The organism is Vreelandella sp. 2A-K22, from assembly GCF_054065485.1.
This window is the reverse complement of record NZ_JBSUGC010000011.1, coordinates 56,725-112,289: the sequence shown is the minus strand read 5'-3', so window position 1 is coordinate 112,289 and position 55,565 is coordinate 56,725. Positions and strand designations below refer to the sequence as shown.

The 55,565-nt window shown below is 55.7% G+C and carries 56 protein-coding genes (1 of these 56 running past the window's edge); 35 read left to right on the top strand and 21 right to left on the bottom strand.

Annotated features, from left to right (window positions below):
- Positions 1-3: 3 nt before the first annotated feature.
- Positions 4-1,467 (top strand): alanine/glycine:cation symporter family protein, encoded by a 1,464-nt coding sequence (locus ACW17M_RS15820; protein WP_009287354.1) that lies wholly within the window; start codon positions 4-6, stop codon positions 1,465-1,467.
- Between the two features lie 42 nt (positions 1,468-1,509).
- Positions 1,510-2,523 (top strand): asparaginase, encoded by a 1,014-nt coding sequence (locus ACW17M_RS15815; protein WP_039859381.1) that lies wholly within the window; start codon positions 1,510-1,512, stop codon positions 2,521-2,523.
- A gap of 5 nt (positions 2,524-2,528) precedes the next feature.
- On the opposite strand, the gene ACW17M_RS15810 is transcribed toward ACW17M_RS15815, so the two are convergent.
- The 5 genes from ACW17M_RS15810 to ACW17M_RS15790 form a co-directional block, all read right to left on the bottom strand.
- Positions 2,529-3,395: a DMT family transporter gene (locus ACW17M_RS15810; RefSeq protein WP_009287352.1), complete on the bottom strand. Its 867-nt coding sequence runs from the start codon at positions 3,393-3,395 to the stop codon at positions 2,529-2,531.
- Between the two features lie 163 nt (positions 3,396-3,558).
- Positions 3,559-4,788: a nucleoside recognition domain-containing protein gene (locus ACW17M_RS15805; protein ID WP_027958055.1), complete on the bottom strand. Its 1,230-nt coding sequence runs from the start codon at positions 4,786-4,788 to the stop codon at positions 3,559-3,561.
- Positions 4,789-4,869: 81 nt separating this feature from the next.
- Positions 4,870-5,802: a lysine exporter LysO family protein gene (locus ACW17M_RS15800; RefSeq protein WP_009287351.1), complete on the bottom strand. Its 933-nt coding sequence runs from the start codon at positions 5,800-5,802 to the stop codon at positions 4,870-4,872.
- On the bottom strand, positions 5,803-6,444 hold the full coding sequence (locus ACW17M_RS15795) for a hypothetical protein (RefSeq protein ID WP_083868797.1): 642 nt from the start codon (positions 6,442-6,444) through the stop codon (positions 5,803-5,805).
- A 169-nt stretch (positions 6,445-6,613) separates the two neighbouring features.
- Complete coding sequence (locus tag ACW17M_RS15790) at positions 6,614-7,549, bottom strand: 2-hydroxyacid dehydrogenase (protein WP_039859378.1); 936 nt, start codon at positions 7,547-7,549, stop codon at positions 6,614-6,616.
- A 304-nt stretch (positions 7,550-7,853) separates the two neighbouring features.
- Here ACW17M_RS15790 and doeA point away from each other — a divergent pair, with 304 nt between their 5' ends.
- From doeA to ACW17M_RS15735, 11 genes are all read left to right on the top strand, one after another.
- Positions 7,854-9,053, top strand: a complete 1,200-nt coding sequence (doeA, locus tag ACW17M_RS15785; RefSeq protein WP_027958052.1) for an ectoine hydrolase DoeA — start codon at positions 7,854-7,856, stop codon at positions 9,051-9,053.
- A gap of 38 nt (positions 9,054-9,091) precedes the next feature.
- The gene (gene doeB, locus ACW17M_RS15780) at positions 9,092-10,111 is read left to right on the top strand and encodes a N(2)-acetyl-L-2,4-diaminobutanoate deacetylase DoeB (RefSeq protein ID WP_022522327.1); all 1,020 of its coding nucleotides are present in this window, start codon (positions 9,092-9,094) and stop codon (positions 10,109-10,111) included.
- A gap of 8 nt (positions 10,112-10,119) precedes the next feature.
- Positions 10,120-10,596, top strand: a complete 477-nt coding sequence (locus ACW17M_RS15775; protein WP_022522328.1) for an Lrp/AsnC family transcriptional regulator — start codon at positions 10,120-10,122, stop codon at positions 10,594-10,596.
- A gap of 223 nt (positions 10,597-10,819) precedes the next feature.
- Positions 10,820-12,316 carry an NAD-dependent succinate-semialdehyde dehydrogenase gene (locus ACW17M_RS15770; protein WP_027958051.1) on the top strand — a complete coding sequence of 499 codons (1,497 nt, stop codon included), beginning with the start codon at positions 10,820-10,822 and terminating at the stop codon, positions 12,314-12,316.
- Positions 12,317-12,456: 140 nt separating this feature from the next.
- On the top strand, positions 12,457-13,890 hold the full coding sequence (locus ACW17M_RS15765; RefSeq protein ID WP_009287349.1) for an aspartate aminotransferase family protein: 1,434 nt from the start codon (positions 12,457-12,459) through the stop codon (positions 13,888-13,890).
- 129 nt (positions 13,891-14,019) lie between these two features.
- Positions 14,020-14,697 (top strand): haloacid dehalogenase type II, encoded by a 678-nt coding sequence (locus ACW17M_RS15760; protein WP_009287348.1) that lies wholly within the window; start codon positions 14,020-14,022, stop codon positions 14,695-14,697.
- A 61-nt stretch (positions 14,698-14,758) separates the two neighbouring features.
- Positions 14,759-15,106, top strand: a complete 348-nt coding sequence (locus ACW17M_RS15755) for a putative quinol monooxygenase (protein WP_457547749.1) — start codon at positions 14,759-14,761, stop codon at positions 15,104-15,106.
- 33 nt (positions 15,107-15,139) lie between these two features.
- Positions 15,140-15,607 (top strand): S-ribosylhomocysteine lyase, encoded by a 468-nt coding sequence (locus ACW17M_RS15750; RefSeq protein WP_022522331.1) that lies wholly within the window; start codon positions 15,140-15,142, stop codon positions 15,605-15,607.
- 161 nt (positions 15,608-15,768) lie between these two features.
- Positions 15,769-16,380, top strand: coding sequence for a LysE family translocator (locus ACW17M_RS15745; RefSeq protein WP_039859375.1), 612 nt, complete (start codon positions 15,769-15,771; stop codon positions 16,378-16,380).
- Positions 16,381-16,478: 98 nt separating this feature from the next.
- Positions 16,479-17,516 (top strand): CNNM domain-containing protein, encoded by a 1,038-nt coding sequence (locus tag ACW17M_RS15740; protein ID WP_009287346.1) that lies wholly within the window; start codon positions 16,479-16,481, stop codon positions 17,514-17,516.
- 224 nt (positions 17,517-17,740) lie between these two features.
- A complete protein-coding gene (locus ACW17M_RS15735; RefSeq protein ID WP_022522333.1) occupies positions 17,741-18,391 on the top strand; it encodes a peroxiredoxin in 651 nt (216 codons plus the stop codon).
- A gap of 170 nt (positions 18,392-18,561) precedes the next feature.
- Here ACW17M_RS15735 and ACW17M_RS15730 read toward each other — a convergent pair whose 3' ends face one another.
- Both ACW17M_RS15730 and ACW17M_RS15725 read right to left on the bottom strand, forming a co-directional pair.
- Positions 18,562-18,759 (bottom strand): zf-HC2 domain-containing protein, encoded by a 198-nt coding sequence (locus ACW17M_RS15730; RefSeq protein ID WP_268747814.1) that lies wholly within the window; start codon positions 18,757-18,759, stop codon positions 18,562-18,564.
- 22 nt (positions 18,760-18,781) lie between these two features.
- On the bottom strand, positions 18,782-19,351 hold the full coding sequence (locus ACW17M_RS15725) for a sigma-70 family RNA polymerase sigma factor (RefSeq protein ID WP_457547748.1): 570 nt from the start codon (positions 19,349-19,351) through the stop codon (positions 18,782-18,784).
- A 173-nt stretch (positions 19,352-19,524) separates the two neighbouring features.
- Between ACW17M_RS15725 and ACW17M_RS15720 the strand changes: the two genes are divergently transcribed.
- Positions 19,525-20,301, top strand: coding sequence for a ZIP family metal transporter (locus ACW17M_RS15720; protein WP_039859457.1), 777 nt, complete (start codon positions 19,525-19,527; stop codon positions 20,299-20,301).
- 7 nt (positions 20,302-20,308) lie between these two features.
- Here ACW17M_RS15720 and ACW17M_RS15715 read toward each other — a convergent pair whose 3' ends face one another.
- Entirely contained in the window at positions 20,309-20,788 is a 480-nt protein-coding gene (locus ACW17M_RS15715; protein ID WP_022522335.1) for a MerR family transcriptional regulator, read from the bottom strand.
- Positions 20,789-20,856: 68 nt separating this feature from the next.
- Between ACW17M_RS15715 and ACW17M_RS15710 the strand changes: the two genes are divergently transcribed.
- Entirely contained in the window at positions 20,857-23,067 is a 2,211-nt protein-coding gene (locus ACW17M_RS15710) for a heavy metal translocating P-type ATPase (protein WP_457547747.1), read from the top strand.
- 25 nt (positions 23,068-23,092) lie between these two features.
- Here the strand turns inward: ACW17M_RS15710 and ACW17M_RS15705 are convergent, their stop codons facing one another.
- Positions 23,093-24,109 carry an isocitrate dehydrogenase gene (locus tag ACW17M_RS15705; protein ID WP_009287343.1) on the bottom strand — a complete coding sequence of 339 codons (1,017 nt, stop codon included), beginning with the start codon at positions 24,107-24,109 and terminating at the stop codon, positions 23,093-23,095.
- Between the two features lie 642 nt (positions 24,110-24,751).
- Between ACW17M_RS15705 and ACW17M_RS15700 the strand changes: the two genes are divergently transcribed.
- From ACW17M_RS15700 to cfa, 3 genes are all read left to right on the top strand, one after another.
- The gene (locus ACW17M_RS15700) at positions 24,752-26,242 is read left to right on the top strand and encodes a SulP family inorganic anion transporter (protein WP_039859372.1); all 1,491 of its coding nucleotides are present in this window, start codon (positions 24,752-24,754) and stop codon (positions 26,240-26,242) included.
- A 19-nt stretch (positions 26,243-26,261) separates the two neighbouring features.
- Positions 26,262-27,119 (top strand): universal stress protein, encoded by an 858-nt coding sequence (locus ACW17M_RS15695; protein ID WP_039859371.1) that lies wholly within the window; start codon positions 26,262-26,264, stop codon positions 27,117-27,119.
- Positions 27,120-27,347: 228 nt separating this feature from the next.
- Positions 27,348-28,502, top strand: a complete 1,155-nt coding sequence (cfa, locus tag ACW17M_RS15690; RefSeq protein WP_170834162.1) for a cyclopropane fatty acyl phospholipid synthase — start codon at positions 27,348-27,350, stop codon at positions 28,500-28,502.
- A gap of 17 nt (positions 28,503-28,519) precedes the next feature.
- On the opposite strand, the gene ACW17M_RS15685 is transcribed toward cfa, so the two are convergent.
- From ACW17M_RS15685 to ACW17M_RS15675, 3 genes are read right to left on the bottom strand one after another with little or no spacing between them, the layout of a single operon-like run.
- Positions 28,520-29,476: an arsenic resistance protein gene (locus tag ACW17M_RS15685; RefSeq protein WP_009287340.1), complete on the bottom strand. Its 957-nt coding sequence runs from the start codon at positions 29,474-29,476 to the stop codon at positions 28,520-28,522.
- A 46-nt stretch (positions 29,477-29,522) separates the two neighbouring features.
- Positions 29,523-29,909 (bottom strand): fluoride efflux transporter CrcB, encoded by a 387-nt coding sequence (gene crcB / locus ACW17M_RS15680; protein WP_022522341.1) that lies wholly within the window; start codon positions 29,907-29,909, stop codon positions 29,523-29,525.
- A complete protein-coding gene (locus tag ACW17M_RS15675; protein ID WP_027958039.1) occupies positions 29,906-30,307 on the bottom strand; it encodes a fluoride efflux transporter FluC in 402 nt (133 codons plus the stop codon). The genes crcB and ACW17M_RS15675 overlap by 4 nt, the downstream gene beginning before the upstream one ends.
- Positions 30,308-30,471: 164 nt before the next feature.
- Between ACW17M_RS15675 and ACW17M_RS15670 the strand changes: the two genes are divergently transcribed.
- Positions 30,472-31,326 (top strand): universal stress protein, encoded by an 855-nt coding sequence (locus ACW17M_RS15670; RefSeq protein ID WP_039859369.1) that lies wholly within the window; start codon positions 30,472-30,474, stop codon positions 31,324-31,326.
- A gap of 11 nt (positions 31,327-31,337) precedes the next feature.
- Here ACW17M_RS15670 and ACW17M_RS15665 read toward each other — a convergent pair whose 3' ends face one another.
- Positions 31,338-32,534, bottom strand: a complete 1,197-nt coding sequence (locus ACW17M_RS15665) for an MFS transporter (RefSeq protein ID WP_342584374.1) — start codon at positions 32,532-32,534, stop codon at positions 31,338-31,340.
- A 79-nt stretch (positions 32,535-32,613) separates the two neighbouring features.
- On the opposite strand from ACW17M_RS15665, the gene ACW17M_RS15660 reads away from it, so the two are divergent.
- Positions 32,614-32,955 (top strand): TraR/DksA family transcriptional regulator, encoded by a 342-nt coding sequence (locus tag ACW17M_RS15660; RefSeq protein ID WP_027958037.1) that lies wholly within the window; start codon positions 32,614-32,616, stop codon positions 32,953-32,955.
- A 25-nt stretch (positions 32,956-32,980) separates the two neighbouring features.
- On the opposite strand, the gene ACW17M_RS15655 is transcribed toward ACW17M_RS15660, so the two are convergent.
- Complete coding sequence (locus ACW17M_RS15655) at positions 32,981-34,672, bottom strand: 2-isopropylmalate synthase (protein WP_009287338.1); 1,692 nt, start codon at positions 34,670-34,672, stop codon at positions 32,981-32,983.
- Positions 34,673-34,950: 278 nt separating this feature from the next.
- Between ACW17M_RS15655 and ACW17M_RS15650 the strand changes: the two genes are divergently transcribed.
- Positions 34,951-35,436: an Lrp/AsnC family transcriptional regulator gene (locus ACW17M_RS15650; RefSeq protein WP_022522347.1), complete on the top strand. Its 486-nt coding sequence runs from the start codon at positions 34,951-34,953 to the stop codon at positions 35,434-35,436.
- A 71-nt stretch (positions 35,437-35,507) separates the two neighbouring features.
- On the top strand, positions 35,508-35,864 hold the full coding sequence (locus tag ACW17M_RS15645) for a RidA family protein (RefSeq protein ID WP_022522349.1): 357 nt from the start codon (positions 35,508-35,510) through the stop codon (positions 35,862-35,864).
- A gap of 64 nt (positions 35,865-35,928) precedes the next feature.
- Here the strand turns inward: ACW17M_RS15645 and ACW17M_RS15640 are convergent, their stop codons facing one another.
- Positions 35,929-36,792, bottom strand: a complete 864-nt coding sequence (locus tag ACW17M_RS15640; RefSeq protein ID WP_009287337.1) for a MurR/RpiR family transcriptional regulator — start codon at positions 36,790-36,792, stop codon at positions 35,929-35,931.
- Positions 36,793-37,006: 214 nt separating this feature from the next.
- Positions 37,007-38,362, bottom strand: coding sequence for an aldehyde dehydrogenase family protein (locus ACW17M_RS15635; RefSeq protein ID WP_009287336.1), 1,356 nt, complete (start codon positions 38,360-38,362; stop codon positions 37,007-37,009).
- Positions 38,363-38,573: 211 nt separating this feature from the next.
- Between ACW17M_RS15635 and ACW17M_RS15630 the strand changes: the two genes are divergently transcribed.
- The 12 genes from ACW17M_RS15630 to lpxL all read left to right on the top strand — a co-directional run bounded on the left by ACW17M_RS15630 (position 38,574) and on the right by lpxL (position 49,374).
- A complete protein-coding gene (locus tag ACW17M_RS15630) occupies positions 38,574-39,722 on the top strand; it encodes a GNAT family N-acetyltransferase (RefSeq protein ID WP_457547746.1) in 1,149 nt (382 codons plus the stop codon).
- A gap of 156 nt (positions 39,723-39,878) precedes the next feature.
- A complete protein-coding gene (gene ftsB, locus ACW17M_RS15625; RefSeq protein ID WP_022522352.1) occupies positions 39,879-40,217 on the top strand; it encodes a cell division protein FtsB in 339 nt (112 codons plus the stop codon).
- Complete coding sequence (gene ispD, locus ACW17M_RS15620; protein ID WP_457547745.1) at positions 40,214-40,921, top strand: 2-C-methyl-D-erythritol 4-phosphate cytidylyltransferase; 708 nt, start codon at positions 40,214-40,216, stop codon at positions 40,919-40,921. The genes ftsB and ispD overlap by 4 nt, the downstream gene beginning before the upstream one ends.
- Before the next feature lie 16 nt (positions 40,922-40,937).
- Positions 40,938-41,426: a 2-C-methyl-D-erythritol 2,4-cyclodiphosphate synthase gene (gene ispF / locus ACW17M_RS15615; protein WP_022522354.1), complete on the top strand. Its 489-nt coding sequence runs from the start codon at positions 40,938-40,940 to the stop codon at positions 41,424-41,426.
- Complete coding sequence (truD, locus tag ACW17M_RS15610) at positions 41,419-42,450, top strand: tRNA pseudouridine(13) synthase TruD (RefSeq protein WP_027958032.1); 1,032 nt, start codon at positions 41,419-41,421, stop codon at positions 42,448-42,450. Before ispF ends, truD begins: the two co-directional genes overlap by 8 nt.
- 169 nt (positions 42,451-42,619) lie before the next feature.
- Positions 42,620-43,366, top strand: coding sequence for a 5'/3'-nucleotidase SurE (gene surE / locus ACW17M_RS15605; RefSeq protein WP_022522356.1), 747 nt, complete (start codon positions 42,620-42,622; stop codon positions 43,364-43,366).
- On the top strand, positions 43,353-44,030 hold the full coding sequence (locus ACW17M_RS15600) for a protein-L-isoaspartate(D-aspartate) O-methyltransferase (RefSeq protein ID WP_022522357.1): 678 nt from the start codon (positions 43,353-43,355) through the stop codon (positions 44,028-44,030). Before surE ends, ACW17M_RS15600 begins: the two co-directional genes overlap by 14 nt.
- Positions 44,027-44,986 carry a DUF368 domain-containing protein gene (locus ACW17M_RS15595; protein WP_009287330.1) on the top strand — a complete coding sequence of 320 codons (960 nt, stop codon included), beginning with the start codon at positions 44,027-44,029 and terminating at the stop codon, positions 44,984-44,986. The genes ACW17M_RS15600 and ACW17M_RS15595 overlap by 4 nt, the downstream gene beginning before the upstream one ends.
- Before the next feature lie 6 nt (positions 44,987-44,992).
- Positions 44,993-46,072: a peptidoglycan DD-metalloendopeptidase family protein gene (locus ACW17M_RS15590; RefSeq protein ID WP_457547744.1), complete on the top strand. Its 1,080-nt coding sequence runs from the start codon at positions 44,993-44,995 to the stop codon at positions 46,070-46,072.
- Between the two features lie 165 nt (positions 46,073-46,237).
- Positions 46,238-47,212 (top strand): RNA polymerase sigma factor RpoS, encoded by a 975-nt coding sequence (gene rpoS, locus ACW17M_RS15585; protein WP_022522360.1) that lies wholly within the window; start codon positions 46,238-46,240, stop codon positions 47,210-47,212.
- A 134-nt stretch (positions 47,213-47,346) separates the two neighbouring features.
- Complete coding sequence (gene alr / locus ACW17M_RS15580) at positions 47,347-48,447, top strand: alanine racemase (RefSeq protein WP_022522361.1); 1,101 nt, start codon at positions 47,347-47,349, stop codon at positions 48,445-48,447.
- A gap of 12 nt (positions 48,448-48,459) precedes the next feature.
- Positions 48,460-49,374, top strand: coding sequence for an LpxL/LpxP family Kdo(2)-lipid IV(A) lauroyl/palmitoleoyl acyltransferase (lpxL, locus tag ACW17M_RS15575; protein ID WP_009287327.1), 915 nt, complete (start codon positions 48,460-48,462; stop codon positions 49,372-49,374).
- Positions 49,375-49,682: 308 nt separating this feature from the next.
- Here lpxL and speD read toward each other — a convergent pair whose 3' ends face one another.
- The 5 genes from speD to ACW17M_RS15550 form a co-directional block, all read right to left on the bottom strand.
- On the bottom strand, positions 49,683-50,477 hold the full coding sequence (gene speD, locus ACW17M_RS15570; RefSeq protein ID WP_022522363.1) for an adenosylmethionine decarboxylase: 795 nt from the start codon (positions 50,475-50,477) through the stop codon (positions 49,683-49,685).
- Entirely contained in the window at positions 50,474-50,902 is a 429-nt protein-coding gene (locus tag ACW17M_RS15565) for an OsmC family protein (protein ID WP_022522364.1), read from the bottom strand. The genes speD and ACW17M_RS15565 overlap by 4 nt, the downstream gene beginning before the upstream one ends.
- 71 nt (positions 50,903-50,973) lie before the next feature.
- Entirely contained in the window at positions 50,974-51,396 is a 423-nt protein-coding gene (locus ACW17M_RS15560) for a gamma-glutamylcyclotransferase family protein (RefSeq protein WP_027958028.1), read from the bottom strand.
- A gap of 3 nt (positions 51,397-51,399) precedes the next feature.
- Positions 51,400-52,068 carry an N-acetylmuramate alpha-1-phosphate uridylyltransferase MurU gene (gene murU, locus ACW17M_RS15555; protein ID WP_022522366.1) on the bottom strand — a complete coding sequence of 223 codons (669 nt, stop codon included), beginning with the start codon at positions 52,066-52,068 and terminating at the stop codon, positions 51,400-51,402.
- Positions 52,065-53,075 carry an aminoglycoside phosphotransferase family protein gene (locus ACW17M_RS15550; RefSeq protein ID WP_457547743.1) on the bottom strand — a complete coding sequence of 337 codons (1,011 nt, stop codon included), beginning with the start codon at positions 53,073-53,075 and terminating at the stop codon, positions 52,065-52,067. The genes murU and ACW17M_RS15550 overlap by 4 nt, the downstream gene beginning before the upstream one ends.
- A 70-nt stretch (positions 53,076-53,145) precedes the next feature.
- Here ACW17M_RS15550 and ACW17M_RS15545 point away from each other — a divergent pair, with 70 nt between their 5' ends.
- Positions 53,146-55,565: the 5' portion of an LPS-assembly protein LptD gene (locus tag ACW17M_RS15545; protein WP_278371487.1), read on the top strand. 31 nt of this gene lie beyond the right edge of the window; 2,420 of the gene's 2,451 nt are visible here — the first part of the coding sequence; it begins with the start codon at positions 53,146-53,148; the stop codon falls past the right edge of the window.

The following is a 55,565-nucleotide window of genomic DNA, read 5'->3' as shown; positions in this document are numbered from 1 at the left end:
CACATGCTCGATATGCTCAATGACCTCCTGTGGGGGAAGGTTCTACTAGTGCTGCTGGTGGGCGTTGGCATCGGTTTTACCGTTGCGTCCCGCTTTGTGCAGTTTCGTTATTTCGGTGAGATGTTTCGCATCCTCGGTTCCGGCCAAGCCTTTAAGCGCAATAAACACGGCCATTTAAGCTCGTTTCAGGCGCTGGTGCTCTCAGTGGCTGGGCGCGTTGGTGGTGGCAACATCGCCGGCGTAGCGGTTGCGATTACCTTGGGTGGCCCAGGGGCGATTTTTTGGATGTGGTTGGTGGGCTTAATGGGTATGGCCACCAGCTTTTTGGAATGCACCCTGGCACAGACCTATAAAGAAGCCGAAGGTGACGGCACCTATCGCGGCGGCCCCGCGTACTACATTGTTAAAGGGCTGGGTAAGCAGTGGCGCTGGCTGGCAGCGTTCTACTCGGTACTGCTGCTGTTGACCTTCGGTTTTGCCTTTACCGCACTGCAATCCTATGCGGTGGCAACCTCTTTCGGCGATGCTTTTGGCGTACCGGTGTTGTATAGCGGCATTGCTCTGGCGATGTTGGTAGGGCTGATTATTTTCGGCGGTATTAAGCGTATTGCACGTATTTCCGAGGTTTTGGTGCCCTTTATGGCGGTGAGCTATATCGCCATTGCGCTGCTGGTCATCGCCATGAATATTACGGAAATACCTGGCGTGATTGTGCTGATTGTAAAGAGCGCTTTCGGCCTTGAACCACTGATTGGTGGCGGTATTGGCGCGGCAATTATGATGGGCCTGAAGCGTGGCCTGTTCTCTAATGAAGCGGGCTTGGGTAGTGCGCCAAACGTCGCGGCGGTGGCCTATGTGCCGCACCCTGCCAACCAGGGCATCGTGCAGGCGTTTTCGGTATTTATCGATACCGTGATTATCTGTTCCGCCACGGCGTTTGTGATTCTGCTCAGCGGTGCTTATGACCCGACCGTAGGTGCTGGTGTTGAAGGCATCGCCCTGACCCAGGCAGCGCTGGCCGACCATGTGGGCGAATGGGGCCGCACTTTTGTCAGTTTGGCACTGTTGCTGTTTGCGTTTAGCACCATTCTCTACAACTACTACTTGGGTGAGAACAGCCTCAACTTCTTTAGCCGCGACAACCAGAACCTGTTTAACGCCTTCCGCGTCGCCATCGTGCTGTTGGTTTGCTGGGGCGCGACCACTGATTTGGGCACCGTGTTTGGCTTTGCGGATGTCACCATGGGGCTGCTCGCCGTGGTCAACCTGATTGCGCTGATCATGCTGTTTAAGTGCGGCCTGCGCATTTTGAAAGACTTCGATGGTCAGCGTCGGCAGGGCATCAAACAGCCGATTTTTGACGCTAACCAGCATCCGGATCTTGACCTGGATCCAAAAGCCTGGGAGCTAGAGCCTGAAGAGGCCGAAGCGTTAAAGCAGCGCCTGGAAGGCGCGCCTGCGAAGTAAGTATTTATTTAGACGACTGTACTGATTAGGAAAGGAGTGACCATGCCCCGCGTACTGATGCTCTATACCGGTGGGACTATTGGTATGCAACCATCGTCACAGGGTTATATACCTTGCGCGGGGCTGGCCGAACGCCTAGCGGCGTATTTGGCATTGGACGATCTTTACCGGCTGCCAGCGTTTGATGTGCTGGAAATGCAGCCGTTGATTGATAGCGCCGAGCTAATGCCAGAGGCCTGGAACCGTTTGGTGGCACAGCTGGAAATCCACTGGTCGTGCTATGAAGCGTTTGTGATACTCCATGGCACCGATACCATGGCGTACAGCGCCGCGGCGCTTTCGTTTATGCTCGGTGCGTTGAATAAGCCGGTGATCTTCACCGGCTCCCAAATTCCACTGGGTGAGCCAAGAAGCGATGCGCTGAATAATGTGTTCAGCGCGCTGCAGCTTGCGGCTCACCCCGCAACACCTTGTGAAGTAAGCCTGGTGTTTCACGACCGGCTGTTGCGCGGTAACCGAGCCCGCAAGGTGCGCACTCAAGGCTTGGATGCCTTCGACTCACCCAACTTCCCCTGGCTTGCCGAGCTTGGTATTGGCATTAGTTTTCCCCAACCTTCGGCGCTGCTAAGCGGTATACCCAACTTTGTACCTATTGAGGTGGACGACGAGGCGGTGGCGGTACTGCCGCTGCATCCAGGAATGTCGCTGCGCCGCGCAAAGGCGTTGCTGGCGGATAAAACGCTAAAAGGGCTGGTGCTTTATAGCTACGGGGTTGGCAACCCGCTGAGCTTTGAAGGCGAGCTGCTTGACGCCTTGAAGGCGGCCAGCGAGAGAGGCGTAGCGCTGCTTAACGTCACCCAGTGTGCCCAAGGTGAGGTAGTGCAGGGCGCCTACGCCAGCGGTGCTGCACTCAATCAAGCGGGCGTGATTGCCGGCAGCGATATCACTCTGGAAGCCGCCATCGCAAAGCTCACCGTACTCATTGGGCAAGGGCTGGTGGGGTCAATGCTGAGCAAGGCATTGAGTGCGCCCATGCGCGGTGAGTGTAGCCGTTAAGCTTATCAGCGGGAAGAAACGCTCAGCGCGGTGACGGTTAGCAAGATGATCCCCATACCGACCATTTGAATAACGCCCAGGCTTTCGTTTAACACCGCTACACCAAACAGGGTGGCGGTAATCGGCTCGACCATGGCAACCATGGAGGCTAGCGCAGGTGCCGCATGCTTGATACCTACCACGTACAGCAGAAAAGATAGTCCAGCGCCGAGAATGCCCAGCGCCACAAACAGCGGCAGCTCCGGAGCGCTGATAACGCTGACAGCCTGGTTAATGTCCGTTGGAAACAGCAGTGCGATGGCTAGCACGGTGAAGGCGACCGAAAGAATTGCCTGAGGACTGCCATGGGGCGCGGCATACTTGAAACCAAAAATGAACGCTGCATAAGAGAGCCCGGCAAGCAGCCCGGTGCCTACGCCAATTAACGAGAGACCACTGGCGCTGATGGCATACAGCTTGGTTAACAGCACAATACCCACCATGACCAGCGCAATGGCCAGCCACTTGGCAGCGGTGGGGCGCTCTAGTTTGAGGGAAAATGAGACGAGGTAGACAAAAACAGGGGCGCAGTACATCAGGGTGGCAGCGACCGCAACGTTGCCATACTCAATACTAAGAAAATAGAACGTAAAATTGCCAGCGACGCCCAGGCCTGCAACCACTGACCAGAACCAAAGCCGCTTGCTGTTTAGGCCGCTATGCCGACGTTGAAGCAGCAGCCACCCAAGTGCGAAGAGAAGCCCTATAAACCCTCGATAAAATGACACGACGGCTGCATCCCAGCCGTCGTCTAACAAAATGCCTGCGATTCCCCCAGATATCCCCCAGCAGAAGGCCGCCAGCGCTATCAATAAACTGCTTGCGCCTGCCATATTTCACCTATCGTCCTTGAGCGGTAAACACTCGGGAGCAACGAATGTTTAAACGCATTTCTACTGCTTAGCGATGGCTCCTGATCTACTGCCTGTAGACCTTAATGCGGCTCCCCTGAAAGGTAGACGCTGAGCCCAGTGAACGAAAGCCAGCTAACACCAGCTATCCAAAAAACCAGTAACACACCGCAATCGCAGTGGTTACTCCCGCCACATCGGCGACCAACGCACAGCCCAACCCGTGGCGAATGCGAGTGATACCCACGGCGCCAAAGTAGACAGCCAGCACATAGAAGGTGGTTTCAGTGCTACCTTGCATAGTGGCCGCGAGTAGCCCGGCGAAGCTGTCTACGCCGAAAGTATCCATGGTTTCGATCATCATGGCGCGGGCGCCGCTGCCAGAAAGCGGTTTCACAAAGGCGGTGGGGAGAGCATCGACAAAGCGGGTGTCCCAGCCAAAGCCTTCTACTATCCAGCGGATACCGCCTAAGCCAGCGTCTAAAACGCCGCTGGCGCGCAGTACGCCGACCGCCACCAGCATGGCGATCAAGTAAGGCAGCAACGTGATGGTAAAGCTCAGCCCCTCTTTTGCGCCTTCAATAAAGGCGTCGTACACCCTCACCCCACGTAACGCCCCGACCACTAAAAACATCATCACGATGCTAAATAGCGTCAGGTTACCGACTAGCGTAGAGGCCGCGGCTAGCGCCTGGGCGGACATGCCTGCCAGCGTGGTTATCAGTAGCCCCAACGCAAGTGCAGCAATCGCTAAATAGGCTAGCACCACGGGCTGCCAGAGTTTTAAGCGCTGCATCAGTGCCACCGCCAAAAGCCCTGCCAGGCTGGAGGCGGTTGTGGCCAGCAAAATAGGTAAAAAGACCAGCGTGGGGTCGGCGGCGCCTTGCTGGGCGCGATACATAAAAATCGTTACCGGCAATAGCGTGAGAGAAGAGGTATTGAGCACCAGAAACAGAATTTGTGCGTTGCTGGCGGTCTCACTGCTGGGGTTAAGGCTCTGCAGCGAGTGCATCGCCTTGATGCCAATCGGTGTGGCGGCGTTATCCAGACCCAGGATATTCGCCGCGAAGTTCATGCTGATCAGCCCCATAGCAGGGTGGCCGCGGGGAACCTCTGGCATCAAGCGGCAGAACAGCGGGTCGAGCACCCGTCCAAGCAGGCGAATCAAGCCTGCCTTTTCGGCAATCGAAAGAAACCCCAGCCACAGCGTCATGGTGCCCAGCAGCACCAGGATAATATCAACGCTCACTTCCGCCATGTCGAACAGCGACTGCACCAAGCGGGCAAATACCTCGCTATCGCCGCCAACCAACCACTGCCAGAGTGAGGCCGCGAAGGCAGCAATAAAGAAGCTTAACCAAATTCCGTTGAGCATGGGGAGTGGGCATCCTGGGTGTTAAGAGTTTTTATATCTCCAGCAATGCCACTTATCCTAACCAATGAGCGCCCGTCACCGCTAACCCGACAGCGAAAGAAAAAACAGAATCAGCGGCGGGGAGAGCAGTGAAAGGATAAACCCGCTGACCACGGCAATGGGTACGCAGGCCACACCGCCGTGCTGCTGAATGACGGGCAGGGTGAAATCCATGGAGGTGGCGCCGCCGTAACCAATCGCCAGTGCGGTATGGCGGTGAATCACTAGTGGAATCAATATAAACGCCAGCAGCTCCCGGGTCAGGTCGTTGAAGAACGCCACACCGCCCATCAGTGGGCCTAGCTGGTCGCCGATCAAGATGGCCGAAAGAGAGTACCAGCCAAAGCCTGACGCCATCGCCAGGCCTTCGTTCCAGCTTAATGAGAGCAGCGGGGCGGCAGCCAAGCCTGCCAGCAGCGAACTTATTGCTAGCGTCACCGCAATCGCCAGCCCCATGCGGTTAAGTAAGATCTGCCTGAGTGGCATGCCGGAGTTACGCAGCTGGCAGCCAATCAGTGCCAGCAGCAGGTAGAGTACCCATTCGGCCAGTAAATCTGCGCTGTTGAAAAGCCTATCACCCAGGAGTGGCCCCAGCAGCAGGCCAGCGATAACGCCCCCTGCCACCACTGCGACCAATAAAAGCGAACCCTGCATGGCCGCCAGCTTACTGGTCGGAGCATTTTTCACCACCGGTGAGCTACCGGCCTTAAGCGTTAAACGGCGCGATAGCCACCATAGTGCTGCTAAGTTAAATAGCGTGGTAATGCTAAATAACAGCAAAGCGTTGCCCCCCAGGCGCGAAAGCTGGCTAGTCAGGTTTTCAAGCCCGGCAAGGCTTATGCCCATGAATAGCAGAATCAGGTAAACCGAGCCATTAACCGCTCGGTTGATCAGATTCTGTAACTGTATGGAACGGACGCGAACCAGATAGCCAAGAAAAAGCGGTAGTAGAACAATCAATAAACCGGAAAACATTTAGGGCGTCGCGCCACCGTTTGGGTTGAAGTTAGTTAATGTCAGCTGCGTTTCGCGGCGACCCTCTTTTCGATACACCGCAGAAAGAATCAGCCCGGGCCAGTCAGGGTGAAAGCTAATGGTTAGCAGGCGGTCGGGCTTCTCGATATCGATGAGCGATACGTTCAGTGCTTCAAACTCTCCTGCGGGAACCTCAATGCTGCCTGGGGCGGTAACATAATATTGAAAGTGCTCATCGCGGCCTTTTTGATCGACAAACTCAATCGCGCAGGGCGTACTCTGTGTACAGTTTTCGTGTCCCGCCCGGCGGGAGAGATCAAATAGCGCCGCTTGGCGATCTAAAGTGGGGATCTCACCTTCGTTCAGTTGATAGCTATCACCCACGCCCAGCACCGAATAGCTGCTGCTAAAGAGCAGAGCGTTGGTGTCATTGCCATTGAGCGAAAAACGGCTGAACTCCTGGCCGCGCGCCACGGTGATTGAAAAGCGCATATCGCTTAACCAGTGATTCCCTTCGTTAGAGAGGCGATGGGTAATGGTAGCCCCAGGCCAACCGCGAACCTCAAGCCGGTACTGTGCTTCAAAGGGCTGGGGGGTTTCAAAGGGCTGCGGCTCTTTGAATGTCTCAGTTGCTAATGCCATGCCACTTGAGCAGGAAATAGCAAAACCCAACCCCACACACCTGAGCGCGCGGCCAGGTAGTCGTGCGAAAACATTGACCAAGGGCCTTTCCTCCATAAAGGGTATCTTCCTAAGAGCCTTTAGCCACTGCTTGGTTCCCAGTGCGCCAGTATAGCCTGGGTGGGGGGCGTCAGTAACCTGCCTCCGGGTTGATGGTGGAGAGTTTTTCACCCGATTCAAAGGCATGCAAGTAGGCGATCACTTGGTCGATGGCATCATTCAGCGGAGTAGGTGCCGCCATATGGGGTGTGACGATTACCTTAGGATGCTGCCAGAGCGGGTTGTCAGCGGGCAGCGGCTCTTCCTGGAATACATCCAATAGCGCACCCCGCAGGTGCCCCGGCTGGCGACCGCTACCCAGTGCTTCCAATAGCGCCTGCTCATCAATCAAACTACCTCGGCCAGGATTAATCACACTAGCCCCTTGGGGCAGCTGGGCCAGCCGCTCGGCGTTGAGAATATGTTGAGTGGCGGCCGTATCGGGCAAAATGGTGATCAGGCTCTGCACTTGGCCGAGCAGTTCGCTTAATCCATCGTCGCCATGAAAGCAGTGCACACCACGGATCTGCTTGGGGGAGCGGCTCCAACCCAGTACTGGGAAACCTGCTTGCTCCAAGGCGCTGGCCACAAAGCTGCCAATAGCGCCCAGGCCTAATACACCCACCGGCCACTGGGATTTTTCCACCACCTCTTGCGGCGCCCAAGTGGCGCTTTGCTGCTGCTCTGAGTAACGATCCATGCTGCGGTAAAAGTGCAGTACGCCATAGAGGGCGTAATCGGCCATCAGCTCTCCCATGCCCGCATCGCGTAATTTTACAATTGGCACGTCGTTGGGTAGGCCTGGGGTTTTCAGCAGATAATCCACCCCTGCGCCTAAATTGATGATGCCTTTGAGCTGGGTCTGCTCTTGCAGTAAATGGGCGGGGGCTTTCCAGATGGCGAGATAGTCAGCATCTTTACGCTCATCCGCTGGTGCCTCGCTGGTGAGTACAGTGGCTTGGGGCAACGCTTCCGCAAGCGCCGCTTGCCACTGTGCCGCCTCATCAATATGCACGACAATTTTCATTTCGTTTCCTCTCGCTAAACGTGTTTCCAATGCAGGTTATCATGGTGAGCGATAGGGGCCGTTGCAAGCTCGCATAGTGCAAATAACGATGCCGTATGCACTTTTTGTCATAAAGCCTTTGACCGCTAACCAAGGGTCGGTGCTAGTATCGGCTTAAGACGACATTGGCGGGCCTGCTGCAAGCGCGGCAGATGCAACCCCGACGCCTGATCGGTGGTGGCCAGGTCGATCCTGTGGCCCAGCGTTGCGTGCCTATCGTAGGCAGTGCGCTGGTTCTTGGTGATCTTTAATGGCGAGTTGCCCGATGACTCAGGTTTCCCTGCCTTTCACGCGCGAAGAGTACGCTAACCGCCTGTGGAAAGTGCGTGCTGAAATGGCCAGTCGTGGTATTGACGTACTGATCGTCAGTGACCCTTCCAATATGGCTTGGCTGACCGGCTACGACGGTTGGTCGTTTTATGTGCATCAGTGTGTGCTGGTGGGCCTTGAAGGCGAGCCGGTATGGTTCGGGCGGCGCATGGATGCCAACGGTGCTCTGCTCACCTGTTGGATCGATCCCGAAAACATTACCTACTATCCAGATTACTACGTACAGAATCCGGACATGCACCCGATGGAGTATCTGGCTCAGTCGATCATGCCGGATCGCGGCTGGCATCTGGGGGTGGTGGGTATGGAGATGGATAACTACTACTTCTCCGCCAAGGCCTATCTAAGCCTACTGCGCGAACTCCCCCATGCGCGTTTTATGGATGCCAATGCGCTGGTTAACTGGTGCCGGGCGATCAAATCGCCGCAAGAAGTGGCCTATATGCGCATTGCCGCCAAGATTGTGGAAGGCATGCATACGCGTATTCTTGAAGTGATTGAGCCTGGCTTGCCCAAGAGCAAGCTGGTGTCAGAGATTTACCGCGTTGGCATCGAAGGTTTTGTGGATGAGAACGGCAAAGTATTTGGCGGCGACTATCCCGCCATAGTGCCCATGCTGCCTACTGGTAAAGACGCCGCCGCGCCACACCTAACCTGGGACGACACGCCGTTCCGCAAAGGTGAAGGTACTTTCTTTGAGATTGCCGGGGTGTTTAAACGCTATCATGCGCCGATGTCGCGCACCGTATTTCTGGGCACCCCGCCGACGGATTTTATTCGCGCGGAATCAGCTCTGCTGGAAGGCATCGAAAATGGTTTGGCAGTGGCCAAACCTGGTAACCGTACGGCGGATATCGCCATGGCACTGGGTGCGGCGATGGATAAATACGGTTTTGACCGTGGCGGCGCCCGCTGTGGTTACCCTATCGGTATCTCCTACCCGCCTGACTGGGGCGAGCGCACCATGAGTCTGCGCCCCTCGGATGAAACCATTCTCCAGCCAGGCATGACGTTCCACTTCATGCCTGGGCTATGGGTCGATGACTGGGGCCTGGAAATTACCGAAAGCATTCTGATTACCGACGATGGCTGTGAGACGCTGGCCAATTTCCCGCGCCAGCTGTTTGTGAAGTAGTGCTGAGATAGCTGCCCGTAACATAAAGGAATTTTTTCATGACGACGATGCGACCAAGTCCCATTTCCGCCACCGTTGATTTTGATGCCGATGGCGTTCAGCACGGCTTTTTAAAACTACCGATCTCTACCGATGAGTCTGCCTGGGGCGCGGTAATGATTCCTGTGACCGTGGTTAAAAACGGCGAAGGCCCCACGGCACTGCTGACCGGCGGCAACCATGGCGATGAATATGAAGGCATCACCTCGCTACTGAAACTCTCTTCAACGCTGAAGGCAGAGGACGTGACAGGGCGGGTGATTATTGTGCCGTGCATGAATACTCCGGCAGTCATGGCAGGCAAGCGTACCTCGCCGATGGACAAGGGCAATCTCAACCGCAGCTTTCCCGGCGACCCCAATGGCAGCGTCACGCCGCAAATTGCCGACTACTTCACCCGTGTGTTGGTACCCATGGCGGACGTGGTGCTCGACCTTCACTCGGGCGGCCGCACGCTGGATATTCTGCCCTTCGGCGCGTCTCACGTGCTGGATAATAAAGAGCAGCAGCAGGCCGCTCTGGAAGGTGCCAAAGCGTTCGGCGCCCCCTATGCCATGGTGATGTTTGAGCTGGATGCGGAAAAACTCTTCGACACTGCCTGCGAGCGCCAGGGCAAAGTCTTTGTGGCCACCGAGCTTGGCGGCGGCGGTACTTCCACCCCACAAAGCATTGCCATTGCCGAGCGCGGCGTGCGCAATTTCCTGATTCACTACGGCCTTGTAGAAGGCGAAGTGGAAATGCCCACAGGTGGGCAGCTGTATCTCGATATGCCCGACGCCAGTTGCTACGTGCAGAGCCAGCACTCCGGCGTGTTAGAGCTATTGGTGGCCCTGGGTGATGAAGTGAAAAAAGGCCAAACCATCGCCTACGTGTACGACATGACCCGCAGCGGCACCGATCCGGTTGCCTATAAAGCAGAGCGCGACGGCATTCTAATGGCTCGCCGTGCCCCCTCACTGATCAATATGGGGGATACCCTGGCGGTGATTGCCGATGTTGTTGAACGCCTGGAGGCGTAATCCTCGGCATGATGAAACTTGACCGTTACGATCTGAAAATTCTCGATATCCTCTCCCGCGATGGGCGAATCACCAAGTCGAAGCTAGCCGAGGCGATCAATCTCTCGGTCAGTCCCTGCTGGGAGCGGGTAAAGCGCCTGGAAAAGGCTGGCATCATTGAAGGGTATACCGCGCGCATCAACGCGGACGTGTTGGTGCCGCGCAATCCTGTCTGGGTGCAGATTGAGCTCAAGCAGCACAACGCCGAAAGCTTCACTCGTTTTGAAGCGCTAGTGATGCAAACCCCGGAAGTTACCGAGTGTGTGGCGGTGGGCGGTGGGGTGGATTACTTAGTGAAGTTTGAAGCGCGCACCATCGATAGCTACCAGCGTTTGATGGATAAGTGGCTGGTCTCTGAAGCCGGTATCGAGCGCTACTTCACCTATATCGTGACCAAAACCGTCAAGCGCGTTCCTATAGGCATTGATACCGACGACATTCTTTAATGTAGTTTTGGCCCCCTATCGTAAGCCCACCAAAAAAAAGCACTGCCAAACGCTCTCTGACAAAAAAAGTCGCGTGATAAGTCTCGGTTTTCAAAAACACTTCGTGGCTCCTCTCCGTTAACCTGTGGGCATTCGACGGCAAGGCTAATCAGCGCTTGCTGACAATGCCACACAGTGACTGCAGCGCTCGGTTAGCCAGACTGCATTTGAGGGGGAGGTTCCCATGACCACACTATCGACCACGCTCGCCAAGCGCCTGGAAGATCCGCGTCTGTTCCGGCAGTACGCCTACGTGAACGGTAAGTGGACTCACGGGGAAGGCGGTCGCGAAGAGGCTGTCTATGACCCCGCTACCAATGAAGCCATTGGTCATATCCCGTTGCTGGAAGCCGAGCAGATAACCGCCGCTGTAGATGCCGCTGAAGCCGCTTTTGTACAGTGGCGGGCGCTACGCGCCGATGAGCGCTGCGAGCGCCTGCTGGCCTGGTATGACCTGATTCAAGCCAACCGTGAAGACCTTGCGACCATCATGACGCTGGAGCAGGGTAAGCCGCTGCCCGATGCCCGTGGGGAGGTGCAGTACGGTGCCAGTTTCGTGCGCTGGTTCGCCGAAGAGGGTAAGCGTACCTATGGCGAAACCATCCCCAGCCATATTCCCAACGCATCACTCGGTACCATTAAAGAGCCGGTGGGAATCGCGGCGATGATTACGCCATGGAACTTTCCGTTGGCGATGATTACCCGCAAAGCTGCGGCGGCGCTGGCAGCGGGCTGTCCGGTGATCGTCAAACCCGCCAATGAAACGCCCTTCTCGGCGTTGGCGCTGGCGGAGCTGGCCGAGCGTGCTGGGATTCCCGCGGGGATTTTCAATGTGGTGCTGGGCGATCCTGCGGAAGTCTCAAAGATTCTCTGCGCCGAATCGCGTATTCGGGCGTTGTCGTTCACCGGTTCCACCCGCGTGGGCCGTCTGCTGATTGAGCAGAGCGCTAATACCGTCAAGCGGCTCTCCCTGGAGTTGGGGGGCAATGCGCCGTTTATTGTTGGGCCCGATATGGATCCCAAAGAGGCGGCCTTTGCGGCCATTGACGCCAAGTTCCAAACCGCTGGGCAGGACTGTCTGGCTGCCAATCGCATTCTGGTGCATGAATCTATCCACGATGAATTCGTAGAGCATTTCAGCGAGCGTATGGCGGCGCTTACCGTGGGCAATGGCCTCCACAGTGAGATAGATCTTGGCCCGTTGATTCACCGTCAGGCGGTAGAAAAGGCGGCCGCGATTGTCGATGACGCCATTTCCAAAGGCGCCAAGATGGTGGGTGGTGATCAAAGCCAGGCACCGGGGGAAAATTTCTTTATGCCGGTGATGCTGACCGGCGTGACGGCGCAGATGAAAGTGTGGCGGGAAGAGAACTTCGCGCCTGTGGCCGGGATCACCGCCTATAGCACCGACGACGAAGTGATTGAAATGGCCAACGACACTGAGTACGGCCTGGCGGCGTATATCTACACCCACGATATTCGCCGCATCTGGAAGCTGATGCGCGCCCTGGAGTACGGCATGGTCAGCGTTAACTCGGTTAAGATGACCGGCCCGCCGGTTCCCTTTGGTGGCGTGAAGCAGTCTGGCCTTGGCCGTGAAGGCGGTGCCACGGGTATCGATGAATACCTGGAAACGAAGTATTACTGCCTGGGCGCGCTGGGCTCAGTATCGGGTAGTTAAGTCCGGGAACTTGAGTTGGCCTTGTGGGAGGCCGGCTCGGCCGGGCGAAGGCACCGTTAGGTGCCTAAAAATAAGTTCATCATTAATGAATAAAGCACCTCCCCGCTGACTGGGGAGGTTTACCGTACAGAGAGAACACTATGAGCTTGCATCAGGATTTGATCGAACGCGACCGTAAAGTCACTTTCCACGCCTCTACCCACTTGCGCGATTTCGCCCATGGCGATGCGCCGGGCCGCGTGATTACCGGCGGCAAAGGCATCAATATCGTGGATAAGGACGGCCGCGAATTTATCGACGGCTTTGCCGGGCTTTACTGCGTCAACATCGGCTACGGGCGCACCGAAGTCGCCGAGGCGATCTATAAGCAGGCACTTGAACTCTCTTACTACCATACCTACGTAGGTCACTCCAACGAGCCGCAGATCGAGCTTTCCGAGCGTATTCTAAAAATCGCCGGGATGAATATGTCCAAGGTTTACTACGGCATGTCGGGTTCTGATGCCAACGAAACCCAGCTCAAGATCGTACGCTACTACAACAACGTGCTGGGCCGTCCGCAGAAGAAAAAGGTTATCTCACGTATGCGTGGTTACCATGGTTCGGGCATTGCCTCGGGCTCGCTGACCGGCCTGAAAGCATTCCACGACCACTTCGATCTGCCCATCGATACCATTCGCCATACCGAAGCGCCGCATTACTACCTGCGTGCCGCCGAACAGCACGGCATGACCGAGCTGGAGTTCTCTGCGTATTGCGCTGAGAAACTGGAAGCGATGATTCTGGAAGAAGGCCCGGATACCGTGGCCGCCTTTATCGGTGAGCCGGTACTGGGTACTGGCGGTATCGTACCGCCGCCGGAAGGCTACTGGGATGCCATTCAAAGCGTGCTGGCGAAGTATGACGTGCTGCTGATTGCCGATGAAGTGGTCTGTGGCTTTGGCCGTACCGGCTCTGACTTCGGTAGCCACCACTACAATATGAAGCCTGACCTGGTCACCATCGCCAAGGGCTTAACTAGCGCCTACCAGCCGCTCTCCGGCGTGATTGTTGGCGAGAAGGTGTGGCAGGTGCTGGAGCAGGGCACCGGTGAGTATGGCCCCATCGGCCACGGCTGGACCTACTCTGGCCACGCTCTGGGCTGTGCGGCAGGGCTTGCCAACCTGGATATCATCGAGCGTGAAAACCTGGTGGGTAACGCGTCGGAAACCGGTGCTTACTTCCAGCAGCAGCTAAAAGCCAATTTCGAAGGTCATCCGCTGCTGGGCGACGTTCGTGGTGTAGGCCTGATGGCGGCACTGGAGTTCTCTCCGGATGCCAAGCAGCGCCTGCACTTCGACCCAGCGCTTAAAGTCGGCCCTCGCGTGGCGGCTGCCGCCATGGAAGAGAACCTGATTGCCCGGGCCATGCCGCAAGGCGATATTCTCGGCTTTGCGCCGCCGCTGACCATTAATCGTGGTGAAGTGGACGAGATGATTGGCCGCGCCAAGCGCGCCATTGACCGGGTTACCGATGAGCTTACGCGCTCTGGCGACCTGAAAAGCGGTGAAAAAGAGGCCGCGTTTACGGTCTGACCGAGTGTCGTAGTCTTCTGAGCGCCGCTGCCTGTGCAGCGGCGCTTTTGTTATTGAAGGTGTCGTCTATGCTAAAGATATAAGCTGAACTCAGGTCACAATCAATTGAAAGTTAAGGAGTAGCCAACGATGCAACCGGTCTTAGCCTTCGATGTATACGGTACGCTGATCGATACCCAAGGCGTTACCGTTGAGCTCGAACATCGCCTAACGGATGCTTCCAAAGCTGGCGAATTCGCTCGCCGCTGGCGCGATAAGCAGCTTGAGTACAGCTTTCGCCACGGCCTGATGGGGGCTTACGTGCCGTTCTCGGAGTGCACCCGCGAAGCGCTGGTTTTTATTGACCGCGCACTGCAAACCGGGCTTTCGGATAATGACCAAGATCATCTGATGGCGGTGTATGCTGAGCTGCCCGCGTTTGACGATGTAGTGCCTGCGCTCGATCAGCTTCGCGAAGCAGGCATACGCTGCGTGGCGTTTTCGAACGGCACAGCAGATGCCGTGTCCAAGTTACTCACTCGAGCAGGCGTTGAGAGCCATATGGACGATGTAATCAGCGCCGATGAGGTAAAACGCTTTAAGCCAGACCCAGCAGTGTACGCGCATTTGCGTAGCCGCTTAGAGACACGCCCCGAGCACACATGGTTGGTTTCCAGTAACCCTTTTGATGTGATTGGCGCCACCCATGCAGGCCTACGCAGTGCCTGGATACGGCGCAGTTCCGACGCCCCTTTCGACCCTTGGGGTGTCGAGCCGGATATGACGGTTACCGATCTAGAAGCATTGGCCGAGCGCATAATCCGCTAGGTTGTTAACCTACGTCGACAAGCCGCATAATGACGTACGCTTAACGACTTAGGAGATGACCATGTCAGAAAAAATTTACTGTGTTGCCGGTTTTAAGCCCAAACCTGGCAAAGAAGAAGCGGTATTCAAAGCGCTTCAGTCGTTAGAGCCGAACACCCACCGGGAAGATGCGTGCATTCACTACACCGTAACCCGGCAGATTGATAACCTCTTCGCCCAGGGCACCAGTTATCCGATTGTTTTTCATGAAATCTGGGCCAGTCGCGAAGAGTTTGAAGCCCATTGTCAGCGCAAAGAGATTCAAGACTTCTTTGCCAAGCACGTTGAAGCGCCGGATGGCGATATCGAAGATGCCAACGTGTGTGTTTATACCGACGAACCATGGAATTTTGACGCGCCCAAGGTTTAAGCGAATCAAGGTTTCAGTGAAAAAGGAGCCAACATGACCGATAAAAAGATGAACGTCGAGAGCTTTAACCTGGATCACACCAAGGTAAAAGCCCCGTACGTTCGGTTAGCCGATATTAAAGAAGGCCAGAACGGCGACCGTATTCATAAATATGACCTGCGTATCTGCCAGCCCAATAAAGAGCATATGGAGATGCCGGCGCTGCACTCCCTTGAGCACTTGATGGCTGAGCTGTCGCGCAATCACACCGATAAAGTGGTCGATATCAGCCCCATGGGCTGCCAAACCGGCTTCTACATCGCAATGATTAACCACGACGACTACGACGGTGTGATCACTATCATCGAACAAACCCTGAACGATGTGCTAGAAGCCACCGAAGTACCTGCCTGCAACGAGATGCAGTGCGGCTGGGCCGCCAGCCACAGCCTGGAAGGCGCTAAAGAATTGGCCAAAGGCCTACTGGCCAAGCGTAGTGAGTGGACTGAAGTGTTCGCCTAAGCGCTATGTGGCAGCAAAAGGTCGTTAGACGGCGCCTCCCCCTTGTTACATATAGCAAAGGGGAGGCGTTTTTATTGAGCGTGCTTTAACGAATGGAAAACGCCGACCAACAGTGACATGCTGGCGCATTGAAAGCATTTTTTCATGGGGGAGGCGTTACTATGCTGTTGGACACGTGGCTTTTATACCTAATCGCCTGCCTTGGCCTTTCGCTTTCGCCTGGGCCAAACGGCCTGCTGGCGCTGACCCACGGCGCGCTACATGGCAGCCGTAGAACCCTGTTTACCATCGTAGGCGGCGCCACAGGATTTATGCTGATTATTGCCCTGTGCATGTTTGGCATTGGTGCGCTGCTTAAGTCGTCGGTGGTGTGGTTAACAGTGCTGAAATGGGTCGGTGGGGGGTATCTTATTTGGCTGGGTATCCAGGTATGGCGCTCGCCGCCGATTACGGGCGAGGTGGATGTGAGCGCAAGCCAAGCGAGAGGGTGGCATCTGTACCGCCAGGGGGTGCTGGCATCGGTTACCAACCCCAAGGTACTGTTATTTTTTAGCGCTTTTCTACCTCAGTTTATCGACCCACAGCGCAGTTTGATGCTGCAATATTTCGTGCTGGCAGGCACCTTTGTGGCTATTGAATGTATGGTTGAAGGCCTGCTCGCCAATATGGCTAACCGCATTCGCCACTGGCTGAAGCGTGTTGGCCGCGGCTTCAATCGCACTTGCGGCGGCATCTTCGTTGCCATCGGGACTGCGTTGCCGCTGCGCCCATGAATGCGGCTTTGCGTGGTGGCGAGCGCACGATAGAGAACCATTGACTTCCGCTTATGATGCCCCTATAAACTGGGTACAACCCATCACTCTAGGCCCTCATGTTCCTCCTAATCACGATTGCTACCCTTTCAATCGCGTTCTCGTTTTTATGTTCCATCCTTGAAGCGGCGCTTCTTTCAATTACACCCAGCTATATTGCTAAGCAGAAAGAAGACAACCCCAAGCTGCACGCCTCGCTTACGCGCCTGAAGGCTAATATCGACCGGCCCCTAGCCGCTATTTTGACGCTCAATACGATTGCCCATACTGTGGGTGCAACTGCTGTGGGGGCTCAAGCGGCGGTCGTGTTTGGCGAAGCCTCTATTGCCATCGTTTCGGCAGTAATGACAATGGCGATTTTAATACTGTCGGAAATTATTCCTAAAACCATAGGCGCGACGTACTGGCGCGGCTTGTCACCGTATTTGCCACGCCTGTTAAACCCGATGATCATTGGCTTGCTGCCTTTTATCTGGATGTCGGAGCAGATCACCCGCCGGCTAGGTAAGTCAGAGCATGATGTCGATCTGCGTGATGAAATTAAAGTACTTGCCCGCGTCGGCCTGGAAGAGAAGGTTCTGGACGAGGACGAGTCGCGCACCATTATCAATATGCTCAACTTGCACGATATCGTCGTCAGCAAAGCGATGACGCCGCGCACGGTGTGTGAAACCGTTTTGCCTGACATGACCGTGAAAACGTTCGATGAGCAGTATGGCAAAGCACCGTTTACGCGCTTCCCAGTGATGGACAACGGTGAGCAGGCCTTTGGTTATGTGCATAAAGCAGATATGTACCACGCTGACGATGCCAAAACGATGCGCGAGTTGATGCATCCGATTGGCAGCGTGGACGTCTCACATAACATCGAGCAGGTATTCACCTCTATGCTAAAAGATCACCTGCACATGCGGGTTGTCTACGACGAGCATGGCACTTTTGTAGGTTTAATCACGTTAGAAGACATTATCGAAACCATTCTGGGGCAAGATATTGTTGATGAGACCGACAATGTGGCCAATCTACGCCACTATGCTAAACAGCAGTGGATCAAGCGGGTTAAACGGGAAGATAAAGCTGCCAAAGCAGCCGAGTAATCCCAAAGAAGGTGCTCTCTGTTGTTGATTTAAAGCGGCGCCTTGGGGCGCCGTTCTGCTTTTACAGGCATTTATATTCAGGCTTTTACGCCGTTAGACTACGCTTGGCAGAGCGAGTGAACGTTGTACTACGACTCGCTGTCTTAGCGCTAAATGATCTATAGTGAAGGTGTTGAAAGTCAAATAAGCTATTAGGGCGTCTAACGCCCATTAAGGAGGAAAGCATGTCATTACGTATTAATGCAGTCGTGCCCGATTTCGAAGCGGAGACGAGCCAAGGGCCGATTCGTTTTCATGACTGGATTGGCGACAGCTGGGCGATCCTGTTTTCGCATCCTAAAGACTTTACCCCGGTTTGCACGACAGAATTCGGTGCCGTCGCGCAGCTGAGCGCAGAGTGGAAGAAACGTGGCACCAAAGTAATCGGTGTTTCCGTGGATGGTGTTGAAGACCACAAACGCTGGGGCAATGACATCCAAACCGTCAGCGGCAGCGAAGTCGATTTTCCGATCATCGCCGACGACGGTCTTACGGTGTCAAAGCTGTATGACATGCTGCCGGAAGATGCCTACCTGCCCGATGGCCGCACGCCAGCAGACAGCGCAACGGTGCGCTCGGTGTTTATTATCGGGCCGGATAAGCAGTTGAAGCTTTCCATGACCTATCCAATGACCGTAGGGCGTAACTTTGCGGAAATCCTACGCGCCCTGGATGCATTGCAAACCACGACGAAACACGGCGTTGCCACCCCAGCCGATTGGACGATAGGTCAGGACGTGATTATTCCGCCTAGCGTTTCTGACGCCGATGCCAAGCAGAAGTATGGCGAGTATGAAACGGTTCTGCCTTACCTGCGTAAGACGCCACTGCGTTAATTGCGTTAGTAGAATAGTGTAAAAAGCGAAAAGCCAGCGCCTATGCGCTGGCTTTTGCATGGGCCATCAAGTGGACTCTATACAATGTTTTTGTCGGGCGTACGTAGGAGTTCGCTGACGGAGAAGCGAAGCAGGAGAGAGTAGTGGTTTGCAGCACTTAGCCGAAAAAGCTAATCGTCTAGCGTTTTGCGGGAAGAGGTTCGCGAGGCGGGGTGGTGGTCGCTAATGTTGTGCAACAGATCAAATTGGCGGGCGCAGTGACGGCAATCCCGGCACATCGATAGGTGAAGGCGAAGAGCCATCTTTTCACGCAATGTTAATATTTTGTCCTGTTTTAAAGACATCAACCTCGTGGCTTCGCGGCACATAAGCATATCAGGTTCCCCTCAGCTAACTTAACCAACCATGATCCAAGCACTCTCTTAGCCGTAAACGCGCACGGTGTAAGATGACCCAGCAGTTGGTTTCAGTAATGCCGGTTTCCTTACAGACCTCTGTGGTGGAGAGCCCCATGAGTTCACGCAAGGTAAATACGCGTGCGATATTCTCCGGTAAGGCTATCAAGCAGGCATCAAATACTTGCCAAAAACGCTGGTTTTCTAACACCTGCTCAGGCTCTCCCCAGTGGCTGGGGCGGGCAGCGCTCTGCCAGTGACCATCCTGTTGAAATAGACGGTCAAGGGTGTCGTCATCTAAGTCCAGGCCTAACGGTTGCCAAGTACCTTGACGGCGCTGTTGACGCAGTTGATCCAGAATTTTGTATTTTAATATGCCAAATACCCAGGTCTCGAACTCGGAGCGCCCTTCAAAGGTGGCGCTTTTCTCAAAGGCGGTGAGCAGGGTCTCCTGTACAGCATCTTCAGCGGCGGTAGAGTCGCGTAACTGCAGGCGCGCAAAGGCTACTAAGCGGGGGCGTAGCTGGGTAAAGTGGGCAGCGGCGAACGTAGCGGAATGAGGCACGAGAATCCCCTTTTAATGTTCCCAAGGCGCACTACTGACATCGCGCTAATGAAAACCATCGTTATTTATTCATTAGGCATTAATGCGTTAAAGTACGTGTTGATACCACGTTAGACAACAACGTGTCGTTCTCTTTGATGCCTTTCTGAATGCCAACCGAGTTTATGCTGTCCATGGAAAATACGTTGTTATTAGGGTTTTTGGGCAGCTTAATTGCTGGATTGTTGACGGCGGTAGGTGCGCTACCGGTGCTGCTAGGTAAAACGCCTAGCCGTGGCTTTCGTGATTTGGCGTTAGGTTTTGCGGCGGGGGTAATGCTGGCAGCGTCATTCTTTTCGCTGATTATTCCAGCGCTTGACGCTGCGGAAATCTATTATCCCGGTGGCCCCGTGCCCGCCGCGATTGTTTGTGCGGCTATTTTGTTAGGAATGGGCGCGATTGCGCTGCTTAACGAGCATCTGCCCCATGAGCATTTTGCCCAGGGCCGTGAAGGGCCGGAGGCTGCATCGCTTCGCCGGGTGTGGCTGTTTGTGTTTGCGATTACTATCCACAACCTGCCGGAAGGCATGGCAGTGGGCGTTGGCTTTGGGGCCAATGGGTTAGAGGGCGGTATGCCCCTGGCGATCGGTATTGGCTTACAGAACATGCCAGAAGGACTCGCCGTTGCGGTCGCCTTAATGGGCGAGGGCTACTCAAAGTGGCGCTCCTGGTCGATTGCTGCGCTAACCGGCCTAATCGAGCCCGTTGGCGGGCTATTTGGTGCCAGTATTGTCAGCGTTTCCCAAATACTGCTGCCCTGGGGCCTGGCCTTTGCCGCCGGCGCGATGCTGTACGTGATCAGCCACGAAATCATCCCCGAAACCCACCGCTGCGGGCACCAGAAAAAAGCCACCTTTGGCTTGGCGATGGGGCTGGTGATTATGCTGTTCTTGGATGTGTGGCTGGGTTAATTGCGCGTTAACCTATGACATCCGCGCCACCGTGAGGCCCCGTTTGATGGCACAACCGGTGGTCGCTGAGTACGTCAATAATATGGCACTGGCCAACATTGCCCCCCGCACATTGATTGATCATGCGTTTGAGCTCATCGCGTACCGAGGTGAGTCGTGCAAGTCGTGCCTCGACCTCGGCTAGGTGACGCTTCGCTAGCGTGTCTACCTCTTCGCAGGGCATAGTGGGGTAATCCGCCATTTGTAACAGCTCCCGGACTGCCTCCACCGAAAAGCCAAAATCCCGCGCATGGCGAATAAACGTCAAACGGCGGATAGCAGCAGTAGTGTAGCGCCGCTGATTGCCTTCGTTGCGCGGTGCTGAAGGCAGTAGCCCAATCTGTTCGTAGTAGCGCACCGTTTCTGGCTTGCAGCCGGACTCGCGTGCCAGCTCACCAATGCCGATATAACGCTCAGTGGCAGTTGGCTCAGGGGTTTGATCTTTCATTACTTGAACCTCTAGTGACTACAGGTATTACGCTGCTCCTAAGATAGACTAACTTGGAGCAAAGAGCGATGAGTACGACCACACCGGCTAAAACCTCTGCAGTTTCTCCGTCGCCGACCACCCTGCGCGTGCAAGGTATGGACTGCGGTGGCTGCGAACGTAAAGTTGAGGCGGCGCTAAATCGTTTAAACCATGTTGAACATGTTTCCGCGAGTTCTGTCACCGGCTCGGTGCGATTAACCGCACCGCCCGGTAAGACCCTGCCACATTCCGATATTGAGTCAACGATCACGGCTCTGGGCTACCAGGTAATCGATGAGTCGGTGAACACAACTGAATCGGAAAAGCCGTCCTCATGGTGGCAGTCGCCTAAAGGGCGTTTGGTGATTGTCAGTGGTGTATTGCTGGCGCTTGCCTGGGGGCTTAAATTCGCCTGGCCCACCCTGGGCAGTTGGCCGTTCATCGCCGCAACGGTCGTTGGTCTTGTGCCGGTTATTCAGCGTGCTTGGCAGGCGCTTAAGATGGGTAACCCTTTCACCATTGAAATGCTGATGAGCATCGCAGCCCTAGGGGCACTGGCGATAAACGCCGCCGCTGAAGCGGCAGTGGTGGTGTTTCTATTTGCAGTGGGGGAGATGCTGGAAGGCGTTGCCGCCGCTCAGGCGCGCCGCAGTATTTCGGCGCTTTCCAAGCTGACTCCCTCTACTGCGCGGTTGATGGAGCAGGGCGAAGCTCGGGAAGTTGCTGCCGCGTCTCTGGTGCCGGGGCAACGAGTGCAGGTACGCCCTGGCGACCGTCTGCCCTGTGACGGGCAAATTATTGCCGGTCACTCCTCGATTGATGAATCGCCTGTGAATGGTGAGTCGGTGCCACGGGAGCGTAGCGAAGGCGAGTCAGTATTTGCTGGCACCGTCAATCTGGATGGCGTGCTTGAAGTTGAGGTAACCCGCAGCGCTGAAAACAACACCATCGCCCGAGTGATTAAGCTCGTGGAGGAGGCTCAGGCGGCCAAAGCACCAGTGGCGCGTTTTATTGACCGCTTTGCGTTTTACTATATGCCTGCGGTCGTCGGGGTGGCGCTGCTGGTCGCTATCGTACCGCCGCTGGTATCGACGATGCTGTGGTCGGAATCCATCTATCGCGCCCTAGCGCTACTGCTTATTGCTTGCCCCTGTGCGCTGGTGATTTCGACGCCCGCGGCCATTGCAGCCGGGTTATCGGTGGGCGCTCGCAACGGTCTGCTGATGAAAGGCGGTGCGGTATTAGAGCAGTTAGGCAAACTCAAGCGGGTCGCGCTGGATAAAACCGGCACGCTAACCGCGGGCAAACCCTCCGTGACGGATGTAGAGAGCCTTGAAGCTGGTAGCCGTCTTGATAAAAGCCGTTGCGCTGAGATAGTGCGTCTTGCTGCCGCTCTGGAGCAGGGCTCGAGCCACCCCCTCGCTGTGGCGATCAGTGACTATTATGACCGGCAGGAGGGGGCTTCGGTACCTACTGTGCAAGGTGCTCGTGCGCTAGCAGGGCAGGGCGTTGCCGGACATGTCGAAGGACGTGAGTTAATGCTGGTGAGCCCGCGCTATTTACAATCTTTCACCCAGCACACCGGTGAGATAAAAGCCCGTATTGCGGCGTTGGAAGCGCAGGGCAAAAGCCTGGCCGTACTGATAGAAATAGGGATAGAAGGAGAGGACGGGATAGAAAGTGAGCGCCTATTAGGACTAATCGCTCTGCGTGATGAACCCCGTGAAGATGCTCGCGAAGGTCTTCAAGCGTTAGAGCGCCTAGGTGTGCAAGCCGTGATGCTCAGCGGTGATAATGCCCGCACCGTGGCGGCCATTGGTGAACAGTTGGGCATTGAAGCAGAAGGCGAGCTGATGCCGGAAGATAAAGCCCAGCGCGTGCGCGAGTGGCAGGCGCAAGGGCTTGGGCCAGTGGGTAAAGTGGGCGATGGTATTAACGATGCACCGGCACTCGCAGCGGCAGAAGTGGGTATTGCCATGGGTAGCGGTACCGATGTGGCGCTTGAAACCGCCGACGCCGCGCTGCTTAAAAACCGCGTAGGTGGGATAGCCGAGATGATCGCACTTTCCCGGGCGACCATGCGCAATGTAAAAACCAACGTGGCCTTGGCGCTTGGCTTCAAGGCGCTGTTTTTGGTCTCTACGGTGCTGGGGATTACAGGGATGTGGGTCGCGGTAATGGCTGACACTGGGGCGACCGTGCTGGTCACCCTCAATGCATTGTACTTATTGCGTTACCGCTTTAATGAAATTGGCTAGAAAGCGATCAGCTAGAAAGAGTCGACTAGTGGCTCTGTACGTACTCAACCAACGCCTGGGCGAAGGAGTCGGTAGAGCCAGTGCCGCCCATATCGGGGGTGACCATATCGCGGCGGGTTTCCAGCACGGTACGGATACCCTGGCGGATGGCGGTGCCTTTCTCTGTCATGCCCAGGTGATCAAGCATTTGTGCTGCGGCGAGCAGCAAGGCGCAGGGGTTAGCGATGTTTTTGCCTTCGATATCCGGCGCTGAGCCATGCACAGCTTCAAAGATCGCTGCTTTTTCGCCGATGTTCGCCCCTGGAGCCAAACCCAAACCGCCGACTAAGCCAGCGCAAAGGTCAGAGAGAATATCGCCAAACAGGTTGGTAGTGACCACCACATCAAACTGATGTGGGTTCATTACCAGCTGCATGCAGGCGTTATCGACGATCATCTCTTGGAATTCGATCTCGGGGTACTCTTTGGCAATCTCCCGCGCTACGTCCAGAAATAAACCCGAGCTGGTTTTGATAATGTTGGCTTTGTGTACCGCGGTGACTTTTTTGCGACCGTTGTTTTTGGCCAGCTCAAAGGCGTAGCGCACAATGCGCTCGGAGCCTTTGCGAGTCACTTTGATCACCGAAATGCCAGTATCGCCGTCGTCGATCATCTCCTGGCCGTCGGAAAGATACGCGCCTTCGGTGTTTTCGCGCACGGTGATCATATCAATATCGTCGTAGCGCGAACGAGTACCGGGGAAGCTAATCGCCGGGCGCACGTTGGCATAAAGGTCAAAGTGACGACGTAGCTGTACGTTAATCGAGGAGAAGCCCTTGCCAATCGGCGTGGTTAGCGGGCCTTTCAGCGCGATGCCGTATTTTTCGATGGCATCCAACGACTCTTGAGGAATCAGCGTGCCATGCTTTTCAAGGGCACCTAAGCCAGCATCGATGTGCTGGTAGGTTAAGCCACAATCCAAGGCGTCGAGTACTCGCAGCGTGGCCTCCATAATTTCGGGGCCGATACCGTCGCCCTTGATGACTGCAATAGATTGGCTCATTGACTGCTCCTCTTTAAATCGGCAGGCGTGTTCAGTAAAGAATAGCGTGCCGCTTCAACGTGCAAAGTTGGGATTTAATATCCTGTTAGTTAGCGGCGCAATGGTACTTCAGAAAGGGGGCAGAGGTCACTTTACCTATCGTAGTGGTCTATTACGTAGTGGTAGAACCTGACTAGCGGTGTTAGACGTGAGGTGCAATGCAGCAGAATTCCTGGTAGGATACGGCACTTTGTCGCACCTTGCTTGCCTACAATATGCTTTTTTGCGACACGTTTTATGCACGACTCTTTCTTTTCGCAACTGTAAAAGAATCTCTGCCAATGAATGTATTCAAACATTGCTTTTCAGGGCTGATGACTCCGCCCTAGCCCCTCGCTTCCCCTAAAGGTGCTGATAGTGCATTCATTGTGCTGTCATCGCTTTCTGGTACTTGTTTCTAGTGCCTTCTTTTAAAGTGCTTATGTTTTCAGTACTCAAGTTTTCAGTACCTGAATTTAGCGGCACCTAACGCTAGCTCACCACTATTTAAAATAAAAAGCTGATTATCCCAGCGTGCCAATGTGTTGGCGGTGCTTCCTCTTGTTGGCTGCGCTGTTTGACCGCTTTTGGCCTGTTATTAACCTAAAACCATGGATCCCTTGCATGTACGAAAAGTTTAAACAATCCTGGCTCTCCAACCTCAAGGGCGACACCCTTGCGGGGATTGTCGTGGCTCTTGCGCTAATCCCCGAGGCCATTGCGTTCTCGATCATCGCTGGCGTTGACCCGAAAGTCGGCCTTTACGCCTCCTTCGCTATCTGTGTGATTATCGCCTTTACTGGCGGCCGCTCCGGCATGATTTCAGCGGCAACCGGCGCCATGGCGCTACTCATGATTACCCTGGTGAAAGAGCACGGTTTAGAGTACCTGCTGGCCGCCACGCTGTTGACCGGTGTGCTGCAGATTGTGGCAGGATATCTAAAGCTTGCTGAGTTGATGCGATTCGTATCGCGCTCGGTGGTGACTGGGTTTGTCAACGCGCTCGCTATCCTGATCTTTATGGCCCAGTTGCCTGAACTGACGGGCGTCACTTGGCACGTTTATGCCATGACCGTTGCGGGCTTAGCCATCATTTACGGCTTCCCCTATGTGCCGGTAGTTGGTAAAGCCATTCCTTCGCCACTGGTATGTATTGTCGTGCTCACCGCTGTGTACATGCTGACTGGCATGGATATTCGCAGCGTTGGCGATATGGGCGAGCTGCCCGATAGCCTGCCGATGTTTTTGTGGCCTGATGTGCCGCTGAACGTTGAAACCCTAATGATCATCCTGCCCTATTCGCTAATGTTAACCGTGGTGGGCCTGCTTGAATCGATGATGACGGCGACCATTATTGATGACTTAACTGATACCAAGAGCGATAAAAACCGCGAGTGTAAAGGCCAGGGTATTGCCAACATTGGCGCGGGTTTGATTGGCGGTATGGCGGGCTGCGCCATGATTGGCCAATCGGTGATCAACATTAAATCCGGTGGTCGTCGTCGTACCTCGACGTTAATTGCCGGTATCGCACTACTGCTGATGGTGGTCTTCCTGGCGGATTGGGTATCCCAGATCCCCATGGCCGCGCTGGTGGCGGTAATGATTATGGTCTCTATCGGTACCTTTAGTTGGGAATCGATTCGCGATCTGAAAAAGCACCCCATGAGCACCAATATCGTCATGGTGGCCACCGTTATCGTTACGGTAGGTACTCACAACTTGGCGATTGGCGTGTTCGTTGGTGTGCTGTTGGCGGCGATGTTCTTTGCCAACAAAGTCGGCAACATCATGTATATCGGCTCCAAAGAAATAGAGCCGGGGAAAGAGCGTGAATACGAAGTCGTCGGTCAGGTATTTTTTGCTTCCTCCGAACGCTTTATCGGCGCGTTCGATTTCAAAGAGAGTATCGATAAAGTCACTATCAACCTCTCCCGGGCGCATTTCTGGGATATTACCGCCGTGCAGGCGCTGGATCGCGTGGTGATTAAATTCCGCCGTGAAGGTACCGAGGTAGAGCTTGTGGGCTTGAGCGAGGCCAGTGCGACGGTCGTGGATCGCTATGCGGTACACAACGACCCCGAAGCGGTTGAAAAGCTGATGGGCGGCCACTAACCAACGCAAGGAGAGCGACATGACAGATCAAGTATTAGCCGCTATTGACGGCTCCCAGTTTTCTGAAGGCGTCTGCGATTATGCTGCCTGGGCAAGCTTGGCTATGGATGCACCGTTAACCTTTGTGCATGTGGTCGACAACCACTCAGCAGTACCCGAAGAGCAGAACCTTTCCGGCAACCTGCGTTTCGGTGCCCGCGAAAGGCTGATGAAAGAGCTTTCCGAGCTTGATGAGCAGCGCGCTAAAGTGAATCGCGAGCATGGCAAGCTGATGCTGGAAGCAGCTAAAGAGCGCGCTATCGATGATGGAGTCAGCAACCCCACCACGCGCCAACGCAATGGCACCCTGGTGGAAAGCTTGTTAGAGCTTGAGGAAGACATACGGTTGCTGGTGGTGGGTAAGCGCGGTGAAACCGCCCACCAGGCCAGTGGCCACCTTGGCTCTAACCTTGAACGGGTGGCGCGTGAATTGCACCGTCCGATCCTGATGGTGCCGAAAACCTTCAAGCGACCTGAAAAGATATTGATGGCCTTTGACGGCAGCAAAACCGCCCGTAAAGGCGTCGAGATGCTGGCTCGTTCGCTGCTTTTTGCTGGCACTGAGTGCCATGTGCTGATCGTGGGTGCGGAAACGGCTGAACGCCGTTCCGAGCTTGAGTGGGCGTTAGGCATATTGCGCGATGCGGGCCACCAAGCCGAAGGCGCCATTCGTGCAGGCGAGGTAGATGAAGCCCTGCAAGCTTACGAAAAAGAGCATGGTATTGACCTGCTGGTGATGGGCGCTTATGGGCACTCGCGTATTCGCCACTTGCTGGTAGGTAGCACCACAACGGCTATGCTACGTGGTAGCCGCATACCGGTGCTGATTTTGCGCTAGGGCTCAATAAGCTAAAACTCAAAAAAAGCAGCAGCGCATAACCGTTTAGCTCGCTGTGCGTATTACCTTCGCAGCCGGCCCTCTTTCTTGAGTGAGCCGGCTTTTTAGTCTCTGCAGTGCATAAATGATCTCCATCAAATGATGCTAATGTTGCCATGCGCTTCTATGCTAGTAGTCAGGTTGTAACCTATTCACCCACTGGAATAGCGTAAGGAGCCTGCTGTGAACATGCCTATGTTGGAAAAAAAGCCTGTTGGCTTCGACGAAGCCTCTACTTCCCACCGTTTTGTTGCTGAGCTACTGGCCCAAGCCGATATTCATTTCGACGGGCACCGCCCCTGGGATATCCAATTGAATGCCCCCGGCGTTATTGATAGCGCTCTTTCGCGAGGCAATCTTGGGTTTGGCGAAAGCTACATGAAGGGGGACTGGAACGCCGATCGGCTTGATGAGCTGTTTTACCGCTTAATGCGTGCCCAGCTCGGGCAGCGTATCAAGCCCACTCAATTGATTTATCACTCTCTGCGTTCGCGCCTGCTGAATCGGCAAACGGTGAAGCGTGCCTGGGAAGTGGGCGAAAAGCATTACGATCTGGGTAATGACTTCTACGCGGCCATGCTCGATCAGCGCATGACCTACACCTGCGGCTACTGGAAAGATGCCAAAACCCTGGACGAGGCCCAGGAAGCCAAGCTCGATCTCGTCTGCCGTAAATTGCAATTAAAGCCAGGCATGCGCGTGCTGGATATTGGCTGCGGCTGGGGAAGCTTCATGGCCTACGCGGCTGAGCACTATGGTGTTGAGTGCGTGGGCCTGACTATCTCCAAAGAGCAAGCGGAGTTTGGGCAACGATTGATCAAAAAGGGCTTGCCGGTAGAGTTTCGACTGCAGGATTACCGCAATGAAAGCGAGCAGTTTGACCGTATTGTCAGCATCGGCATGTTTGAGCATGTGGGGCATAAAAATTATCGCGAGTATATGAACGTGGTTAACCGCTGCTTAAAGGATGACGGCCTGTTTTTGCTACATACCATCGGCAAAAACTTAAGCAACACGGTGACTGACCCCTGGATTGATAAATATATTTTCCCCAATGGCGAACTGCCCACCTTGGGGCAAATAGCTGATGCCGCCGAAGCACTGTTTGTGGTGGAGGATGTGCATAACTTTGGGGCTGATTACGACCGTACTCTGATGGCATGGCACAATAATTTCGAGAGGCACTGGCCCACATTCGAAAGCCAGTATGGCGAGCGTTTCTATCGCATGTGGCGCTACTACCTGCTGAGTTGCGCCGGTGCTTTCCGAGCCAGAGAAATTCATCTTTGGCAACTGGTGATGAGTAAGCAGGGGGTACTGGGCGGTTATTCCCGCGTTAGCTAATCGCTATCTAACACAAGCTAGGGATCTGGCAGTAGCTTATTGGGCACCCAGCGTAAGAGTGTCACCATACCAAATAGCTCTACCAGTGATTGAAACACCACCACCACAACCGCCGCCTGCCAAGCGCTGGGTAGCGTCAGGGCGATGGGCAACATCATAAAAGAGTTACGTGTACCAAAGCTAAACGCTAGCGTTCTAGCGCTGGCGGTGGGTAGCTTAAACAACTTGCCAAGCCCCTTACCCAATAGAGCTGCAAAGAGTAAAAAACCAATAAAAATAAACACCACCTGAACCAACACTTGGCTAAGGCCGAACACAGTGTTGACCTGGGAAGCGGCGATCATAAACACCACTAAGGCCAGTAAGGGCACTGGCAGTATTCCCAGGTAATACACGGTGCGTTTAACTGCCTTGTGACGCTGGGCTATGTACTCGGTTAACCAGGCGAGTGCTAAAGGCGTGAGAATAAGCCCTGCAAAAGCGCTCAATAGTTCTTTAGAGAGCGTTAGCTGAAACCACTCACTGCCCAGGAACAGCCACAAATAAACGGGTAACGCGACTAACTGCACCAGCAGCAGTAGTGGGGCGGCGGCAACGGCCCGAGCGCTATCGCCCTTGCCTAAATGCGTGAAGGTGATAAACCAATCGGTGCAGGGCACCAGCAGTACCAGTAAAACGCCTGCCAGCACGGCGGGGGAGAGTGGTAGCCAAATAACGGTAAGGGCTAAAAAGGCTGGAATGGCAATAAAATTACCGACCATCAACGCGGCCATAAAGCGTGTGTCAGCGAAGCTTCGGGCAATATGCAGCAAAGGAATTTGCGTAAAGGTGGCGTAAAGCAGCACCGCTAACAGCGGCCATAAAAAATGCGCTAGCGGCTCAGCGAATTGCGGTGCTCTGATGCCTAACGTTAGGCCTAAGCCAATGAAAATCAGGTAGAGCCAAGACTGATGCTTTTCCATCTGATCGCGCATGCTGGCACATCCTGTCGCTAACGGTTTTGCAATCGGGGCTGTTTTGCTAACGAAAAAGCGCCATGCGCTCACCCACCACGGCAGCGCCCAGCCAAAGGGGAAGGCTAACCACAATGTAAACCAGCGCAATCCCCGGGCGGTCTAACTGCACCAGATGTAGCGTCTCTAAGCTAAATAGCGAAAAGGTGGTAAAACCGCCGCAAAAACCGGCCACCAATAATGGCTGAAAACGCGCTAGCTGGCTGTGGGGGGAGCGCGAGAGGGTGGCGGCCAACCAACCGATTAAGCACGAACCCAGTACGTTAACAATGAGTGTTCCCCAGGGGAAATAGCCCCCTAGTGCTGCCTGGGATAATAGCGAAACGCCGTAGCGCAGCGCGCTGCCCACGCCGCTACCGACACCTACCGCAAGGTAAGCCTTCCAGGCGCTCATAAGGTCGCTCCTGACAGAGAAGCCCCTGATAACAACCAGCCCAGGGTGACCATGACTAAACCAAGCAGCAGCGTGGTGCCCACATTAATGCCTGCGCGGAGTTGCTGGCCGCCCTGCCATAGCTCAATGGTCTGCAAGCTAAAAGAGGAGACAGTGGTGTAGCCACCTAACACACCTCCGACGGTGAACAGCCATACAGAAGAGGGGGCGCTAGCGATACCTAGGCTGCCGAGCAGCCAGCCCGCTAGAAAGGCTCCGCTGGCGTTAACCGCCAGGGTTCCCCAGGGGAAGGCCTTGCCGAGATAGCGGGCGAGTAGATTTGAAACCGCAAATCGTCCCATCCCGCCCAGCGCGCCGCCTAGTGCGACTAACAGTACGCTTGTTAAGCCATGCCCCATGCTTTCCTCCGAGTCGCCAACTTCAATAGGCCGCTAAGTTTAGCATGTGCGTTTTATAGCGTCCGAAGCACGCAAGAACGTTTTAGGGTGTCGTGGGGTAATGAGTTCGTGTAGAAAAGGGTGAGAATATAAAAATAATGTTGATGCTCAAGGAGAAGTACCTCATGTCAGATCGCGTGTTGGCAGCTATTGATAGTTCTCAGTTTTCAGAAGGCGTGTGTGATTATGCGGCTTGGGCCGCCCAAGCCCTGGATGCTCCGCTCAGTTTTATTCATACCGTGGATAACCATGCCCAAGTAGCTGAGCCGGATTTAACCGGTAACCTGGGACTAGGTACTAGAGAGCACCTGCTGGAAAAGCTGTCAGCTATTGAAGAGCAGCATGCCAAAGTCTCCCGCGAGCGGGGCCGTCTGCTACTCGACGCCGCCAAGGAGCGCGCGGCCAACGCCGGTATTGCCGACCCGCAGTGTTTGCAGCGCAACGGCACTCTGGTGGAAACCCTGGTCGAGAATGAAAAAGATGTAAGGCTGTTAGTGGTAGGCAAGCGGGGCGAGACGGCGCACCAAGCCAGTGGTCATTTAGGTTCCAACCTAGAGCGCGTGGTGCGGGAAATGCATCGCCCGATTCTCATGGTGCCGAAAGAGTTTACTCAACCGCACAATGTGATGATGGCGTTTGACGGCAGTAAAACGGCTCGTAAAGGCGTGGAAATGCTGGCCAAAAGCCCGCTGTTTGAGGGCGCTACCTGCCACGTGGTGATTGTGGGCGCGGAAACCGCTGAAAACCGCTCGCAGCTGAGCTGGGCGCTGGAAACCTTACGCGAGGCCAGGCACACCGCCGAAGGGGCGATACGCGCGGGCGAGGTGGAAGAGACGCTGCGTACCTATAAGCAAGAGCATGATATCGACATGCTGGTGATGGGCGCCTACGGCCACTCGCGGATCCGTCACCTGCTGGTCGGCAGTACTACCACCACAATGTTGCGTAATGCCCAGTTGCCGGTGCTGATTTTGCGCTGATTTCTGCACTTTTATGGCTCAGCCGGGATAGTGGAGGTTTCCCGCAGTACACGCTGAGCCAGTAGCCAACCGGCGATGATAAACACCAGCATGCCCAACAGAAGCGCATGGAACGGAGCGCCTGCCCCAAGGGCTAACCCCAGCACCGCAGGCGCGACGCCGGTGGAGAACACCATGGCAGCGCTAAGCGCAGAGCGTACCCGGCCTAGATGTTCAGCTCCCCACAGCTTAATTAGCAGGCCTGAGGCAATCAGCTCTTGCGCGCCCATGGCCAAGCCGCCCCCTACCATCAATGCCCAAATGCTGATATGCCCGCCAATGGTGAGTGCCATCACCATGGCAAAGGCGTAGGGGAGTAGGTAAAGGCGGGCTAGCTTTACGGGGCCCAGTTTATCCACCCAGCGGCCTCCTAATAAGGCCCCCGGCAGTTTGGCGATTCCCATGCCGGTCAGCGCCAGGGCGTAAACCGCCAGGGAGCTCTCCAGAGACTCCGTTAATTGCGCTTGATAGATAAACAGCCCCGTCATGGTGATGGGGAGGGCCATTAATAGTGGCATTAGCAGCCAAAAGCGTTTTTCGCGAAAGGGACGAGGGCCATGGGGCGTCTGCCTGGTTGGTTTAACGCCCGGTGCGTCGGGCCAAGGTGCTTTTAACAGTAGCCACAGCCAAGGCAAGGCGATGACGCCACACAGTAGCCACCAGAAGGTTTGCCAACTGCTCCAGATAAGCGCAGCCGCCACTAACGGGGGCAGCAGCGCTTCTCCCAGCGGTATCCCTAGGTTAGCCAGGCCAATGGCACGGCCGCGCATGGTGGAAAACTCTCGGGCAGCGAGGGTGTTACCCAAATGGGTCAACATGCCTTGGCCGCATAGCCGCACTATGCCAAGGCCGACTATCCCCAGCCACCACCAGGGCGATAAGGTAAGCAGTACAACGCCGGTTAACAGCAGTGACAAGACGATTGCCGCAAAGCGCTGTGGGTTAATCCAGTCGATGGAGGGCCCAAAGCGCAGCATGCAGAAACCCGCTATCAGGGTAACCACGGCATAGGCGGTGCCAAACTGGCCGACGCTAAGACCCAGGTGGTCTGAAAGGGGCGCTTGAAAAAGACCAATAAAGTAGCTCTGCCCAAGGCTTGAGCTAAACATCGCTAGAAAAGCGATACTGAGTACGCTGCGGTGATCGCGCAGCAGGGTGCGATAGCCCATCGTAACGTTCCCTTCGCGATCAAATAATTAGTAGGTTAACGATTGTTGGTAAATGATTGTAGGCTAGTGGGAGGTGCAGATGAATCACCCTGAGGTGGATATAGTCGTTATCCGTGAGAAATTACTTGCTCTTGACGCCACGCTCCGCGAGGAGAGCGCCAGCAGTGAAGAGTCCCGGGATACGGTGATGCTGGATCAAACGTCGGTAGGTCGGCTGTCGCGTATGGATGCAATGCAAGGGCAAGCGATGGCCAAAGCAGGCGAGCAGCGACGTCAGCTAAAGTTGAAGCAGATTGCCGCTGCCCTGCAACGCATTGAGAGTGAAAGCTTTGGTGAGTGTATAGAGTGCGGCGAATGGATTGGGGCCAAACGCCTCACCTGGGACCCATTAGTGCTGAAGTGTATTGAGTGTGCTGATTAGACCCTGCTCCTTAGAGCCAAGCCGTTTACGCTTCGGCGGCAGCTTCTTGCTGCTGCTCAGTTGTCTGACCAGGATTAATCGTTGCGTTAATACCTGACAACAGTGCCTTGAGCGATGCACTCACGGTGTCGCTATCTTCGGCCACTGCGCAAAGCCGTTGGCCATCGATATTGAGCTGAACGAAGGCTATGGCATTGGCTTCACTGCTGGCACCCAGCGAATGCTCGCTGTAATCGATAATCCCTACACTGCTGCCGGAGTGGCGTTGCCACGCATCGGTAAATGCCGACATCGCGCCGTTGCCCTTGCCAGAAAGGCGCAGCGTTTCGTCACCCTGTTTCAGCGTCAGCTCAATGCCTTCCTGCTGGCCTTTGGAGAGCTGATAATCCACAAGAGATAGGGGCGCTTCCTGGGTGAAATTGTCGAACATCACCTGGCGAATCATTTCACTGGAGAGTTCGCTGGCGCGCCGCTCGCTCTCTTGCTGAACAAAGGGGGCCAAAGCCAGCATCATCCAGCGCGGCAGGTTAATGCCGTAATCCCGCTCAAGCAGGAAAGCCATACCGCCCTTGCCGGACTGACTATTGACGCGAATTACCGCCTGATAATCGCGGCCGATATCATGGGGGTCGATGGGCAGATAAGCCACTTGCCAAGGCTCGTCGGGTTTTTGGTGCTTGAGGGATTTACGAATCGCATCCTGGTGGCTGCCCGAGAAAGCGGTGTAGACCATCTCGCCCACCCAGGGGTGACGCGGGTGTATAGCGATACCGGTGCACTCGTTGACCACCTGAATGATTTCATCAGGGTTGGATAGATCCAGTTCAGGATCGATGCCCTGGCTGTAGAGATTCATCGCCAGGGTGACGATATCCATATTGCCCGTGCGCTCGCCATTGCCCAGCAGGGTGCCTTCTACCCGCTCGGCGCCGGCCAGCAGGGCGAGTTCAGCAGAGGCTACCGCACCACCGCGGTCATTGTGGGTGTGCACCGAGATAATCACGCTGTCGCGGCGGCTAATGTGCTGGCAAAAGTACTCAATCTGATCGGCGTGATGGTGCGGCCCGGCCACTTCCACCGTGGTGGGCAGGTTGAGAATGCATTTATTCTCTGGCGTCGGCTGCCACACATCCATCACCGCTTCGCAGATTTCCAGCGAAAAATCGATCTCGGTGCTGGAGAAACTTTCCGGGGTGTACTCGAAACACCACTCAATCTCGGGGTATTGGTCGGCGTAGGTTTTGACCCAGGTGGCCCCTTGTACCGCAATATCGACAATCCCGGCACGATCCATCTCAAACACCCGCTCGCGCTGAATGGTGGAGGTGGAATTATATAGGTGAACAATGGCGCGCTTGGCACCCACCAGCGAGGCAAAGGTCTTCTCAATCAGGTGTTCACGGCACTGCACTAGTACCGCTATGGTGACGTCATCGGGAATTTGATTCTCTTCGATCAGCCAACGCACGAAGTCGTAGTCGGGCTGGCTGGCCGAAGGAAAGCCTACCATGACTTCTTTAATGCCCACTTTAACGATCTGCTGCCAGAAGCGTTGCTTTTGCTCAACGGTCATCGGCTCAAGCAGCGCCTGATTGCCGTCGCGTAGGTCTTCGCTCACCCAGATCGGGGCATGATCCAGGTCACGATCTGGCCATTGGCGATTGAAGGCAGGTACGCGGGGCGCAGGGCGATATTTGCGATGATCAAAAGCAGACATGGTGAGTTTCCTAAAGGCGGTGAGTTGTTAAAAGCGGCCGCTTGTGGCGTATGCCGCATTGCTGCAGTGCCAGGGTGAGGCACTTTAAGGGGCTGCTTGTGGCAATGACTCTTGTGGTACTGAGCTATCTCTTACTGGACTATCTTTTACTAGCTATCTCGTACTTGACATAGTGTATGCGGAGAGCGACGAAAGGTTATTGCGAAAATGTAGTGTTATCGCCAATAATTGACATTAAATATCGCATAATTCGCTTTTATTGGTAGGAGCTGCTTTCTATGGCCGTAATGCCGCTGTCGCTTGATCGATTTGATCGCCATATTCTGGATATTGTGCAGCAGGAGGGGCGCATCAGTAATCAGGAGTTGGCTGATCGAATCGGGCTTTCGCCTTCGCCCTGCTTGCGCCGGGTGCGGGCTCTGGAGGAGCACGGCCTAATACTGCGCTACCGTGCGGAGGTCGATTCCCGCCAACTGGGCTATCAGTTAATGGCGCTGCTGCATATTTCCATGGATCAGCATACGCCGGAGCGCTTCGATAATTTTGAGCGCCATATTCGTGAGATACCCAACGTTATCGAGTGCCTGATCATTACCGGTCAGGCGGCGGATTTTCAGCTCAAAATCCTGGTGCGGGACATGGATGACTACCAACACCTGCTGTTGCATGTGATTAACCGCATCGAGGGTGTTACCGGCGCGCATACCAGCTTTGTGCTGCGGCGGGTCTTTGAGCATCGGCCGGTACCTACGGATCGGCTTTGATAAGAAGGCATAGTCAAGGATAAGCCAAGCGGTTTAGACTGCTTTTCTTAAACCCACTAGGAGTTTTCCCTATGACCATTCAACGCCACGATACAAAAGCCCGCATGAGCCGTGCGGTGATTCACCAGGGCGTGGCCTATTTGTGCGGCCAAGTGGCTGGCCCGGAGGCCCGCGAGGGCGACATTACTGCCCAAACGGAAAGCATGCTGGCGCGGGTGGATGCGCTACTGAAAGAGATTGGTTCAAGCCGTGAGCAGCTGCTTAGCGCGACGATCTACCTGAAAGAGGGCAGTGACTTTGCCGCTATGAACGGGGTATGGGATGCCTGGATGCCCGCAGGCTACGCACCGGCGCGCACCTGCGTCTGCGCGCCCATGCCCGCCGATGAGCTTAAAGTGGAAATTACGGTGACTGCCGCAGTGAGCTAACTGCTTTCTATTCGCTACTCACCATTCACCCCTCACTATTTTCCATTCACTTGCTATTTATCATTCACTTACCGGGCTTTTCTACCGGAAAGCGGGTGTCGCGCAGGCTGTCTTTGATTTTCTTGAGGTGGGGTAAGAAGTCTTCACCACGCCTCAAGGTTACCCCAGTGGCCAGCGCATCAATCAGCGTTAATTGAATTACCCGCGAGGTCATCGGCATGTAGTGGTCGGTGTCTTCGGGGGTAGCGACATCCAGGGTGGCGGTGCATTCGTTGGCCAGTGGCGAGTTTGGCGCGGTTATACCAAGAACGACGGCCCCTGCATCCCTCGCCAAACGGGCGATATCCACCAGCTCCCGGGTGCGCCCGGTGTAGGAGATAATCACCACCACATCCCCCGTATGGCAAGCGGCGGCGACCATACGCTGCATCAGCACATCAATGTAGGCCATCACCGGCAGGTTGAAGCGGAAGAACTTGTGCTGGGCATCCTGGGCCACCGCGCCAGAGGCACCCAAGCCAAAAATATGGATCTGCTTGGCCTGGGTAAGGTAGTCGACCATGCGCTCGACAGCACCCATATCGATGTCGCGCTGGGCTTCATCGAGGGCGGCGATGGTGGCGCCAAAGATTTTGTGGGTGTACTGGGTGGCGGAGTCGCCAGGCTCCACTGCACGGGTCACATAGGGTGTGCCGCCAGCTAAGCTCTGGGCCAATTTGATTTTAAAATCGGGATAGCCCTTGGCGCCAAAGTTACGGCAAAACCGGTTAACCGTGGGTTCGCTGACGCTAGCTGCCTGGGCCAGGCTGGCAATGCTTAGGCTGGTGGCGACCGTTGGGTCTTCAAGAATTACATTGGCGACTTTACGCTCCGATCGGTTGAGTTCTTCTAAACGTTCGCGTAAGCGGTCAAGTAAGTCATGAGCCATTAACGGTCTCCGTGTCGTGTATGGAAAGCAGCAAATTTCCTATGCTTACAAAAGTTTTCCCACGAGTTTCAGTAAGCTGTTGCAAATGCTCAGGGCAGTTTCTGCTGTGCTTACGTGGGCTTTGTAGATAATTCCAACGTAGAGCGTATGTGAAATATATCATAAGGGCATTGTGAAAATTTGTTATTAGCAAACGATCATCAGTTCTTAAGCTTTAACCGACTCCTAACAATTTCATTAACCAGCGCCGATAAGGTGGATAAAGCAAGTGGCTCGAGGTGCGTTTTGATTGATAAAAAACGCTGCGTAAGTGGCTAAAACGCTCAAAGCCGTGACGGCCATGGTAGGCGCCCATGCCACTCTCGCCGACGCCGCCAAAGGGCAGTGAAGGAACGGCGTGATGAAGAAGCGTGGCATTAAACACCAGTGCGCCAGAGCGTGTCGTTTGCAGCAACTGCTGCTGTAAGCCCTTATCATGTGTGAAGGCATACAGTGCCAGCGGGTGAGGGCGGGCATTCACATAACGTATTGCGGCCGACATATCGCTAATGCCAATTACCGGTAGGCAGCGGCCAAAAATCTCTTCGCGCATCACCTGTAGCCCCTGGTGGGGGTCGATAATCAGCGCTGGGGCATGAGTGCCGTGATCGATGACTCTGCAGCCGTGGTCTTGGGCTTCTTGCAGCATGGCATCTAGCCGCTGCTGGTGGGCCGCGTTAATCGCGTGGGTGGCCGCATGATCGTCGGGGCGCTGCCGTTGAATAGCCTCGCTCAACGCTTTAACCAAGGCATTAATATGGCGGCTCTCAACCAGCACGTAGTCGGGGGCGATACAGGTTTGCCCGCCGTTCATGCCTTTTCCAAAAATAATATCTGCTGCCGCTTTGTCGAAATCCGCATCGCCTGCCACGATGGCGGGCGACTTGCCGCCCAGTTCAAGCGTCGTTGGGGTCAAATTCGCCGCGGCTGCTTGGGCCACTTGCCGACCTACCGCGCTGGAGCCGGTGAACACCAGGTGATCGAACGGCAAACTGCTAAAACGACGCGCCACCTCTACATCGCCTTCTACTACCTTGAGTTCTTCAGGGGTGAAGTATTGCGGCACCAGTCGCTGCAGTAGGGCGCTGGTAGCGGGGGAGTGCTCGCTGGGTTTAAGCATCACCACATTGCCCGCAGCAAATGCATCCACTATCGGCATTAGCGCCAAACTCCAGGGGTAATTCCAGGGTGACATCACGCCGACAACGCCCAGCGGCTGCGGCGCGATGCGTGCCCGGGCAGGCATCAATCGCCACGGCATGCTGACCGACCAAGGGCGCATCCAGCGCCATAGATGCAGTCTGGCATGGCGAATGGCGTGGAGCACCGCGCTGATTTCAGCCATGCGTATTTCCACCTCGTTGCGCTGACCAAAATCCGTTTGAATCGCGCGGATAATCTCAAGCTGGTGATGCTTGGTCATACGAGCGAGGCGGGCCAGCCGGTCACGACGCACCGTTAGCGTCGGGTAGGGCATTTGATCGACAGCGTGGCGCTGCGTTTGAAAGTCACCCGTCATATCGCGCGTCATGGACTCTCCTCATATGCCGTTACCGGCGTGGCGTTAACGTTAAATACTGCAGTTCAATAGCCGTATCTGCTTTCGTTGGCATAGCCCGATGGCATAGCTCGTTGATTTAGCCAGTTGATTTAGACATCGGTGTAGATGGTTAGTGTAAACGGTTTATATAAACAGTTAGTGTAAAGTGACCTTTTAGCCCCCACACGTTCGGGAAGGTGCTATGCCGTTACCCCCACTATCGATCACCATTCTACCCACCATTGAGGCCGTTACGGCAAGCCAGTGGGATTCACTGGTCGATAATGATCAGCCCTTTTTGCGTCACGCGTTTTTACACGCCCTGGAGGCAAGCGGCTCGGTCAGTGAGGCCACGGGCTGGGAACCGTGCCATCTGAGTGTATGGCAAGGCGAGCAGTTGGTAGCGGCGCTGCCGATGTACCGCAAGCACCACTCTTACGGTGAGTATGTGTTTGATTGGGGTTGGGCGGAAGCGCTAGAGCGTGCCGGTGGTCGCTACTATCCAAAAGCCCTCAGTGCGGTACCGTTTACGCCAGTGCCTGGCGCGCGCACGTTAATCGCCAGGCATGTCGATGCCCGCGCCGTCCGTGGGCTGCTGGCCGGCGCCTGGCGCGGTCAGTGTGAAAGTCTCGGTCTGTCTAGCTGGCACTTGCTATTTGCCGACGAGGCCGATGTCACCGCCTGGCAGGCACAGTGTCCTGAGCTTATTACGCGTGAAGGCGTACAGTTTCAGTGGCGTGATCGCGGCTTCGGCGATTTTGAGGGCTTTCTAGCCAGCATGACATCGAAACGGCGCAAGATGATCAAGCGCGAGCGTCGCTTGGTCGCCGAGCAGGGGCTACAGGTAGCGCACCTTGAGGGTGATGCAATTACATCAGCGGACATGGTGCATTTCTATCGCTGCTATGCAATTACCTACCATGAGCGCGGCAGGCCGCCTTACTTAAACTATGACTTTTTTGAGCGCCTGCGCCAAACCATGCCAGAGGCGCTGGTGCTGGTGCAGGCTTACGTTGAAGGGCGCCCGGTGGCAGCAGCGCTCTATTTTCGTGGCAGTAGCACGCTCTATGGGCGCTACTGGGGGAGTGAAGTCGTCGCCGATTGCCTGCATTTTGAGGCATGTTACTACCAAGGTATCGAGTACTGTTTGCAGCGCGGCTTAACGCTGTTTGATCCGGGCACCCAGGGCGAGCACAAGCTGGTACGCGGGTTTGCGCCCCAGCGTGTGCGCTCGCTGCACTATATTAGCCACCCTGGGCTGGCTGCCGGTGTTGCCCAGTTTTGTCATCAAGAGGGTGAGCATGTCAGCGCCTACCGCGATGCGGCCCATCAAGCGCTGCCATTTAAGTAGTTATTTAAGCTGTCATTATAACGACGTGCGGCTCGCTGGTGCTGCCCCTTAATGGCATAATGCGCGCCGATAAGCACTCTTTAGTGTATCAACGCCGCTTTTGATCAAACCAGGGCTTTGAATAAAATCCAGCCGATATTTCCAAGGAGTGCCGTGATGCGTAAATGGTTAGTGATGACATTGCTCGCTGTCTTGGCGCTGCTTCAGTACGAGCTGTGGTTAGGCAACGGTGGCTGGCACGATTTGCAGCAAGTGGAGCAGCGGGTCGCGGTGCAAGAGGCGGCCAATGTGCCCATGCGCGAGCGCAATGCGCGGCTGGCGGCCGAAGTGACGGATTTAAAAAACGGTTTAGACGCCATTGAGGAGCGGGCACGTAGCGATATGGGCATGGTGCGCACCGACGAGCAGTTCTTCTGGGTGCCTGGTGTAGCGATTGAGAAGGAGCTTATCGGTATTAATGCAGGTCTGGTCGCTCCCCAGGAGCCGCCACAGTGAGCCAAACCTGGTTAATTGTGCCCGCGGCGGGTCAAGGGCGCCGTATGGGGGCCGATAAGCCCAAACAGTACTTAACCTTGGCCGATGAGCAGCCGGTGTTGGCGCATACTTTGGCACGCCTTCATAGCGCCTTTCCTAGCGCTCGCTTGGTGCTCTGTTTAGATGCCGACGACCGCTGGTTCTCGCCCCACTGGGTGCCTTTTACTGTCTGGCAGCGCGTGACCGGGGGCGATGAGCGAATGGACAGCGTCTTAAATGCCCTACACGCGATGGCCGCCGATGATAATGACGTAGTGATGGTGCATGATGTGGCCCGCCCCTGTATTACCGTGAGCGATCTCCAGGCGCTGTACCAAGCCGCCGCGACCCACCCCGCAGGCGCGCTTTTGGCGATGCCGGTGGCGGATACCATGAAGCGTGCCGATGATCAGTGCCAAAGCGCGCGAACCGAACCGCGGGATGACTTGTGGCACGCGCTAACGCCCCAAGGGTTTCGCTATGCACTACTACGGCGAGCCTTAGAAACCGCCCGCCAGCAACGAACCTTGGTAACCGATGAAGCCTCGGCGGTTGAAGCCTTGGGCGAATGCCCACAGTTGGTAAGCGGACGGCGCGACAACCTGAAAATTACCCACCCGGATGACTTGGCGCTGGCAGCCGCGATTATGGCGGCACAAACCGTTAACACGCCTGACAGGCTTTAATCACTAGGAGCTTATAATGCGTATCGGCCACGGATTTGATGTACACCGTTTCGGCCCCGGCGATCATTTAATGATCGGCGGCGTTAAGCTGCCGTTTGAACACGGCTTTGTGGCCCACTCCGACGGCGATGTGCTGCTTCACGCGATTAGTGATGCACTGTTGGGCGCCTGTGCGCTGGGCGATATTGGCCGCCACTTCCCCGATACTGACCCGGCGTGGGCGGGGGCTGATAGTCGCGAGCTGCTGCGTCATGTAGTCACGCTGACTCAAGGTCAAGGCTATGGGGTGGTCAATATCGACGCCACGCTAATGGCTCAAGCACCTAAAATGGCACCGCATATCGAGGCAATGCGAGAAGTCATTGCTGCCGATCTAGGCGTCGCGCTTGGTCAAGTCAACGTTAAAGCCACCACCACCGAACGATTAGGTTTCACCGGGCGCGGTGAAGGTATCGCCGCGGAGGCGGTGGTGCTGCTTAACCGTGCTGAGGCGCTTAATGATTAATATGCCTGAGTGGCAGCGCTGTCTCGATGCTCAATTTGGCTCTCCCAAACCGGGCCAGTACCGTGCCCAGCCGGAAGATTTTTGGGTCGATGAGCAGCTGGATTTCACCCCTGAAGCACACGGGGAACATTTGTGGCTGCGAGTTGAAAAGCGCAATCAAACCACGTTAGATGTCGTCAATACATTAAGTCGGCTTTGTGGCGTAACGCCCCGTGATATCGGTTACTCTGGCATGAAAGACCGCATTGCCGTCACGCGCCAGTGGCTGAGCGTGCATCTGCCCGGCCGCGACGCGCCCACGGAGCTTGAGCAGTCGCTTAATGCGCTGGGGATCACTGTCGTTGAGCAGGCGCGCCACCCACGTAAGCTGAAGCGTGGCGTTCACCGCACTAACCGTTTTGTATTGCGCCTTAGCGGTGAGGCCATTGAAAGCGAAGATTTTGTCAGCCGCTGGGAAGCCCTTTGTCAGCATGGCGTGCCTAACTATTTTGGCCCCCAGCGCTTTGGGCCCGAAGGACGTAATCTTCAGCGTGCCGAAGCATTACTTAACCGAGGTTGGCGAAAACGCGACGATCGCCAGGGTATGATGCTCTCCACTGCGCGCAGTTTTTTGTTTAACGAACTGCTCAGCGCGCGCATTGCGGATGGCACCTGGTCGCAGCCGCTGGCGGGAGACACGTTGATGCTGGACGGCACCCAAAGTGTGTTTCGTATCGACGCCTCCGACCATACGCTTCAGGCCCGCGCCGCTGAACTGGATGTGCATCCCACTGGGGTGCTTTGGGGCGTTGGTGAAGCTGACCAGGGCGACGCCGCTGGCTATGAAGCCCGTTTGCTGGAGCACTACCCTGGGCTATGCAGTGGCTTACAACGCAGCGGAGTAAAGCAGGCACGCCGTGCACTTCGTATGCGGCTGCTGGAACCCCAGTATGCTTGGGAGTCAGGTGCTGTCCGGCTTTCGTTTTCGCTGCCGCGGGGCAGCTTTGCCACCGCTGTGCTGGGTGAGCTGATGTTAGCGAACTGATTTAGCTATTAGATTTGAGATTAGCATACAGAAAAGTTAGTAAAAGAGAGGGATATGAGCGGCCGCGTTTCGTGCATATGCTTTTGCGCTCACGTCTCTTGTGGCTATCACTCTTGGCTTACGACTCTTGTGCTTATAACTTTTGTGGTTAAGAACAGGGAGACCCACTATGCGGCGACTGCTGCTTTCCAATGATGATGGTGTGTACGCGCCCGGACTGCGTGCGCTGCACGATGCGCTGTTGGCCCATGCCAATATTCGCGTAGTGGCGCCTGATCGAGACCGCAGTGGTGCTAGCAACTCGCTTACTCTGTCACGGCCTCTCTCGTTGACGCCTCTGGATAACGGCTTTTATAGCGTCGATGGTACTCCCGCGGACTGCGTTTATTTGGGCGTTCACGGCGTATGGGATGAAAAACCCGATTTAGTCATCTCCGGCATCAATCACGGCAGTAATCTGGGCGATGACGTGCTCTATTCAGGCACTGTCGCGGCGGCGATGGAGGGGCGTAATTTAGGTATGACGGCGATTGCCATGTCGCTGTGTGGCGAGCGTCATTTCGCCACCGCTGCCAGGGTCGCTGCCACCTTGATTGGTGCTGCTGATCAGCTCTCTCTGCCGCCGAGAACGCTGCTGAATGTCAATGTGCCCGATGTGCCCTGGGAGGAGGTTAAAGGCGTAAAAGTGACTCGCTTAGGCTATCGTGGGCCAGCCGAGAAACCGTTAGCGGTAAAAGACCCGCGGGGGCGTACGCGCTACTGGATTGCGCCGGTAGCGGCCAATGCCGATGACGGTGATGATACCGATTTTGCTGCCGTCGAGGCGGGCTATGTGTCGATTACTCCCTTACAAACAGACCTAACGCGGCACCCCGCGCTTAACGATGTGCAGGAATGGTTGGATGTTTTTGCCTGATATCTCTCCAGGAGAGCTGCGCGGTCGCGGCATGACCTCCCAGCGTACTCGTGACCGCATGGTCGAGCGCCTCATGCAGCAGGGCATCAGCGATGCCCGGGTGCTGGAAGTCATGGCCAGAGAGCCGCGTCATCTATTTGTTGATGAAGCGCTGGCCCATCGCGCTTACGAAGATACCGCGCTACCGATTGGCTTTAGCCAAACGCTGTCGCAGCCGTTCATCGTGGCGCGCATGACGGAGCTTGTGTTGCGCGCCGAGCCGCGCAGGGTATTGGAACTGGGGACAGGGTCTGGCTATCAGACGTTAATACTGTCGCGCTTGGTCGAAGAGCTCTACTCCATTGAGCGCATCAGTGCGCTACACGAGCGTGCGGCGGAGAGGTTAAGACGGCTAGCAGCACCTGCCAGACTGGCGGTGGCGGACGGCGGCTATGGTTGGCCAGACGTTGCGCCGTTTGACGTTATTTTGCTAACCGCCTGCGCCCAGACGCTACCCACACCGCTACTAGAGCAATTGAGCCACGACGGGGTGCTGATTGCTCCGTTGGAAGAGCCCGATGGCAACCAGTGGCTTACTCAAGTAAAGCGCATTGGCAGTGCCTTTGAAAAACGTCGGCTTGAGCCCGTGCGTTTTGTACCCTTACTGCAAGGAGTAGTGGATTGAAGCGGCAACCCTTGGGAATATTTTTACGAGGCGCAGGGATGGGCGCCGCCGACGCAGTGCCTGGCGTGTCGGGAGGAACGATTGCATTTATTAGCGGTATCTATGAAGAGCTGATCAATACGATCAAACAGTTTGGCCCCGGTGCCATCGGCGCTTGGCACCGCGGTGGCTGGCGGGCTCTTAGCAACCATTTGAATCTCGCCTTTCTGGTGCCGCTATTGGCGGGGGTCGCGGTTAGCCTGTTTAGCGTAGCGCATTTAGCGCTCTGGTTGATGGAAGCGCACCCGCTGCTGCTGGATGGCTTCTTTTTTGGCCTGGTGGCAGCCTCTGCTCTGGTGGTCGGACAGGCGAGTAGCGGCTGGAAGCTTTGGTATCTATTGCCGCTACTGGTGGGGCTAGTGCTCGCCCAGGCGTTACCGGGCATGATGCCGCTGGTGTTATTAATTGGTAATGAAGCGCTGGTAGTCATGGTGGCAGGCTGCATCGCGATTAGCGCCATGCTGTTACCGGGCGTGTCAGGTAGCTTTCTATTGCTGACTATGGGCCTCTACGGCACCATTATGGGTGCAATTCGCAGTTTGGATCTGGGCATTATCGTGCTGTTTGGCATGGGCTGCATAGTCGGCTTAGCGCTGTTTTCACGACTTCTGTCCTGGCTGTTACGGCGTCACCATACCCCAACGATGCAACTGCTATTGGGGTTTATTGCCGGTTCGCTGCCGGTTCTCTGGCCATGGCGCGAGCTGTTACGCTACCAAATCGGGCCAGAAGGGCAAATGATTCCTCTGGAGTACCGCTATTTATTGCCCGCTGACTATGCCGTATTGACCGGCGCTTCGGCACAAGTGGCCGGTGTTGTTGCGCTAATGGCCGTGGGTGCCCTCATTGTCGTGTTACTCAACCGACATGCAGATCGTCGGCCAATCGATACCCAGCTTGGCGCTGAAAAGGAGTAGGTTTGAATGCGTAAAGGTCATATACCTAAAGTACTCATGATGTCGGCGCTGGCATTAGCCATTGCTGGCTGTGCCAGCCAGCAAGGCGGAAGCCCCCAGGTGCGCGATTTAAGCCAAGCACGCCAGGCGGTGGAAAACTCGCCCCAGTACACGGTGAAAGCGGGTGATACTTTGTATGGCATTGCTTGGCAGCACAATTTGGATTATCGCCAGCTCGCGGCAATCAATAACATTGATCCGCCCTACCAAATTCGGCCAGGGCAAACGATTGCCCTGCGTGAAGGCGCTGGGTCGGCATCAACGGCCAGTAACCAGCCCACGACGAATACCTCAAGTGGCGCAGTGGCGACCGGGCTGAGCCCACAGACGGCCTCAGTGGCCAGCGACGACCAGGAGTTGGATTGGCTACTGCCCGATGAATCCGCGATTCAACGCAACCAGCGCCTTACCGCTGAACGCAATGCAGCAGAGCAAGAGGCTGATGAATCGTCCTCAACACCTCAGCCTGAAGTCGTCGCGGCGGCTGAGCCTGAGCCCGCCGAGCAACCTGAACCACAGCCATCATCAGGACCCGAACAAGCTGAGCCACAGCAAGCGCCGGCACCGCAGCCCGAATCTGAGGCCGAATCTGAGCCCGAACCACAGCCTGAAGCAGCGTCTGCCACACAAAGTGCCAGCGTAGACCGTTCATCGCGTACCTATACGCCCGCCGAAAACATCGACTGGCAGTGGCCTGCCGATGGTAATGTGGTCGGGGCATTTGGTCAGGGTGATAGCATCACCGCCGGGATTGATATCGCTGGTGAAAAGGGGCAACCTGTTAAAGCAGCAGGCCCCGGCATTGTGGTTTATGCGGGCAGTGGCGTCAGGGGGTACGGCAACCTCATCCTTCTCAAGCACAACGATCAGTTCCTGAGTGCGTATGCTCATAACGACAGCTTACGGGTCAGTGAAAATGACGTAGTAGAGGCTGGTGAGGTGATTGCCACAATGGGGGATAGCGATGCTGAAAACGTCAGATTACACTTTGAAGTTCGCCGTGATGGGCAGCCGCAAGATCCCATGGACTTCCTGCCTTCTCGCTAATGCACTCACCGGGATAGTGAGCAGTCAGCGCATAACTTGGACGTTGCCCGAATCGCAGCATTCGAGCGTCATATAACAATCGTCACATAACAATATGGTGTGCGTCTTAGAACGCACCCTTTGACTTTCTAAATGGCGGGTAGGCGACAAACGAGGGGTAAGGCCATGAGTATGTTGGAGAAAGATCTACAGGAGGTTGACCTGGACGCTGCTGAGGAGGCACTTGATGATACCGATGACGATGTCACGATAGAAGAAGATGCCTTTGAGAAAGCGCTAGGGCGTGAGGATCGTCAATCGACCCAAAGCTTGGATGCGACGCAAATCTACCTCAACGAAATCGGCTTTTCGCCACTGTTAACGCCAGAAGAGGAAGTTTACTACGGCCGCTTAGCGCGTAAAGGCGACCCCTTGGGTCGCTCACGAATGATTGAATCCAACCTGCGGCTGGTAGTGAAAATTGCCCGCCGCTACCTAAACCGCGGCTTGACGTTGCTGGATTTGATCGAAGAGGGCAATTTAGGTTTGATTCGCGCGGTAGAGAAGTTTGACCCCGAACGGGGCTTTCGTTTCTCGACCTACGCCACTTGGTGGATTCGTCAAACCATTGAGCGGGCGCTGATGAACCAGACGCGGACGATCCGCTTGCCCATTCACGTGGTCAAAGAGCTCAATATTTACCTGCGTGCGGCGCGTGAATTGACTCAAAAGTTTGACCATGAAGCCACCGCCGAAGAGATCGCTGATCACCTTGATAAACCGGTCGATGTGGTCAAAAAGATGCTCGGTCTTAATGAGCGCGTATCATCTGTCGATTACCCCATGGGTGGTGAAAGTGATAAACCGCTGATCGATACATTGGCTGACGATGAAGTGCAGGGGCCTGAGGCGCGGCTAGTGGATGGCGACGTTAAAGAGCATGTGGATCTTTGGTTGGATGAGCTGAGCGAAAAACAGCGCGAAGTCGTGGTGCGCCGTTTTGGTTTGCGCGGTCACGAATCGGCCACCTTGGAAGAGGTGGGCGCCGAAATCGGTTTAACCCGCGAGCGAGTTCGCCAGATTCAGGTCGAAGCACTCAAGAAACTACGCCGTGCATTGGAAAAACAGGGCCTTTCTTTAGAGGCGCTGTTTGAAACCTGAGTGAAGCTTAGGCGAACGTAAATCGCGTTATCTCTCTAAGCCGGGCGAGCGCCAGTGAGCGCTTACTCGGCTTTTTATTGCTGGCAGTTTTATTAATAAACTTTTATTGCTAAATCAGGTAAGTGAGAAAGCACATGCGCCCCCTTGTGGCCGATATTGATCTGGACGCGCTGCGTCACAACTATCAATTGGCGTGCCGCTGCGCGCCGCAAAGCCGCTCAGTGGCAGTTATCAAAGCCGATGGGTATGGGCATGGCGCGCTGGCCTGCGCTCAGGCGCTGGAAGGCCAGGCTCCCGCGTTTGCCGTTGCCTGTATCGAAGAGGCGCTTACCCTGCGCCAGGGCGGCATTACCCAACCCATCATCCTGTTGGAAGGTATCTTCAGCGCCGACGAGCTGGAGCTGGTGGATTCCCACGGCTTCTGGATTGCGGTACACAGCCAATGGCAGGTTGATGCTTTGTTAGCCGCTTCACCTAAAAAGCCAATTCCTGTCTGGTTGAAAGTTGACTCCGGCATGCACCGCCTGGGCTTTGCCATCGACGAGGCCGCCGCTATCTGGCGTCAGCTAAGTGCCGCGCCAAGCGTGGCCTCGCTCCACCTTATGAGTCATTTTGCCAGCGCCGATTCCCGCGATAACCGCTATTTCAACCAGCAAATGACCCGGCTGCAAGGTCTTGCTAGCGAGCTAGAAGCGCCGCTGTGCCTGGCCAACTCACCGGCTACCCTGGCGTGGCCGGTGGCCCATGGTGACTGGAACCGGCCAGGTGTGATGCTCTACGGCAGCGACCCCTTGGAAGTTGCCAACGAAATCACTCAGCAACTGCAGCCGGTGATGACCCTACGCTCGGAAATAATTGCCCTGAGGGAGCTGGAAGAGGGCGAGCCCGTTGGCTATAGCGGGCGCTGGCGCGCACCGCGGCGTTCACGCATTGCCGTGGTCGCCTGCGGCTACGGTGATGGCTATGACCGTCATGCCCGCGATGGCACGCCGGTACTGGTCAACGGCCAGCGCTGTGCGATTGCCGGAAAAGTCTCCATGGATATGTTGACCGTTGATGTGACGGACGTACCCGACGCCGCGATTGGCAGCGACGTTGTATTGTGGGGCAGGGCCAGCAACGGCGAGGTGCTGTCGGTGGATGAAGTGGCCCGCTACTGCGATACCATCAGCTATACGCTGCTAACAGGGGTACTGCCTCGGGCGCCGCGGCGTTATCATGGGCGTTCTGCTTAAACGGTTGTTTGCATGTCGAAATCACGTTACCCGCGCTCATTCGCCCACCCGCGTTACTGGCCCACATGGCTGGCTATTGGTGCCATGTATATCGCTGCCTGGTTGCCTTGGCGATTAAAAATGGCCATTGGCAAAGGGCTTGGACTGCTCGCCTGGCGCTTTGCCAAACGGCGGCGCCATATTACCGAAACCAATATAGCGCTCTGTTTTCCCGAAAAGAGTCCCCAGCAACAGTATCAGCTCGTTAAAGATACCTTTATTGCCAATGGCATTGGTCTGATTGAAACCGCAACCGGCTGGTGTCGCGATGGCGAAAGCCTACGCCACCGGGTCGCTTACATCGGCGAAGAGCATATGGCCCGCGCCGAGGCCCGGGGTAAAGGCGTGATCATTGTGGGGGTTCACTTCTCTTCCCTCGATTTAGGGGGTGCCCTGCACGCGCTGTTTTTCTCTGCCGATGCGGTCTATCGACCGCATAATAACCCGCTGTTTGAGCGTTTTATGACCCGCGCCCGCGGGCGCAATTTTGGTGTTGCCCTCGACCGTTATGACTTGCGTGGCGCGGTGCGTCAGCTCAAGGATGGACGTATGGTGTGGTACTCACCGGATCAGGATTTTGGCCGCGATGTGAGCGTATTTGCGCCGCTATTTGGTCAGCAGGCCGCGACTATTCGCTTAACGGCCAAGCTTGCGCGTATGACCGGCGCGTCAGTGGTGCCGATGATGTTTCACCGCAACCCGGATAACGCCACCTATACCATTGAAAGCCTGCCTGCCCTGGAAGGTTTTCCCAGCGGCGATGAAGTTGCCGATGCCACACGAATCAACCAGTTTATTGAACTGGCCATTCGCAAGCATCCCGAGCAGTACCTCTGGCTACACCGACGTTTTAAGACTCGCCCTGAAGGCGAGCCAAGCGTTTATTAAACGGCGATAGCCCTTCCTGTCATCGCGAGCGAAGCGCGGCGATCTCGGCTTGAGTGCCCACCGTAGGTAGAGATTGCTTCGTCGCAGGCTCCTCGCAATGACAGATAAGCCAGGCTCCTAATGCCCTTCCTGTCATCGCGAGAGAAGCGCGGCGATCTCGACTTGAGTGCCACCGCGGGTAGAGATTGCTTCGTCGCAGGCTCCTCGCAATGACAGGATAAGCCAGTATATTTAGTTGATATGAAAAAAAAGCCAGCGTTCGCTGGCTTTTTGGTGTTTCGGTGCTGCGTTGAGACCCGTTTGGGGGCTTAATCCAGATTGCGGGAGTAGAAAATTTCCAGCATCTCTTTACGCAAACGGCCCTCGATATCCCGGGCTTCTTCAAAGGTAATATCGCGACGCGACGTGCCGAACAGGTAGTTATCCAGTTCGAAGTCTTTGAGCAGCATCTTGGTGTGGAACATATTCTCCTGATACACGTTGACGTCCATCATCTGATACGCATTCTTGGTGTCTTCAGCGAGGTAGTCTTGAATGGAAGTAATACCGTGATCGATAAACAGTTTTTTGCCATCCACATCGCGAGTAAAGCCACGCACCCGGTAATCCATGGTGACGATATCGGAGTCGAAGCTGTGGATCAGGTAGTTCAGCGCTTTTAATGGGCTGATATGACCACAGGTGGAGACATCAATATCCAGGCGGAAGGTGCTAATACCGTTGTCGGGGTGCGACTCGGGGTAGCTGTGCACCGTCACGTGGCTTTTATCCAGGTGGCCAACCACCGTCTCCGGTAGCGGGCCGGGACCTGGCTCAATTTGTTCAGGCGCCGCCTCATCAAGCTCATGTTCGGCAATCAAAATCGTCACGCTCGCGCCGTGGGGCTCGTAGTCCTGGCGGGCGATATTGAGCACATGGGCGCCGATGATATTGGTGACGTCTTTAAGAATCTGCGTCAAACGTTCGGCGTTATACAGCTCATCGATATAGTCGATGTAAGCCGCCGTCTGCTCTTCGGTTTTGGCATAACAGATATCGTAAATGTTGAAGCTCAGCGAGCTAGTCAGGTTGTTAAACCCGTGGAGTCGGAGATTGTCTGTCACGTCCGAGCCTCCTCCATAATCTCAAAGGAATGGGTGATCTCAACGCCGCCGTTAACGAGCATGATCGAGGCACTGCAGTATTTTTCAGCGGAGAGCTCAACCGCGCGGGCCACCTGCTTCTCTTTCAGCGCGCGACCGGTCACCACGAAATGGACGTGGATCTTGGTAAAAACGGCGGGCACTTCATCGGCGCGTTCGGCGTCTAGCTCAGCAACGCAGTCGGTCACATTGGCACGCGCTTTATCAAGAATATTCAAGATATCAAAAGCGGTGCAGCTGCCCATGCCCATTAGCAGCATTTCCATTGGGCGAGGCCCTGTGTTGCGACCACCGTGGTCGGGCGGGCCGTCGATCACAACGCTGTGCCCGCTACCGGATTCCGCCACGAATTGGCGGCCTTCTGTCCATTTTACCCGTGCTTTCACGTTGCTCTCCTCATCTAGGCGACGAAAGGTAAGTCGCGCAGCATAACATTTCTTGGCCTGCGCGCCTCTTCTCAGCGCCGCTGTTGAACATTGCTAATGTTCGGCATGCGCCAGCCACTCTCATAAATAGCTGTTTTACCTGTCACACTCGGATTGTAAAGATACACCCAGGCGAGACCAAAACAGGTGGTTATCTGCTGGCGGTCATACTCACCCTCTGACGGCGCATCGATGCGGTAGTCCTCTAACCAGTCTAGCTGGGCCAGATGGTCAATACTGATCTGATAGACTTCAATCGTCACCCCTTTTGACCGCTGCCATTTGGCACCGGGGTAGGGGCCAATATCGTAAAGCGTGAGCGCTTTGGTAACGTCGCTCCCGAGCAGAGTGGCTCCGTTTAGCCAGTGGGCATTGTTGAAACCTTGCTTGAGCGTGCCGTAGACCGCTACCCGTGGAGTGTTGGCGATTGCCTCACGTAAGTGGTGCGGATGCATAGGCTAACCCCTTTCGCTCTGTAGCTGGCGTTCCAGCGCCGCCAGTCGTTCAGGGGTTCCAACGTCGACCCAATGCCCTTTATAGTGCTCGCCGCTTACCCGGTTGTTATCGATAGCAGTTCTCAGCAGTGGCGCCAAGGCAAAGGCGCCCTGGGGTTGTCCGGCGAGCAGCCCTGGGTGAATCACGCTGATACCTGAGTAGGTCAAACGCTCAGTGCTGGTTTGATTCACGCGCCCTCCTGCTAGTCCAAAATCCCCACTGGCGTGATGAGAAGGGTTTTCCACCAGCATCAGGTGAGCCAGATCATTGCCTTGCAGCGCGTGCTGGGTGGGGAGCGCTGCGCACCAAACATCGCCGTTAATCAACAGAAACGGCGCCTCGCCAAGCATCGGCAGCGCTTGCTGAATACCGCCTCCGGTTTCCAACGGTTCGGTTTCGCGACTCCAGTGAATGTGCAGTCCATAGGCGTCACCATCGCCGAGCGCTGCGATAATCTGCTCTGCACGGTAGCTGACATTGATGACGACCTCATGAATACCTGCCTGGCGAAGACGCGCCAGGTGGTGCACGATTAGCGGCTTGCCCGCCACGGGCAGCAGCGGCTTGGGGCAGTGGTCGGTGAGCGGACGCATTCGCTTGCCTAGGCCTGCGGCTAAAATCATCGCTTTCATGACGGTATTTCCGCTAGTCGTTTCATAATGGCAGGTCTTAAGGTGAGTTGGAGCCACTCAGCGAACTCAGCCTGCTCGGTCAGAAACGAAAAGCTATCTTCCAGATGATTCAGAAAGTGGGGTAAGCGCTCGAGATAGCCACTTTTTTGATCGCGCAGGGTTAAGCGGCAGAAAATCCCCAGCACTTTTAGTGAGCGCTGGGCAGCCATCGCGTGGCACTGGAGCAGAAAAGTGGCAAAATCGACACTGCTGGGCAGTCGACCATCATGGCGGGCCTGGTGATAAAAAGCCTCGACAAAGCCAGCGAACTGCTCATTGCTAAAGCGGCAGTATCGCCCCCGTAACAGCGAGATCACATCGTAGCTGAGCGGGCCAGCCACGGCGTCCTGAAAGTCGATCATAAACAGACGCTGATCGTGCAGCATCAGGTTCATGGCATCAAAATCACGGTGCACAGTCACTACCGGCTGCGCTAAGGCATGCTGGATAAGCTGCTCACGAACAACGTGCCAGCTCTCTGGCGATGGCAGCGTTAACCAAGCGCTGAGACACCACTCGGGAAACAGGTCGAGTTCGCGGCCCAACAACGCCGTATCATACACGGGCAGCGAGTCAGGGCCTGCGCGATTTTGCAGCTCGGCGATCAGCGTGAGAGCCTGCTGATGGTAAGCCTGTATGCTAGCGTCGTCGCTAAACAAACACTGTAGGGGGGTGTTACCCAAGTCTTCAAGCAGCAGAAAGCCGTCCGCCAGGTTGGTGGCGTGCACCTTGGGTACCGGCAGTCCGGCGCTTCGCCAGCGCTTGGCAATGGTTACAAACGGCTGGGAGTCCTCTTGCTCAGGCGGGGCATCCATGACCACCTGGGTGGTGCCGTCGGGTAGTGTTAGGCGAAAATAGCGCCGAAAACTCGCATCGCCCACGGCGGATGAAAGCGAAATATCGGTCTCAGAGAGACCGTTTTGTTGGGCGGCCCACATGGTGAGGGCGTTAATCCGATATGAGGACATGCAAGCTCCTTGCTGGTCGGGCATCATGCGGGCTGTATAATACCGATTCTGGATGCCAAGGATAACGAACATGGGCAAGCGATTTTCGCGCACGTTGCCGGTTGCGCATACGCTGATGGGCAGTTTGCTTGCTGGCGCCTCGTTTACAGCGGTGGCTCAGGGTCAAACCATGTCCGCTGAAGCGTTGGATTGGCAACCCTGGGGGGAAGAGGAAGCGGCTAACCAACTGTGCCGGGGCCGCTATGTAATGCCCAGCTACCGCTTGCCAGCGGAAGATAACCCGGAAACCGTCTCGTTGGAGGCCCGGGAAGTCGATTACGCTGCCGATGGCGAAGCATTGCTACGCGGCGATGTGGTACTGCGCCGCGGCAATGAAGAAGTGGAAGCGGAGCGTATCTTTTTACCCGCTGACCGTCAGCAGGTCGACGCAGAAGGTAATATCGCCATCCGCGATGGGCGCGCTTTGGTGCGTGGCGAACAGGCGATGCTCCGGCTAAACGAAGATCGGGCCACCCTGGGTGACAGCCACTATGTGCTCTACGAGCAGCATCTGCGCGGTCAGGCTAGTCAGCTAGAGCAGACCGGGGAGGGCGAGTACCGCCTGCAAGACGCAAGCTTCACCACCTGTGACCCAGGCGCCAATAGCTGGCAACTGGTCAGCAGCGATATTCGCTTGAACCAAGCCGAAGGCTTTGGCACAGCGCGTCATGCGCGCCTGGAAGTGAAAGATGTGCCGGTATTTTACTGGCCATGGCTGCGCTTTCCCATCGACGATCGCCGCCATACAGGCTTGCTGTCTCCGTCGATTGGCTTTTCAACGGACGGTTTTGACTACGCCCAGCCGTTTTATTGGAATATTGCCGCAAACCACGATGCGACGATCACGCCGCGCTGGATGAGTGACCGCGGGCTGTTGATGAACGGTGAGTACCGCTACCTGTTTGAGGAGAGCTCGGGCATCGTTGAAGGCGGCTATTTAAACAGTGATAACGGTGGCTCTGGCGGCGGAGAAAATCGCTTTGAGGGTGATGATCGCTGGTATGTGGATGCCCGCCATGCGGGGCGGGTAAATGAGCGCAGTAATTATCGGCTGCGCTACGGGGCCGCCAGTGACGGGCGCTATTTCGATGACTTCGGCGGTGAGTTTGGCGAGAGCGAGCGCGCCAGTATGGAGCGTTTGGCCCAGGTCGATTACCGCGGCCAGCGTTGGCAGTTGGATGCCCGCGCCCAGGGTTTCCAGCGCTTGGAAGACCCGCTTAGCGATAGCGATAAACCCTTTTATCAACTGCCGAGTCTGAGCGCTAATGCTAACTGGCAGTTCGACAACGGGCTGTATACCCAGTGGCGATCAAACGCGACCTATTTTTGGCGCGACGTGGATGAGCGTCGCGTGCCGGAGCGCGAAGCGGCCACCGGTAGCCGTTTGCACCTAATGCCTGCGGTTGGCTGGCGTTTCGAGCGCCCTTGGGGCTATCTGGAGCCGCGTACCGAGCTGTGGAACACTGCTTACGAGCTGGATTACGGCGAGCGCGACACACAGCGTAGCGACTCACCCAGCCGCAGTGTTGCGCTGACCTCCATCGACAGTGGGCTCGTCTTTGAGCGTGAACTCGCCCTGGGGGGGCGGGACTACCGCCAAACCCTGGAGCCACGTCTTAACTACGCTTATGTGCCGCGTACCGATCAGAGCGAACTGCCTGACTTTGACAGTCGCGAACGCGCTTTCTCCTGGGATCAGCTTTGGTCAGCCCAGCGCTTTTCCGGCACTGACCGCGTTGGCGATCTCAACCGGCTTTCTTACGGCGTGCAGTCACGCTTATTGGAAGATGCCTCCGGTCGTGACCGGCTCTCGTTCGGGGTAGGTCAGAGCGTTTACTTTGATGACCGCCGTATCGATAGCGAGGGCGACGCCGATACGCTGCCGGATCGGCCGGAAGACAACCCAAGCGTCAATCCGGAAAGCCGCTATCAGGCTACGCGGGATCGTTCGCCTTTGGTCACCCGCCTTGACTGGCAGATTAATGATCGCTGGAGCAGCGGAGCAGAATGGCTCTACGATGACCACCGGGAACGCACCGAACGATCAAGTGTTGATGTTAGTTACCGGCATCCCGAAGGGCACGTAGTGAACCTTGGCTACCGTTGGGAGATCGAAGGGTTCGATCCAGGCGTATTGCCGGGCGATAACGGCTTTCGCGACTATGACCGCGAAGAGTGGGATCTCTCATTTGCCTGGAAAGCCAGCACCAACATTGATTTGATTGGCCGCTACCTGCACGATCAAACCAATGAACGCTCACTGGAGCAATTGGCAGGCGTGCAGTGGAACAACTGCTGTTACGGTCTGCAGTTGGTGTGGCGCGAATGGGTAGATGACAATGACACCGCACCCATTAATGATGACTTTAATGATCGCGGGCTATTTTTACGCTTCGTATTCCGTGGCTTAGGCGGCGTTGGCCAGGATGCGGATAGCTATTTTGAACAGAC

What these genes read in the sequence shown, in the direction of transcription:
- ACW17M_RS15820 (WP_009287354.1), top strand. Translation starts at nt 4, where the DNA reads ATGCTCGATATGCTCAATGACCTCCTGTGGGGGAAGGTTCTACTAGTG.
- ACW17M_RS15815 (WP_039859381.1), top strand. Translation starts at nt 1,510, where the DNA reads ATGCCCCGCGTACTGATGCTCTATACCGGTGGGACTATTGGTATGCAA.
- ACW17M_RS15810 (WP_009287352.1), bottom strand. Translation starts at nt 3,395, where the DNA reads ATGGCAGGCGCAAGCAGTTTATTGATAGCGCTGGCGGCCTTCTGCTGG.
- ACW17M_RS15805 (WP_027958055.1), bottom strand. Translation starts at nt 4,788, where the DNA reads ATGCTCAACGGAATTTGGTTAAGCTTCTTTATTGCTGCCTTCGCGGCC.
- ACW17M_RS15800 (WP_009287351.1), bottom strand. Translation starts at nt 5,802, where the DNA reads ATGTTTTCCGGTTTATTGATTGTTCTACTACCGCTTTTTCTTGGCTAT.
- ACW17M_RS15795 (WP_083868797.1), bottom strand. Translation starts at nt 6,444, where the DNA reads ATGGCATTAGCAACTGAGACATTCAAAGAGCCGCAGCCCTTTGAAACC.
- ACW17M_RS15790 (WP_039859378.1), bottom strand. Translation starts at nt 7,549, where the DNA reads ATGAAAATTGTCGTGCATATTGATGAGGCGGCACAGTGGCAAGCGGCG.
- doeA (WP_027958052.1), top strand. Translation starts at nt 7,854, where the DNA reads ATGACTCAGGTTTCCCTGCCTTTCACGCGCGAAGAGTACGCTAACCGC.
- doeB (WP_022522327.1), top strand. Translation starts at nt 9,092, where the DNA reads ATGACGACGATGCGACCAAGTCCCATTTCCGCCACCGTTGATTTTGAT.
- ACW17M_RS15775 (WP_022522328.1), top strand. Translation starts at nt 10,120, where the DNA reads ATGATGAAACTTGACCGTTACGATCTGAAAATTCTCGATATCCTCTCC.
- ACW17M_RS15770 (WP_027958051.1), top strand. Translation starts at nt 10,820, where the DNA reads ATGACCACACTATCGACCACGCTCGCCAAGCGCCTGGAAGATCCGCGT.
- ACW17M_RS15765 (WP_009287349.1), top strand. Translation starts at nt 12,457, where the DNA reads ATGAGCTTGCATCAGGATTTGATCGAACGCGACCGTAAAGTCACTTTC.
- ACW17M_RS15760 (WP_009287348.1), top strand. Translation starts at nt 14,020, where the DNA reads ATGCAACCGGTCTTAGCCTTCGATGTATACGGTACGCTGATCGATACC.
- ACW17M_RS15755 (WP_457547749.1), top strand. Translation starts at nt 14,759, where the DNA reads ATGTCAGAAAAAATTTACTGTGTTGCCGGTTTTAAGCCCAAACCTGGC.
- ACW17M_RS15750 (WP_022522331.1), top strand. Translation starts at nt 15,140, where the DNA reads ATGACCGATAAAAAGATGAACGTCGAGAGCTTTAACCTGGATCACACC.
- ACW17M_RS15745 (WP_039859375.1), top strand. Translation starts at nt 15,769, where the DNA reads ATGCTGTTGGACACGTGGCTTTTATACCTAATCGCCTGCCTTGGCCTT.
- ACW17M_RS15740 (WP_009287346.1), top strand. Translation starts at nt 16,479, where the DNA reads ATGTTCCTCCTAATCACGATTGCTACCCTTTCAATCGCGTTCTCGTTT.
- ACW17M_RS15735 (WP_022522333.1), top strand. Translation starts at nt 17,741, where the DNA reads ATGTCATTACGTATTAATGCAGTCGTGCCCGATTTCGAAGCGGAGACG.
- ACW17M_RS15730 (WP_268747814.1), bottom strand. Translation starts at nt 18,759, where the DNA reads ATGTGCCGCGAAGCCACGAGGTTGATGTCTTTAAAACAGGACAAAATA.
- ACW17M_RS15720 (WP_039859457.1), top strand. Translation starts at nt 19,525, where the DNA reads ATGGAAAATACGTTGTTATTAGGGTTTTTGGGCAGCTTAATTGCTGGA.
- ACW17M_RS15715 (WP_022522335.1), bottom strand. Translation starts at nt 20,788, where the DNA reads ATGAAAGATCAAACCCCTGAGCCAACTGCCACTGAGCGTTATATCGGC.
- ACW17M_RS15710 (WP_457547747.1), top strand. Translation starts at nt 20,857, where the DNA reads ATGAGTACGACCACACCGGCTAAAACCTCTGCAGTTTCTCCGTCGCCG.
- ACW17M_RS15705 (WP_009287343.1), bottom strand. Translation starts at nt 24,109, where the DNA reads ATGAGCCAATCTATTGCAGTCATCAAGGGCGACGGTATCGGCCCCGAA.
- ACW17M_RS15700 (WP_039859372.1), top strand. Translation starts at nt 24,752, where the DNA reads ATGTACGAAAAGTTTAAACAATCCTGGCTCTCCAACCTCAAGGGCGAC.
- ACW17M_RS15695 (WP_039859371.1), top strand. Translation starts at nt 26,262, where the DNA reads ATGACAGATCAAGTATTAGCCGCTATTGACGGCTCCCAGTTTTCTGAA.
- cfa (WP_170834162.1), top strand. Translation starts at nt 27,348, where the DNA reads ATGCCTATGTTGGAAAAAAAGCCTGTTGGCTTCGACGAAGCCTCTACT.
- ACW17M_RS15685 (WP_009287340.1), bottom strand. Translation starts at nt 29,476, where the DNA reads ATGCGCGATCAGATGGAAAAGCATCAGTCTTGGCTCTACCTGATTTTC.
- crcB (WP_022522341.1), bottom strand. Translation starts at nt 29,909, where the DNA reads ATGAGCGCCTGGAAGGCTTACCTTGCGGTAGGTGTCGGTAGCGGCGTG.
- ACW17M_RS15675 (WP_027958039.1), bottom strand. Translation starts at nt 30,307, where the DNA reads ATGGGGCATGGCTTAACAAGCGTACTGTTAGTCGCACTAGGCGGCGCG.
- ACW17M_RS15670 (WP_039859369.1), top strand. Translation starts at nt 30,472, where the DNA reads ATGTCAGATCGCGTGTTGGCAGCTATTGATAGTTCTCAGTTTTCAGAA.
- ACW17M_RS15665 (WP_342584374.1), bottom strand. Translation starts at nt 32,534, where the DNA reads ATGGGCTATCGCACCCTGCTGCGCGATCACCGCAGCGTACTCAGTATC.
- ACW17M_RS15660 (WP_027958037.1), top strand. Translation starts at nt 32,614, where the DNA reads ATGAATCACCCTGAGGTGGATATAGTCGTTATCCGTGAGAAATTACTT.
- ACW17M_RS15655 (WP_009287338.1), bottom strand. Translation starts at nt 34,672, where the DNA reads ATGTCTGCTTTTGATCATCGCAAATATCGCCCTGCGCCCCGCGTACCT.
- ACW17M_RS15650 (WP_022522347.1), top strand. Translation starts at nt 34,951, where the DNA reads ATGGCCGTAATGCCGCTGTCGCTTGATCGATTTGATCGCCATATTCTG.
- ACW17M_RS15645 (WP_022522349.1), top strand. Translation starts at nt 35,508, where the DNA reads ATGACCATTCAACGCCACGATACAAAAGCCCGCATGAGCCGTGCGGTG.
- ACW17M_RS15640 (WP_009287337.1), bottom strand. Translation starts at nt 36,792, where the DNA reads ATGGCTCATGACTTACTTGACCGCTTACGCGAACGTTTAGAAGAACTC.
- ACW17M_RS15635 (WP_009287336.1), bottom strand. Translation starts at nt 38,362, where the DNA reads ATGACGCGCGATATGACGGGTGACTTTCAAACGCAGCGCCACGCTGTC.
- ACW17M_RS15630 (WP_457547746.1), top strand. Translation starts at nt 38,574, where the DNA reads ATGCCGTTACCCCCACTATCGATCACCATTCTACCCACCATTGAGGCC.
- ftsB (WP_022522352.1), top strand. Translation starts at nt 39,879, where the DNA reads ATGCGTAAATGGTTAGTGATGACATTGCTCGCTGTCTTGGCGCTGCTT.
- ispF (WP_022522354.1), top strand. Translation starts at nt 40,938, where the DNA reads ATGCGTATCGGCCACGGATTTGATGTACACCGTTTCGGCCCCGGCGAT.
- truD (WP_027958032.1), top strand. Translation starts at nt 41,419, where the DNA reads ATGATTAATATGCCTGAGTGGCAGCGCTGTCTCGATGCTCAATTTGGC.
- surE (WP_022522356.1), top strand. Translation starts at nt 42,620, where the DNA reads ATGCGGCGACTGCTGCTTTCCAATGATGATGGTGTGTACGCGCCCGGA.
- ACW17M_RS15600 (WP_022522357.1), top strand. Translation starts at nt 43,353, where the DNA reads ATGTTTTTGCCTGATATCTCTCCAGGAGAGCTGCGCGGTCGCGGCATG.
- ACW17M_RS15590 (WP_457547744.1), top strand. Translation starts at nt 44,993, where the DNA reads ATGCGTAAAGGTCATATACCTAAAGTACTCATGATGTCGGCGCTGGCA.
- rpoS (WP_022522360.1), top strand. Translation starts at nt 46,238, where the DNA reads ATGAGTATGTTGGAGAAAGATCTACAGGAGGTTGACCTGGACGCTGCT.
- alr (WP_022522361.1), top strand. Translation starts at nt 47,347, where the DNA reads ATGCGCCCCCTTGTGGCCGATATTGATCTGGACGCGCTGCGTCACAAC.
- lpxL (WP_009287327.1), top strand. Translation starts at nt 48,460, where the DNA reads ATGTCGAAATCACGTTACCCGCGCTCATTCGCCCACCCGCGTTACTGG.
- ACW17M_RS15560 (WP_027958028.1), bottom strand. Translation starts at nt 51,396, where the DNA reads ATGCATCCGCACCACTTACGTGAGGCAATCGCCAACACTCCACGGGTA.
- murU (WP_022522366.1), bottom strand. Translation starts at nt 52,068, where the DNA reads ATGAAAGCGATGATTTTAGCCGCAGGCCTAGGCAAGCGAATGCGTCCG.
- ACW17M_RS15550 (WP_457547743.1), bottom strand. Translation starts at nt 53,075, where the DNA reads ATGTCCTCATATCGGATTAACGCCCTCACCATGTGGGCCGCCCAACAA.